Genomic DNA, 57,671 nt, shown 5'->3' on the forward strand with positions numbered 1-57,671 from the left:
CGCTCGCGCGACGAACCCGCCATGCGCACGCTCGTGCTGGGTCTCGTGCTGGTGCTGAGCGCCTATGCGGCGCAAACCACACTCGTTGCCTGGCTGGTCGGTCCGTGGTGGGCACTCGGCTTCTTTGCGTCGCTCGTGCCGTCGGCCAGCAGCGATTTGCGCTACGGCGATCGCACGCGCCGTGCGCGCGCGCGGGCCCGCGCGTATTTCACCTTTCGCCGCAATCCCGCGCTGCAGCAGCGCCTGCTCGCGGACGCCGAGGCCATTCGGCGAGAGGCAGGCGAACTGGAAAGACTGATCACTATGAATGGAGGTGGTCCAAGATGGTTGAACCGGGAGCTGCCCTGAAGGCACACCGATCTGGTTTGTTGAAGGTGGTAATATCTGGCGTGCTTGCCGGTTGCAGCTCGTCACATAGGCCGCCGGGAAGTTTCCACAACCTCCCGTATCCCTATGCGTCGCAATTCGAGTGCGGTCTGTCTAATGCATCGCAGGATTCGGCAGGTTTGGTCATCGTTACCGTGGTGGAAGCTCCAAGTTGGCCCCGCGGTACGGCAACCCTGCAACACTGGGCAAGAGGACAACCGCAGCTAAGCGCGATAACTCTCGGAGATCCCATCACACTCGACCGCATGGCTCAAGTGGACTCCGTTCGCGCGTGGTCCGCCGACAGTGACACCGTACGTGGGCGTGTGCCTCAGAAGGCGGGATGCAGCACGCGTGTTCGAATTGTCCTCACCAGACGTGTAGCACCCGACTAGCCCGTTACAGCTAGCCCGTCACGACAATTCGATCATCAGCGGGCGGATACACCGGTCCACCCAGGTCCCAGTGCCAGGCGTCGCGCCTCACCCCGCTGCGCGGATCCTTGAGTGGCTTGAACTGCAGGCGCGACGCCCGCAGTCCGCAGGCCTCACCAAAGGCTTCGAGCCGCACCCGATCGGTGCTCACCAAATGCACCAACGGCTCCCCCAGCCACACATGGCGGTGCAGCCAGAGTCCGCCGTCCATGGCGTGAATCATGCCCTCGCGGCGTTTGATGAACTCGCGGCACCCGCTCACAAACACCAACTCCCGCAGACGCGCAGCGCGTCGGCGGGAGTCGGGGTCCTGCGCGATGGGGGGGAGGGAAGCGTCTCGCGCTGGCGTCGTCATGGAACCCGGGTCGGGCCCCGTCTTACTGACACTCGATCACCCCTTCGCGGGTGGCCGGTGCTACGGGGGCTGCCTGACCGTAGAACACCGAGCACACCAGGGGAAGCGCCGAGGGGTGCGTGGCCGTGGCCGACCAGCCCCGGGCGTCACCGGACACGATGTTGATGTTCACGCCCTTCGATGAGTTGAAGCTCAGGCCGGCCAGGTTGTTGGAATACTGCTCGTTGTAGTAGAAGTAGTCTTCCTGCTGACTGGCCACATTCTTGAGGTCCGACTTGATGGACGCCGCGTAGGCTCGGCCCTTTGACTCCTGGAACTTGGGCACGGCGATGGCCGCCAGAATGCCAATGATCACGACAACGATGAGCAGCTCGATGAGCGTGAAGCCCTGCCGCGATGTGGTGGCACGCATGCGCTGTCCTCTGGAGCGGTACCCAGCCGTCATGGCCGGGGGTGATTCTGACCTGGCAGGCCCGGACGGACCTGCGAACGTCTTGCCCTAGCGCAAACCGGATGCCGCATCCTGCGAATTCGCCAAAGCATGAATTGGCAATCACTTACTGAGTTCTTACGGCCCGGAATGACTCGACGCGTCCTTGCAGGCCCCGACGTTTGCTGCAAAGTGCAACACCGGGACCTACGCGAATGCAGGCAAGGACTTACGAGGCCTCAGGACTTGGCCGCCACCCAGTCCGGCCCGATGCCCATCTCCACCAGCAGGGGCACGTTGAGACTGGCCGCGCCCTCCATTTCCCGCTTCACCAGACCGCGGAGCGCCGTCTCCTCGTCGGGCGGCAGTTCGAACACCAGTTCGTCGTGCACCTGGAGCAGCATGCGGGAAGCCAGACCCTCGGCACTCAATGCCCGATGGACCCGGATCATGGCAATCTTGATGAGGTCGGCCGCTGAGCCCTGAATGGGGGCGTTGGCCGCCACCCGCTCGCCGAAGGCGCGGATGTTGAAGTTCCGCTCCTTGAGCTCGGGGATATAGCGCCGCCGCTTGAACAGGGTCTCCACGTAGCCGCGTGCCCGCGCGTCCACCACACACTGCTCGAGAAAGGCCTTCACGCCCGCAAAGCGCTCGAAATAGGTGTCGATGAAGGCCTTGGCCTCAGCGTGCGTGATCTTGAGCTGCCGCGAGAGCGCGTGCGCGCCCTGTCCGTAAATGGTGGCGAAGTTGATGGTCTTCGCACGCGCACGCATGTCGCTCGTGACGTCGGCCAGGTCCACGCCAAAAATGATGGCCGCGGTCTGCTTGTGAATGTCACCGCCCGCCTTGAACGCGCTCACGAAGGCCGGGTCATCACTCAGGTGTGCCAGGAGCCGCAGTTCGATTTGTGAGTAGTCCGCACTCAGCAAACGCCATCCGCTGCGCGGCACAAAACCGCGACGGATTTCGCGGCCCAGCTCACGACGGATGGGAATGTTCTGCAGGTTGGGGTCCGCGCTCGACAGACGCCCCGTGGCCGCCACCGTCTGGTTGTACGACGTGTGCAGACGGTGATCCCGCGGATGCACCAGGCGCGGCAACGAATCGATGTACGTGCCTTCGAGCTTGAAGATCTCGCGGTACTCCATGAGCAGCGTGGGCAGCGTGTGCCCCTCTTCGGCGAGCTCCTGCAACACGCTGGCATCGGTGCTGGGTCCGGTGGCGGTCTTCTTCTTGACCGGCAAGCCCAGCTCCTCGAACAGCACGACACGAAGCTGCGGATTGGAGTTGATGTTGAACTCGTGACCCGCCTCGGCGTAGATGGCCTGCTCCACCTTCTCACGTTCCGCCTGGAAGCGCGTCTTGAGTGAGGCAAACCACGCGAGATCGATGGCCACACCGTCCCACTCCATGTCGGCCAGCACTTCCACCAGCGGCACCTCGATGTCCTGCATCAGCGCCAGCACTTCGTGCGCGGCCAACTGCGGCTCGAGATGCGCCCGCAAACGCATGGTGATGTCCACGTCTTCACAGCTGTAGTCACGCGCGGCATCCACCGGCACCACATCGAAGGGCAACTGCGTCTTGCCCTTGCCACAGAGCTGCTCGTACGAGGTCATGCTGTGGCCGAGATGCTCAAAGGCCAGCATGTCGAGTCCATGCGAGCGCCGACCCGGATCAAGCACATAGCTCGCCAGCATGGTGTCGAATGCCAGACCCGCAAGACGCACACCGGCCCCGCGCAGCACGAGCATGTCATACTTGGCATTCTGCGCGATCTTGGGCACACTCGCGTCTTCCAGCATGTCGCGCAGTGGCGCCATGGCTTCGCTGCCGAAGGCCGGCAGGTTGACCGGTTCCGGCGCGCCCGCGTTGATGCGCGCGCCGGCAATGCCGGTTTCGCCCGAGAGCAGTGCGAGATTGCCACCGCCGTCCTCACGGCGATGCGCAAACGGCAGGTAGTAGGCCTCGCCCGGTGCCACCGCGATGGACAGGCCCACCAACTTGGCGCGCATGGCGTCCACCGCAATGGGCGCGTCGGCATCCGTCACGGTTTCCGTGTCGATGGCGATGTACGGCACTTCGCGCACGCGCGTGAGCAGCGTATGCAGTGCCTCGAGGGTGTCCACCGTGTGGTACTGCGCATCGGCCAGCACCGACACGCCGCTGTCGCTCGCTCGCACCGGCAGCGACGGGCGCGTGCCGACCGCTGCGGCCTCGGCGATGGCCGAGGCGGCCGCCGCACTCAGCATGTGCCCCGCGTTTTCCGGCGTGAGCGGCGTCTTGCCACCCGCCGACACCGCTGGTGCATCACTCACGTCTTTCAGCAGCGACGTGAATTCAAGCTCCATGTACAGGCGCTTGAGTGCCGACGCATCGGGCGCGTGCATACGCAGCGCGTCGGCATCGAGGGTCAGCGGCACGTCGGTGCGAATGGTCACCAGCGTCTTCGACAGCCGCGCCTCGGCCTCGTACTGCTGCAGCGCCTCGCGCGGACGCTTCTTGGTGATCTCGCCAACGTGCGCGATGATGTTCTCGAGCGGTCCGTACTGGGTGATGAGCTCGATGGCGCCCTTCTCACCAATGCCCTTCACGCCAGGCACGTTGTCGCTGCTGTCACCGACCAGGGCCAGGTAATCAATGACACGCTCCGGCGGCACGCCCAGTCGGTCGTTGGCATTCTCCATGCCCACCCACTGCTCGTCCACGCTGGCGGGTCCGCCGCGGCCCGGATTGAGCAGCCACACACCGGGGCGCACGAGCTGCTGGAAATCCTTGTCGCCCGACACCACGACCACATTGTAGCCCTGCTCCACACCCAGACGGGCCATCGTGCCGATGACATCGTCCGCCTCGAAGCCCTCGGCCGTGAGTACGGGAATGCCGTAGGCCTCGAGCAATTGCAGCGTGCGCTGCAAGCCCTGATCGAAGTCGGCCTGGAGATCGTCGGCCAGCTTTTCGCGCGTGGCCTTGTAGTCGGGATACAGCTCGTCGCGGAACGTGGCACCCGAGTCATGCACCCACGCCAGATACTCCGGCTTGTGGGTGGCCAGCAGGCGCTTCAGAAAGTTCGCAATGCCCCAGGCAATCGAGCTGTTCTCACCACGACTGGTACTGAGCGGCCGCTGCAGCAGGGCAAAGAACGCGCGATAGATCAGCGCGTACCCGTCGACCAGAAAGAGTCGCGGCGCGGTGGGACGCGTGACCTCAGCCATGTCGCGTCCCGCCGCTCACGACCCGCGCGAACAACTCAGCGCGGCTGCATGGACTGCTTGCGGCGAATGGCGGCGTCGAGATCCACGCGTCCCTGCGCAGAAAGGCGCCAGCGGCCGAAGCCGGTCTGGTCCACGAAGACAAGCTGCGTGCGCAGCTCGCGATATTCCCAGATCTGCTGGCGGACGCGCGCATTGGGATCGATCAGGCCGGTGTCGGTGATGTTGTCCGGATCACCCAACGCCACGAAGGCGATGCCGCGATCGGACTGCCAACCAACCTGCGCATCATCACGATAGCGGGCGTTGGCGGTGCGGATGCGTGCAAAGTAATCGCGCAATCCTTCGTGTTCAGCCGTGGCCGGCACGGGGTCCGTTTCCTTGAGGAAACGGGTCCACGCGTCGGCACGCTGGGCCGGGCCCGCACTCTGCAGCTCACGCACCCGCTCGGGCGCGGCGAAATACCGCAGGTAGCCGAGCATTTCTTCGAAGGTGGCAATGGGCAGGTCATCGCCCAGACTCACCAGCACGCGCGTGCGCGACGTGTCGCGGCCACCCTGCGGTACCACCTCCACCCGGTTGATGCCGATGCCCATGCGCGAGACCGGGACACCCACCGTGACACTGCGGCCGGCGCCACGCTGCGGCAGCGTCACCGTGCTGTCCCAGAGCACCACATCGGCGTCATCGCGCACACGAACCCCCACCACTTCGGGCAGGTTGGCGCCTACCGCATCGACATACACGGGCAGGAGCGAATCCACACCAAACACAACCGTGGCGCGCGGCCTCGCCAGGAGACGCGGCAGCGAGTCCACGCTCTGACGCGGAATGACTTCATACACCGGGACCGGACTGCCCAGGGCCGTTGCCGAGAGGCGCGGCACGTCGAGCGTCACTTCCTCCGACGAGGACCGGATGCTGCCCCCGTCCCGAAGGGCGATGGCCAGGGTGTAGCGACCTGGTGCCAGGCGCAGGAACTGCTGCCAGATGATGCTTTCGTCGGTGCGCGTCGTTTCGCGGAAGGTCGGGACCCGTACCTGCTCAACCGACTCCACACTGCGCACCACCGTCTGTCCCTGCCGGACTTCCACACGGGCCGTGTACGACGCCGCATATCGGTCGCCTTCACGGGAGAAACCGAGCACACGTGATGGCAATGAGAGCGCCAGCAGGGTCAGCGTGGTGTCCGGCGACGGCGCGCGAAGAAACGACACCGAGGCTGTGAATGGGACGGTCCCCCCACTCGAGACCAGACCCAGCGACCGGTACAGGCGCTGCATATCCGCCGCGGTCGTGGTCACTACGCCGCCCGCAGGTCCGCCCCCCGGCGGCGCTCCGCCTGGGGGCGCGCCACCCGGTGGCCCGGGTGCCGGTCTGGAACCGGCGCAGGCCGTGAGCAGAGCCGCGACGCCAACACGGACGCAGGCTCGGAAAGTCAGGGCACGAGTTGTCACGGTCTGCATTGCTACCATCTCGGACAGTGGAAGGTCCCGCAACTTTACCTTGCTGGCGTTGCGTGTCGGCGTTACGTTCGCCCCGTGGCTATCGAGACGCTAGTCGGAACGACATTGGCCGGGTATACGGTTCGCGGAAAAGTCGGCGAGGGTGGAACCTCGACGGTGTTTCGTGCCGATCATCCCAAGCATGGCACGGTGGCATTGAAGGTGTTGCGCGAAAAGCTGCAACACGACAAGACCGCAGTGCAGCGCTTCCTCCGGGAGGCGCAGTTTGGCGCACGGGTAGAACACCCCAACATCGTGCGCACCCTCGATTACGGGCAGTCCGAGAGCGAGCGCTACTATCTGGCCATCGAGTGGGCCAGCGGCGAAATCCTCGACAAGTACGCCGACAAGAATGGCCCGCTTCCCATCCGGGACGTGACCGCCATCCTCTCGCAGATCTGCAGCGCCGTGCAGGCCGCGCACGACGAGGGCATCGTGCACCGCGACCTCAAGCCGGAGAACGTCATGTACGATCCGGCTACCAAGCAGGTCAAGCTGCTCGACTTCGGCATTGCCGCGGATACCGACGCCGCTCCCGACCAGCGCCTCACACGAGCCGGGTTCTTCGTCGGCACGCTCATGTACGTGGCCCCCGAAGCGCTCTCGGGTGAACTGGTCGGCCCCGCCGCCGACCAGTACTCGCTGGCCACCATCGCGTACTACCTGCTCTCGGGCTGTCTGCCCTATACCGGCAAGTCCCCACGCGAGCTCTTTTCCCAGCTGCTAACGCAGCCGCCGGTGGCGCTCAACAAGGCCAAGGCCGGTCTCGTCTTCCCCGCCGGCCTCGAAGCGGTGATCATGAAGGCACTCTCCAAGGTGCCCGCTGATCGGTATCCCTCGGTGAAGGCGTTCTCCGACGCGCTCACCGAGGCCGCCAATGCGCCGGCGGTCGCCTCGGGCAGCTCGGCTGCCATCGCCGGCGACGGTGGCAAGGACAAGGGCGGACTCTTCGGCAAGGTGAAGGGGCTCTTCGGTCGAGGCTAACCGGGCGCCGGCCCCTGGCTCCCCTCTCGTCGTGACCACGTCTCCCCATGTACGACTCGTCGCCCTGCTGGCCGAACGCTCGGCCAAGCGGGGCGATTTTGTGCTCGCCTCCGGACGCCGCTCCTCCCTGTACGTGGATTGCCGGCTGACCACCATGCATCCCGAAGGCCAGCTGCTCATTGGCCGAGCTGGCCTGGCCGCCCTGCGCGCGAGCCCCTGGAACGTGGACGCCGTAGGTGGCCTGACCCTGGGCGCCGACCCCATCGCCTATGCCATCGCCCACGCGAGTGCGATCGAAGCCGAACGATTGGCTGGCGCACCCGGTCCCGAAATGGTTCGGGCCTTTACCGTGCGCAAGGAGGCCAAGCAGCACGGCACTGGCAAGCTCATCGAGGGGGCCTTCTTGCCGGGTGACCGGGTGGCCATCGTTGAGGATGTGATCACCACCGGCGGGTCCGCGCTCAAGGCCGTGGAAGCCGTCCGGGCGGCCGGCGGCATCGTGACGGGGGTACTGGCCCTCGTGGACCGCGAAGAAGGCGGCAGAGAGGCTCTGGAGGCCGCAGGGCTGGAAGTCCTGAGCCTGGTCCGCGCGTCAGAGCTGCTGCCGCTCCTGCCGCCAGCCTGACGGCCGAGCAGCGCGGTAGACCGGCGCAGAATTGCGCCGAGCCGGGTTGGGGCGTCCTTGAAGGCCATGACTGCCCCAGCCCTGACTCCCCGCCACGTGCCCGCGCTGCTCAACGAGGAGCGCGCCAAAGACCTGCGCACCTTTGCGGTTGCCGCGAGGCGGCGATTCTGGAGCACCATCATCGTGGCCGGCGTACTGGTGGCCGGCCTGCAGTTGGGCCTGGCCCAGGTGCCTGCCCTGCTTGTGGTGTCCATGTTCGCGGCCGCGCTGTTGCTCAATGCGGGGCTGGCCGCCCTTGGACGACAGGCGAGCTGGTATCGCCGCTGGTTCAAGTACGTCTTTGCCGTTTTTGACACGCTGCTGATCAGCGTGGTGGTGGGCGTGTTCGGCTCTCCGGTGCTGGCGCTGCTCTACGTCCTGGCCATTGTGCCCTACTCCTTCGATCGCGGGCCGGCGCTGGGCTATATCACGACCGGTTCGTCGGTACTTGGGTATCTGGGTGCGAGTTGGGTATACCAATTCAACCAGCCGGGCGAGGCCGCGCCCTGGGCGCAGGTGTGGTTGGCCGCCGGTCTCCTGGTCGTGGTGTCGCACCAGGTCATTCAAATGCCCTCGCGGCTCATTGCCCGCATTCGCCGTACGCGCGAGCGCGTGGCGCAGGTGGAACGCGGGGACCTCTCCGCCCGCGCCGACGCCCGGCACGCGGACGAGTTGGGATTTCTCGAGGGCAGTCTGAACGGCATGCTCGATGAACTGGAGTGGCTCATCGACACGGTGCAGCAGGAAGCCGATGAACTCGCCGCCGTGGCCTCGCAGGTGCACGCGGCCAGTGAATCGCTGGGCTTTCGTGCGAGTGACGTGAGCGCGAGCGCGCTGGCCCTCCGCGACGATGTCGCACAACAACAGGACGTGGCCGGTGTCGGCGCGCGCGCCGGTCAGGACGCGCGGCGTACCGCGGAGCTTGCCCGTCGGACGGCTGAAGCCACGGCACAGGACGCGCATGAGCTCGATGACGCGGCGGCGACCAGTCGCGCGGCCATTGACCGGGCCGCCCGCACACTGGTGCACGTGGGCGAGACCGTCACCGACACCGCGGCGCAGGTGCGCGCCCTGGCGCCGGCCTCGGACCAGGTGGGAGACTTTGTCGATACCGTGTCGCGTATTGCCAAGCAGACCAATCTGCTGGCGCTCAACGCGGCCATTGAAGCCTCACGAGCCGGTGAGGACGGCGTCGGCTTCGCTGTGGTCGCTGAACAGATTCGCGCGCTGGCCGTGGAGAGCGCACTCGCCGCCAAGCGCGTCACGCACACCGTGCAACAGGTGCGCGAGCAGATCGGGGTGGCGGTGCAGGCCATGGATACCACGGCGACGGAAGTGCAGGGTGCCGGCACGATTGCCCGCGATGCCACGCGCGGTCTGGCGTCGATGCTCGACGGCATTGCCCGTGTCACGCGTCAGAGCGACGAGGCGGTCGGGCTCGCCCGCACCCAGGCCCAGCTCTCATCGTCAGCCGCTGCTGCGTTCGAATCGCTGGAGGGCGCCGTGCAGCGCGCATCCGGTAACGCCCGGGTGGCGGTGGACGGTGTGTTGGCCCAGCGCACGAGCATCGAGGAGCTCACACGTAGTGCGCGTCAGCTCTCCGAGGTGGCGTCGCGTCTTCGTGCGGTGGCCAATCGTCAGGCGCATCACCCGACACATCAGTAACTCCGCGAGCAGCGTCACGGGGCGCGAGTCGTTTCCCACTGAGCCACGCGGGTGGCGAATGAAAGGGATCGAAGCTCTGCAGGGCATCGCGATACGGCAGGACCAGCGTCTCGCGGAAATGCTGCAACATCTGTTCACCCGTTCGCGTGCGTCGAAACGTTGCGGCCGGCATGTCCAGCAGATTCTGTACGTGACGTGAGAACGCCTGCGGCGAGGAATACTCCAGCAGGAACGCAACCTGGGTGATGGAGTAGCCCGGGTTCTCGAACAATCGGGCGGCCCGCACCAGGCGAGCGAGCGCGAGGTACTTCTTGGGTGCGGGAATACCGGCGCGACAGAACCGGCTCATGAACGTGGTCGGCATCACGCCCGCCATGCGTGTGAATTCCCGCACCGTGGTCAGCGTGCGCGGTACCGAGAAGAGCATGTCGAAGAAGCGGCGACACGCAGGGACCGCATGCTGCAGGTCGACATGCAGACGTTGCCGTGCGATGGCCTCGATGCTCTCGGGGTGCTCATCGGCCACCAACTGCCGCAGGTCACGCCATCCCGCCGGCTCACGCACATCCACCAGCGTGCGCACCCCCTGGTGACCCAACTGCAGGACCGCCTGCGTCGCGTGTCGTGGATCGGCAGCGCCCAGCAGCGCGACGGCGGGCACCCCCGGAAACTCACGCACCATGCGCGCCAGTTGCCCGGCGTGTGATTGCTGCTGATAGCGGGCCACCGAGACGAGCACGGCCGAGACGGGCTGTGCGCGCAGATCGGTGAGCACCTGGTCGAGATTCTCGCGATGCACGGTCGTGTACACCCCCTTCCCTGCCGCGTCCACGCGCTGTTGCTCGGCCGGAGTGAGGAACGTGATGACAGCTTTGGACCACGGTGTCGCGGACATGGAATGGGGCCCTCCGAAAGCCGAGGCAGCGGGAAGGAGACATGACAGCGAGGACGGACCAACACGCGCGATGCTAGAGCGCCTCGTCATCACGCTGTCATTGCCGCGCGTCGAATTGTCATCACGCGCGAGGCCCCAGCATCCGTGCGGAGGTTCGCGTGGTGACGCGGAGAGCGGGCCCGCTATATTGCGGACAGGATGTCGCCGGCCGGATGGTCGCGAAGTCGGAGGACGGGCGCTTGTCGCCGCGCTCCGGCTCCGAGGAAAGTCCGGGCTCCACAGGGCAGATCGCCAGGTAACGCCTGGGCGCACGCGGCGTGAGCTTCGTGTGACGGACAGTGCAACAGAAAGCAAACCGCCGTCTTCGCAAGAAGGCGGTAAGGGTGAAAGGGTGGGGTAAGAGCCCACCGCGCACTCGGCAACGAGTGTGGCACGGTAAACCCCGGTCGGAGCAAGGCCAAATAGGCGGTGAGAGACGGCCCGTCTCGAACAACGGTGCAGGGCCCTCGGGCCTGACCATCGAACCGCGGGTAGGCTGCTGGAGCGTGTGGGTGACTGCACGCCGAGAGGAATGACCGTCCGGTGTCGTGTGGTGTTTCACCTCTGGTGGTTCACCGCATGGCACTGACAGAACCCGGCTTACAGGCCGGCGACATCCGCCCTCTGCTTTTTCCTGTGTTCTCTGCCATGCGCGTACGCCTCAACGCTCGGTTCTACGTCCTGCTTGGACTGGTGACGACAGGCTGCGGTGGTGGCCCGGTGGTCACGCCGGTGCCCGTTCCCGAGGTTCGCGAGACACCACCAATTCCGACTCCGGTGTCGGTCGCGCGGGTGAGCCTGCCGGCACGGGTCGCGGGTGGCAGTTGGCGCGTGGTCAGTCAGATCACCATCGAGCTGCGCGACAGTGCCAGCACACCCGCCACGCCTGGCACTCGCGGCAATGCCCCGACGACGCGCCGGCAGGACGTCGAGTCGCGGGGGCTCGTCTCCTGGTCTGGCACACGCAACCCCAATGGGTCCATGGTGCTCGCCGGTCAGGTCGACTCGTTCACCGTGCGCAGCTCCTTCGAGCAGCAACTTGCGCCGCTGCCAACGCCACCGGCGCTGTTGTTGCTCGATGGCCGCGTGGACAGCACGACCGTTCGCATCGTGACCCGTCCCCTGTTGGACAACGAGTGCGACCGGCCTGAGGCCGCGGCGGCCGCATTGGCCGCTGAGGTGCTCGTGCGCATTCCTGACGGCGTCGTGCGCGGCAGTACCTGGCGCGACAGCAGTGTGACCCTTTCCTGCCGCGGCGGCGTGCCCATGACGCTGATAAGCCGCATGCAGACCACCTTGCAGGACATCGAGCCAACACAATTGCGTCTGGAGCGGCGGGTGGAGCTTCAGGTGAGTGGCACCGGCGGCTCTGCCTTTCGCGCCTTTGATGTCCAGGGTCAGGGTCAGGCAACCCAGCAGCTGGTGGTGGATGTCGCAACCGGTCTCTTGCGCCGGCTGGATGGGCGCAGTGAGCTCAGGCTCACCACAAGCGAACGGGTCCCGCAGCAGGCACCGCGTCTTCAGACAGCGGTGCAGCGCGGGACCCTTCGAGTCGAGTGGCGGCCCTGATTTGCGACGTGGTGGCGCATATGGCGCCACCACATCAGCCTCCCGGCCTCAGTCCATCAGACGCAGCGGCATCACCAGGCAGAGATACTTGGCCGGATCGTCCCAGCCTTCAGGCTCGATGGTGGCCGCACGCTCCGGCGCCTTGAACGTGAGCCGGATCTGCTCGGTGGGCATGTAGCGGAGAATCTCGAGCAGATAGGTGGCGTTGAAGCCAATGTCGAGCTGGTCGCCGGTGTAGTTCACCGGCAGCTCGTCGCTGGCTTCACCCAGATCCGGCGTGGTGACGCTGAACTTCAGCATCCCCGTGTTGAAGGACATCTTGATGCGATGCGTCTGATCGGACGCAATGACACTCATGCGCTTGAGCGCACTCGTGAGCGCGGCCTTGTCGGCCAGGGCGTAGCGATCGTTGTCCTTCGGGATGACCTGCTCGTAGTTGGGGTACGGCCCCTCCACGAGACGCGTGAACACCGACGTGAACGGCGAGCGGAATCCGAGGTGGTTGTCGCCGCGCGCGATTTCCAACTCTTCCTCAGCCGGAAACAGGCGGCGAATCTGCTCGAGCGCCTTGGGCGGCACGATGAGATCACCCGGCGGGGCGCTGCTGGATTCCACCGGCAGTTCCATCTTGGCGAGACGATGTCCGTTGGTGGCCACCATGCGCATGCGCTCCTCGCGCAGCTCCCAGAGCACGCCATTCAGGATGGGGCGTGACTCCTCGGTGCTGACGGCAAACGCCGTGTGCGAGATGAGCTTCTGCAACTCACCCGACTTGACCCGCCACGAATCGTTGAAGCGTACGCTCGGGAAGGTCGGGAACTCGTCACGCGGCAGCCCAAGCAGCTTGAACTTGGAACGCCCGCACTCCAGCACGACGCGCTGCTCACCACTGGCCGAAATCTTTACCGGCGAGGGCGGAAGCTCGCGCGCGATTTCGCTCAGCTTCTTGGCAGGGATGGTGATGGCCCCAGCCGTTTCGACATCCGCACTCACTTCGGTGCTGACGGCGATGTCGAGATCGGTGGCCGAGAAGCGAATGCCTCGGTCTGTCGTCTCGACCAGCAGGTTGGCCAGCACCGGGAGCGTGGTCTTGGCCGGCACGGCCGCGGTCACGGCCTGGAGGCCTTCCTGCAGCTTTTCACGCGAAATCGTGAACTTCATGCGCGGGTATGTGGAAGGACTGCTGCAGCCTGTTGTTTACAAACAGACTAAGAGATAAAAACAGTGGTAGCAGCAGGGGATGTGGGCATGTCTACAAACGCTGCAAGCTACGCATCCAGAACGGCTTTCGCCATGTCCCCTGATGTGGGTTGGCTGTGGGATCTCGCGAACTCTCCCCGCTCATGCACAGGGGAGGGGGGTGCCTGGTGTGGGGAGCTGTGGATGGGTGGGGACTCAGGTGCCCAGCTGCCCAGTTGTCCGCAGAGTTTCCAACATGCCGCGAACCCTGAGTACACGCTCGCTGAACTCGGGCTCCCCGGCCATGTCTTCCGCCACGCGATCCAACGAATGGATGACTGTGGAATGGTCGCGGCCCCCGAATGCGTTGCCGATCTCCACGAGCTGCAGGGCCAGCAGCTCGCGGCAGAGATACATGGCCACCTGCCGCGGCACCGTCAGTTGCTTGGTGCGCGTCTTGGAGCGGAGGCCATCGGGTGTCACGCCCCACTCGCGGGCCACGACCTGCTGAATGGTGGCCACGGTAATGGCGGTCGGCGGCACATCGGGGAAATCGGCGGACGACGCGCCGCGCAGCTTGTCGCGCAGCGCCTCGCGGGCCAGGTCCACGGAAATGTCGCGATGCTTGAGCGAGGCGTAGGCCAGCAGCTTGATGATCGAGCCTTCGAGCTCGCGCACGGATGACTTCACGTGCTGCGCGATGAACTCGATGACCTCGTCGGGGATGGTGAGCTCGAGGTGGTCGAGGCTGGCCTTCTTTTTCAGGATGGCAATGCGATGCTCGAGGTCCGGCGCATCGATGTTGGCCACCATGCCCCATTCGAAGCGGGAGACGAGGCGGGATTCGAGGCCCGGGATCTCACGGGGCGGCCGATCGGAGTTGAGGACGATCTGCCGTCCGGCTTCGTAGATGGCGTTGAAGGTGTGGAAGAACTCCTCCTGGGTGGATTCCTTCCCCTTCAGAAACTGCACGTCGTCTACCAGCAGCAGGTCGATTTCGCGAAAGCGTCGCCGGAAATCGCCCATCTGGCCGGTCTGGATGGCACTGATGAACTCGTTGGTGAACTGCTCGGTGCCGACGTAGGCCAGACGCAGGGTGGGGGTGCGGCGCAGCAGCTCATGGGCAATGCCCTGCATGAGGTGCGTCTTGCCGAGGCCGGTTTCCCCGTAGATGAACAGCGGGTTGTAGACCTTGCCCGGCGCTTGAGCGGCGGCCTGTGCGGCCGCAGCCGCCACGTCGTTCGACTTGCCGATGACGAACTGGTCGAACGTGTAGCGCGGGTTAAGTGGCGTTGAAACGCGCTGTTGCTGCTGCGGTGGTGGCGCGACAATCGGCGCTGGTGGCGGCGCAACGAACATGTCCATCTGCACCCGCCCGACCCGCTCCTCATGCACCCGGAACCGCACATTCATGGGGTGACCGAGGGCCACCGGCGCAAAGGTCGCCAACAGGTCCGCGTGCTTGGAGTCGTTCCAGTCGGCCGAGAACTGGTCGGGGGCGCCGACCACCAAGGTGTCGCCTTCCAGCGCCAGGGCGTCCGTCGGCTCAAGCCAGGTGCGGAAGGTCTGCTCGGGCAGCACCTGCTTCGCCCGTTGGCGCAGACGATCCCAGATTTCCGCAGGCGAAAGCGACATGGCAACTCGGTGGGGCGGTTGACGACGATGGCGGGGGGCGAAGGTACCCGTTCGACTGTGGATAAGTCAATCGCTGGCGACCTTGTGAGAGGGCCGTCGGACCGGACTCGGCACGTGTTGGCAAGCAAGTCGAAATGCCGATGGCCAACTCCTTGTCTGAGGCCACTTTGCACATGCAGGCCAAAGTCATCCTGCCCTTGACCCTGATGGGGGGGCGCACGTACATTGGGGGGCTATTCCGCATAACACGTCAATCCGTTTCCGTACGAGTTTCATATGGGCAAGCCCACATATCGTCCGCGCAACACGCGTCGCATCCGCAAGCACGGCTTCCGTGCGCGCATGGAGACGAAGTGGGGCCGCGAAGTCCTCGCTCGTCGCCGCAAGAAGGGGCGCAAGCGTCTGACCGTTCAGCTCCCGTCGAAGTACGCGGGCGCCTGAGTCGCGCGCGTTTCCGCGCCAGCAGCGGCTGACACGCGGGACCGAACTCGAACAGGTACGGCACGAAGGGAAGCGAGTGCGCACAGCGTCTCTGGACGTCCGCGCTCTGGCTTCCCTTCACGCATTTCCACGGGTCGGGTTCGTGGTCCCGCGTTACCGCCAGTCGGCCGTCGCCCGCAACCGGGTGAAACGGCGCCTGCGCGAGCTCGTACGGCTGGACATGCTCAGCGTGCTCGAAGGGCTGCCGCCGCACGATGTCGTGGTGCGCGCCCTGCCGGCAGCCTACCAACGGGATTTTGCCGCTCTCAAGGCTGAGCTGCGGCAAGCGCTTGGCAAACTCGTGCGCCAGCTACCCGCCACGCCGGTCAGCGAGTCCGCCCCCGAGTCTGCCCCCGAGTCCGCGTCATGAGCAACCTGACGGTCCGCAGCATGGCGACCTGGCCGCGTCGCGCGGCCATTCTGCTCGTGCGGGCCTATCAGGTGGGCCTCTCCCCCATCTTCGGTGGGGCCTGCCGCTATTATCCATCGTGCTCAGCCTATGCCATTGAGGCATTGGAAAAGCACGGGGCTCTCCGTGGCAGTTGGCTGGCGCTTCGCCGCATCAGCCGCTGTCATCCGTTGCGACCCGGGGGCTTCGATCCCGTTCCATAGGGAACGCCCGATCGCCCCCGTCGGTCCTCGTCTTTCTTGACTCATGGAACCACGCCGCATCATCCTCGCCGTCGTCCTGATGGCGGTGGTCCTCATCGCAACGCCGTACATCTTCCCGGCGCCCAACGTCCCGCCTGGCGCGACCGGTGCGCGCCCTGACTCGGCGGCCGTACTCACCGACTCAGCGGCGGCTGTGAACAGGGCGCTGGTCGACGCGGCCATCTCGGGCGCGCAGACCCCGACTGCTGCGTCTGCTGCGTCGTCTGCCGCTGCGCCAACGCCCGTCATGGGCGCGGTGGCGGACAGCCTTGCGCTGCCCGCGGTGGTCATCGACACCGCCACCGTGACCACGCCCAAGGCGGTGTATCGCACCACCAATCGCGGCGCCGCACTCATTGGGGCGACCATGACGCAGTACCCGGCGCTGTCCAGCAAGGGCCGCGCGACGGGTGAGCAGGTGGAGTTCGCGCAGACTGGTGATCGCTTGCTTGGTTTCCGCATTGTCGTGCCGGGCGACACCATCGACCTCACACGTCAGGTGTTTCGCAGCTCGCAGCAAACGGAAGGCGATCGGGTCGTGGTGCGCTACGAGGCCGAGTTGGGGTCGGCGTCGCGCACGGCGTCCATTCGCTATTCCTTCCTGCCCGACAGCTATCGCGTAGACGTATCTGCCGCCGTGGCGGGTGTGCCGGAGAACAGCTTCCTGCTCATCGACCTGCCGCCAGGCTTCCGCAGCGCAGAGGCCGACTCGGCCGAGAACAACACGCATCTCTCGTATGCCTACAAGCCCGAGCTGTCGGGGGCGGAGGGCATCAGCTTCTCATCGCTTGACCCCGGTGAGCGCGAGATCGACGCCGGCCCGATTACCTGGGCCGTCGCCAAGAACAAATACTTCATTCTCGGGGTGCTTGCGCCCAAGGGCACACCGGGCTTTGCGGAAGTGAACGTGACGGGTGGTCCGCGGGTGGCGAAGGAAGCCACGCGCGCGCAGGGCACGCTGGTCGCGCCACTCAAGGCCGGCAACGTGGCGTTCGAGGTCTACGCCGGGCCGCAGGAGTTCAAGCGCCTGGTGGCCATGGGCCGCGAGTTCGAAACCAGCAACCCGTACGGCGGCTGGATTCAGGGCATCGTGCAGCCGTTCGCAACGCTCGTCATCCGCACGCTGCTGTGGATGAAGGCCACGCTGGGGCTCTCGTACGGCTGGATCCTCGTGATCTTCGGCGTCGCCATTCGCATCGTGCTGTGGCCACTCAATCAGAAGGCCATGCGCAGCTCCATGCAGATGCAGCGCATTCAGCCCGAGCTGCAGGCCATCCAGACCAAGTACAAGGGCGACCCGCAGAAGCTGCAGGCCGCCATGATGCAGGTGTACAAGGAGCACGGCATGAGCCCGTTCAGCGGACTGTCGGGCTGTGTGCCCATGCTCATTCCGCTGCCGGTGTTCTTCGCGCTCTTCTTCGTCTTCCAGAACACCATCGAGTTCCGCGGTGTCCCGTTCCTGTGGTTCCCGGACATCTCGCTCAAGGATCCGTTCTACGTGATCCCGGTGCTGGTGGCCATCACGGCCATGCTGCTGTCCTGGCTGGGCATGCGCGGGGTGAAGGCCAACGAGCAGCAGAAGATGATGATGTACCTGATGCCGGCTGTGATGATGGTGATCTTCCTCAACATGGCGTCGGGTCTCAACCTGTACTACTTCGTGCAGAACCTCGCCTCGCTGCCGCAGCAGTGGCTCATCTCGCGTGAGCGGGCCAAGCCCGTGATTCGCGGTTGACCTGAGCGAGCGGGCGCCTCACGGTGCTGGCCGGCGACGAAGACACCATCGTGGCGCAGGCCACCGCCGCCGGTCGCGGCGCGGTGGCCATCATTCGACTCTCCGGGGCGCGAGCATGTGACATGGCTCGCGCCCTTGGCGTACCGGATACCCTGACGCCGCGTCGTGCCACGCTGGTCGCGCTCCGTGACGGCCAGGACGACACGCTGATGGACCGCGCGCTCGTCACCTGGTTTCCGGCGCCGCGCTCCTATACCGGCGAAGAGGTCGTGGAGTTTGCCGTACATGGCGGCCGCGTCACGGCCACCCGGGTGATGGCGGCCTGTGTTGCCGCCGGCGCGCGGCCCGCGCTGCCGGGTGAGTTCACGCGCCGCGCCGTGGTGAATGGCCGCATGAATCTCATGCAGGCCGAAGCCGTCGCGGATCTCATCGATGCGCGAAGCACGGCCGAGCAGCAACAGGCCGTGCAGCACCTGGACGGCGGATTGTCACGGCGGGTGCTCGCGCTGCGCGAACAGGTGCTGCAGCTCGAAGCCTTGCTGGCGTATGACATCGACTTTCCCGAGGAAGACGATGGCCCCATTGCCCCGGCGCGCATCACCAGCGCGGCGGGGCAGCTGCGCGATGCGTTGGGCGCGCTGCTGAGCACCGTGCCGCGCGGTGGGCTGATACGCGATGGCGCACTGGTGGTGCTGGCCGGACCACCCAACGCGGGCAAGTCATCACTGTTCAACGCCCTGCTTGGTCAGGCGCGCGCCATTGTGACCTCTGTGCCGGGTACCACACGTGATGCCATTGAAGCGCTGCTCGATCGCACGCCCCTGCCCCTTCGCCTGGTGGATACGGCCGGGCTGCGCGATACCGATGACCCGGTGGAGCAGCTTGGCATTGAAATGAGTCAGCGCTATCTGCGTGAGGCTCAGGTTGTGCTGGCCTGCGGTGAGCGCGCAGAGGACGTGCAACACACCGCAGAGGCCGTGACGCTCCGTACCAACGCGGCCGTGTTGGCGGTGCACACCAAGTGTGACCTCAGGTCGGCACCGCCGGACATGCTTGCCGTGAGTGCAGAGCGCGGTGACGGCCTGCAGGCGCTGCTCAGCGCCATCGATGCTGCCGTGCTGTCACAGACTCCCGCTCCGGACGTGGATGCGGTCCTCGTCATGCGTGAGCGGCATCGGGTGGCGCTCACGCAGGCACACGAGGACGTGCAGCAATTCCTCGACGCGTGGACCACACGCGCTCTACCGGCGCCGGTCGCGGCGGCGCACCTGTTGACCGCCAGAGAGTCGCTCTCCGGGCTGATCGGCGTCATCGACACCGACGACGTGCTGGACATCGTGTTCCGCGACTTCTGCATCGGCAAGTGAGATGGCATCGGGCACCAGCGCCTCGGCGCGCTCGAGCAGCGAGCGCAGGAGCGGGTGCTGGTACTGCCGGCGCACCGTGATGGCGTAGAACTCCTCGAACAGATTGGGCACGGCCACGTACTCCTCGAGCAGTCCGCTGCGCAACTCGTCGAGTACCACGACGGCCGGCACGAGTGACACGTAGTTGCTGTCACGCGCCAGCAGACGCAGCATGGCCATATCATCCACTTCGGCCGCAATGGAGGGAATGACACCGAACTGTTCGCAGAGCACGTCAAAGCCGCTGCGCATGTCGCTGTCGCGACTGGGCAGGACGAGCGGCGTATCCACCAGGTCGTCAGGAAATCGAAAGGGCCGTCCGCCACGCGGTGGCCCAATCAGACTGACCTGCTGTCTGGCAATGCGTCGGCAACGCCAGGCGGTCCCGGCGTCTTCCTGTACGCGACGATTGGAGAGCACGATGTCGAGATTGTGGGCGCCCAGCCGCGAGAGCAGCTCACCCAGCGAACCGGAATGGAGCACAAGCTCCACATCGGCATTACCCAGGATCGGCGCCACGAAGCGCCGCTGGAAGTTGCGGGAGAGGGTGGCCACCGCGCCGATGCGCAGGACCTGGCGGTGGTGGCGCCGTCCTTCCTGCAGCGTGGCCACCAGTTCGCGCCCAGCGGCCGCAATGGTGTCGGCATAGGCCAGGGCGATGCGTCCGGCCTCGGTGAGGACCAGGCGTCGCCCCTGCCGTTCAAAAAGCGCCTGCCCCAGCTGTGCCTCGAGTTGGCGGATCTGTGTGGATAGCGCGCTCTGGGCCACGCGCAGATGCTGCGCGGCGCGGGTGAGGTTCCCCTCGTGGGCCACCGCGCGGAAGTACTGCAGGTGGTGGTAGTTGAGCCGACTGAGGTGAATCTCTGCTTGATCCATAAAAACGAACGATAGTGGCTGAAAGATGTATTTTGAGGAATATACCGAATCCAGTAGCGTGATGCTGTCCCTCAGCCCTCACGCATGCATCCTGCTTATGTCTCCCTGCTGGTGCCGGCGGCCTACTTGGCCGGCGCCTTGCTGCCTTCGCGGTTCTGGCCAACTCAGCCGAGTGGCCAATGGTCGGCGGTTCGCCGGCTCAGTGGGCTGGTCCTTCTTCTGGCATGCGCCCAGTCATTGATCGCTTGGTGGCGTCCTGATGATTCGTCACTGACGCTGCCTGGCTTCGTCCCACTGACGATTCGCGCTGATGCCCTGAGCGCGGTGCTGCACCTGCTCATTGCTGGGCTGGCCGCCGTCATCCTGCCTTTCGCGGGCCGTTACCTCGCCGGTGAGCCCGGCCAGCGCGCCTTCCAGCGGTGGTTCCTGTCGGCGCTGGCCGCCGTGTCGCTGCTGGTCACCACCGATGATCTGCTGGTGCTGGCCCTGACCTGGACGGTCGCCAACTTCGCGCTTCACAAGCTGCTGGCCCACTACACCGATCGCCCGGAAGCGGTGGTGGCCGCCCACAAGCAGTGGTTGGTGAATGTCGCGGCCGATCTGCTGCTCGTCGTGGCCGTGGGGCTCGTCTGGCAGACCGTGGGCAGCCAGCGCATCAGCGATCTGAGCAGCCTGCTGGCCACGTCGGCCACCCTGCCGAACGCGCTTCAGTCGGCAGCGGTCCTTGTGGTGCTCGCCGTCTGCCTGCGTACCGCGCAACTGCCGGCGCAGGGTTGGCTCATTCAGGTCATGGAAGCGCCCACCCCCGTGTCGGCCTTTCTGCACGCGGGACTGGTCAACATCGGCGGTGTGGTGCTGCTGCGACTTGCGGCGCTGCTGACGGCCTCGTGGCCTGCGCAGACCTTGCTGGTCGTGGTCGGCGGCACCACGGCGGTACTCGCGGCGCTGGTCATGCAGACGCGCGTGAGCATCAAGGTGTCGCTTGCCTGGTCCACCAGCGCGCAGATGGGCTTCATGCTGGTCGAGTTGGGCCTTGGTGCCTACCGCCTCGCGCTGCTGCACCTGCTCGCGCACTCGCTCTACAAGGCGCATGCCTTCCTGACCTCGGGCCGCACGGTTGAGCAGTGGATTCGTGCGCACACGGTGACCTTGCCGCAAGCGCGTGCGGTGAGTGACTGGGTGCGTGCGTTGGGTATCGCGGTAGCCGTCGTGACCCTGCTTTTCGTGAGCTCGGCGCGATGGAATGTGGCCTCGCCTGACGATCTGCTCAGTGGCAGCATGTTGGCGCTCGCGCTCATGCCGCTGCTCACCGTGCGCGTCGGCGATGGCATGGCGGCACTGTTCGCCCACGCGCGACTGGCCACAGGTCTCCTCATCATCGCCTTTGCGGCGCATGCGCTGGCGCAAATCATGCCGGCGCCCGAACTGCTCGTCGCCCCCGATGCGCTGCGACTTGCGCTCGCAGCCACCCTGGCCCTCGCCCTCGTCATCACGCAGGTGCTCATCACGGTGCAGCCGCACGGCGCGTTCGCGAAGGCCCTGTATCCCGCGTGCTTCGCCGGCTTCTACGTCGATGAGGTCTTCACACGCCTGACCTTCCGCTGGTGGCCCCCGCGCACGCCAGCCCGCACGACCGCTCACGCATCGGCGTTCCCCGCCGCCCTGCACTCCTCCCCCGCCTGACCTCTACCCGAATCCTGCTCATGACTTCCATGATGACTCCCGCGACCGGGTTGGCCACGCCCACGCAGGCTCCGACATCGATCGCCGGTGCGACAACCCCGCCTGACAACACGACGGCGCTGGCAGGTGCTCCGTTGTCGGTGGCGGAGGCGGCACTCGATGCTGCCATTCTCACGGCCTGTGATCGTATCGCCCCGGCCTGGCCACTCGATCGCGCGATCGCGGTGAATCCCTGCTGGGGCTTCATCGACAAGCCCTTCCCGGAGGTGGCGGCCTCGCTCGCCGCGTTCTCGGGGGCGACGTTGCTCATGCCGCGCAGCTGGTATCGCGATCAGTATCGTGCCGGCCGCTTCACGGACGCCGATCTCGAAGCGGTACTCAAGCGCGCGGGTGACACACGTCCGCTCACGCAGTTGCTGGCCGCGCTGGCGCGGGATCCGCAGGAGCCCACCCCCTGGGGCTTCATGACGGAAGCGGTCGATGCCGGACGCGATCTCACGCATCATTGGTCGTGGCGCGCCTTCGTGCTGCGCGACATCTCGCAGGCCTGCGCGGCCTGCTTCGATGAAGGACAGGCGCGGTGGAGTCCTGACCGCAGCACGGGCCTGTACGGGGTGTGGCGTACGCTCGCGCGTCACGACCTGGCGCCGCGTCTCCTCATGGGCGCGTCGCACCACCAGGCCGACATGGATGCGCTGCCCGACGACCCGCGCACGCTCATCGTGGAAGCCGTCGCCGCACTGGGTGTGGCGCCGGAGCACTGGGCGGACTACTTCACGGCCCTGCTGCTCAGTGTGAATGGCTGGGCGTCGGCCATGGCCTTCCGTCGCTGGGAGGCGCGTCTGCTCGGCGGTGATGATGAGCAGCTCGTGCATCTGCTCGCAGCACGTCTGGCCTGGGAGCTGTTGCTTGCGCGGCAGTATGCCACGTCGCACACGATGATGGTGTGGCGCGCCATTCAGCAGGGATGGCAAACGGCGGCCAGCGAGGCGGCGGAACTGCGTCGGGATGACTGGCATTTCCAGCGCGCGCTTGAGCTGGCGTATCAGCGCACGCTCACGCGCCGTCTGCTGCCGGCACCAGCGGCTGACTCGCACACCGCCACCACATCTTCGGCTCCGCGCCGCACCGCCGCGCAGGTCGTGTTCTGCATCGACGTGCGCAGCGAAGTCATGCGCCGCGCCGTCGAGCGCGTGTCGCCCGATATCGAAACGCTGGGCTTCGCCGGATTCTTCGGCGTCCCCGCAGCATACAAGACCCCCGAGGGCACGTTGCGGCCGCAGCTCCCCGGTCTGTTGGCGCCGTCCGTGGTGATTGCCGACGAAGCGGCCGGCAGCGAGGAGCCAACGGATCGTGTGGTGGCGCGCATGAAGGCGCGCGCCGCCGCCGGTGTGAGCTGGAAGCAGCTCAGCTCCACACCCTCGAGCATGTTCACCTTTGTCGAGTCGGCCGGTCTGGCCTGGGCGGCCGCGCTATTGCGCGACGGGCTCAAGCGACTCGCGCCCACGCGTGATCCGCTGCGTGCAGATGACATGACGCCGAGCGCGCCCCAGCTCACCCGCAGCACCGATGGCACGCTGATTGGCGATGAGCAGCGCATCGCGCTGGCGGCCGGAATCCTGCGCACCATGAGCCTCACCCAGGACTTTGCGCCACTGCTGGTGTTGCTGGGCCACGGCGCCTCAACCAGCAACAACCCGCAGGCGGCCGCGCTGCAGTGCGGAGCCTGTGGGGGCCAGACGGGCGAACTGAACGCGCGCGCTGCCGCGGCGCTGTTGAACGACGCAACGGTGCGAGTCGGTCTCGCGCAGCTCGGCATCGATCTTGGCGAGACGTTTGTGCTGGCCGGCCTGCACGACACGACCACCGACGACGTCACGTTGTACGACGTGGAGCACGTGCCGTCCGCGCACACCGCGGCGCTCGAGATGCTGCGCAACACGCTGCGCAACGCCGCCGACGTTGCGCGCGCCGAGCGCGCCCCCGGCCTCGGCATCACGGCCGCGACGACGGAAGAACTGGCCTCGCGTATTCGTGCCCGCGCGCGTGATTGGGCGGAGCTGCGCCCCGAGTGGGGACTGGCTGGCAATGCGGCGTTCGTGATTGCGCCGCGCGCGCGGACGCGTGGCCTCGATCTGGGTGGGCGCGTCTTCCTGCATGACTATCGGTGGTCGCAGGACAACGAGTTCCGCGTGCTCGACCTCCTGTTGTCCGCGCCGATGGTGGTGGCGCACTGGATCAACCTGCAGTACTACGCGTCCACGGTGGATCCGCTGCGCTACGGCAGCGGCAACAAGGTGCTGCACAATGTCGTCGGCGGACGTCTGGGCGTGCTGGAAGGCGGCCAGGGCGATCTGCGCATCGGTCTCGCGCGGCAGTCCGTACACGACGGCACCGCGTGGCGTCACGAGCCACTGCGTCTCTCGGTGTTTGTTGAAGCGCCAACCGATGCCATCGACGCGGTGCTGGCCCGTCATCGCAGCGTGGACGATCTCGTGCGCAACGAGTGGGTGCACCTGCACTGCCTCGACCCGATCAGCGGCATGGTCACGCAGCGTCGGGCCGACGGCTGGCACGAAGTGGAGTCCTGGGACGTGCACATCGGCGCGCTGCACGCCAACTGAGGTCCGACAACATGCTCCCGGCAGCGCACGGGCTGCCGGGACGCATGTCGGGATGCACTCAGGACACGATGGTGAGGCGGGGTCGTTCCATCATGGGTTCGGCCGCTGCCATGACCTCTTCAGCGCTGGCCCGCACCGACCAGGCAAAACCGCGGGCCGCGATGGCCGGCTCAACCAGCCGGGCGCCAAGGAAGTATCCGGCCCGTTCGGGGAGCACGACGCGCTCCACCGTGCGGGCTTCGTCGCTCATGCCGCCCGAGAGAAAGCGGAGACGCAGCCCCAGGGCGGCCCGGTCATAGTCGCGGCTGGCCGCGCGCTGCAGCACGGGCTCCACCTCGCGAATGCGCGCATATTGCCGGCGCGCAAAGCCGAAGTACTCCCAGGCCGCGTGGCCGGGACTCACGGCACGCGACACCTGCACGGCCAGTCCCTCGTTGACCAGCAGCTCACGCAACGTGGCCTGACGCCCCGTCTCCCAGTAGGAGTAGTAGCCGCCGGATTCGGCCACGAGCGAACGCATGCTGCTCTGGCTTCCGGGCGCGGTGTAGCGAATGACGTGCGTGATTTCGTGCGCCAACCAGAGCGGAATGAGCTCGGGATCAAGACCCAGCGCCTGCGTGTCGGGGTTGGTCACACCCGTGAAGTGCTCGAGGCAGACAAAGGCCACCCCGCGGCCGTTCACCACCAGCTCCCCGGCATTGGCGGCCCCGACACCCACCATGAGCACGATGTCGTAGCTCACATCGACGTCGAGCAGCGTGCGCACCTTTTCTTCGGTGTCGCGGGCGAGCGCCACAAGATCGGTGGTGGCAAGCAGCTGGTGCAGGTCGCTGCGATCGGCGGCCACGGTGGACCGCACCACTTCTTCGAAGTGGGGCCCAGAGGGCTCCAGGACATAGTTGTCCCAGTAGGCCGTCAACAACGCCCGGTGACGATCGAAGTACTCGAGGTACGCCGCGAAACGATCGTCGGCGTCGAGAACGGCGAGGAAATCCGGAATGAGATTGATCAACATCAACGACCCGGGATCGGGAGGCCGGCGCGATCGAGACGTACGCGCATATGCTGCGCAACCCACTCGCCGAACGAGACGCGGCAAGATAGCCCGACGCGGACATCACAACAAGACTTTTCCCCGCCGCCGGGTGTCATGAATGTGGACAACCCCACGGGGTGCTCAACTCCGCTGCCGGCGCAGCCGACACTGTATCGACATCACCGTGTCCCGATGCGCCATGACCACGCTTCATCTCATTGAACTCTCCTGTCCGGTATGCGCCCGGTCCTTCCGTTCGCAAACCGTCGTGGCCACCAACGGCTACGGCGGCAAGCGCACGGATTTCCACGAGCGCGCCGCCGGCATGCAACCCCTGCCCTACTTCGTGCATCTCTGCACGCAGTGTGGCTATGCCGGGGTAACACGCGACTTCGGCGACGAGGTCGAATTGACCGAACTGATTCGCACGCGAGTGTGGACCGAGTTGGGACCGGCCTTGCGACACGCGCTGCCTTCGGGCTCCCTCAAGTACGAGCATGCGGCCAAGGTGGCGCAGTGGCTTGGCCAGGACGCCCGGTATCTTGCCGATCTGTATCTGCGAGCGGCGTGGTGCTGCGTCGACGAGGGCGACGTGGAAGCGGAACGCTACTTCCGTCGTCACGCCGCCTGGAGGTTTGCCGAGGCGCTCGACGCCTGGGATGGCGTACCGGCCGAGGAACGGGCGGTGATCACCTATCTGGTCGGCGAGCTGTGGCGGCGCATCGGTGACGATGAGCAGGCCCAATCCTGGTTTGACCGTGTCGAAGACGAGGTGACCGAACCCTCGGCGCAGGCCTGGGTGCTGGAAGTAGCTGCGCAGCAGAAGCTCGCGCCGCGCGAGTGGTTCACCTGATCGTCACCTGATCGTCACCTGATCCGCCGCGTCGCTCAGCGCGTGCCGAACAGGCGGTCGCCGGCGTCGCCCAGTCCGGGCAGAATGTAGCCGTGTTCGTTGAGCTCGCGGTCGAGACTGGCCGCGAGCACCGGCACATCGGGATGATCCGCCGCGAGTCGCGCGACGCCCTCCGGCGCCGCGACCAGGCACAGAAAGCGGATGCGCGTGGCCCCCGCCCGCTTGAGTGACGACACTGCCGCCGAGGCGCTGCCCCCGGTGGCCAACATGGGGTCGAGCAGCAGGAAATCGCGCTCGCTCGCGTCGGCCGGCACCTTGAAGTAGTAGTCCACCGGCTCGAGCGTGTCGTGATCGCGATAGAGCCCAATGTGGCCAACCCGCGCCGACGGCATGAGACGCAGGATGCCTTCCACCATGCCGAGGCCGGCACGGAGAATGGGCACCAGTGTGAGCTTCTTGCCGCGCACCGTCCACCCCGACGTGGTTTCCAGCGGCGTCTCCACCCGCACGGGGTCGAGTTCGAGATCGCGCGTGGCCTCGTAGGCCATCAGCATGGCGATTTCGTCCACCAGTTCCTTGAACTGCTTGGTGGGCGTGGCGCGATCACGCAGCAAGGTGATCTTGTGGCGGACCAGCGGGTGGTCTACGATGCGCAACGTGGGCAAGGCATGCGACGAGGACATACCCGAAGCTAGTGCGGATCTTGTGCGGCTGCACGGGCGCACGGCCACGGCCTTCCGTTCACTGGGCCGCGACCTCCTGCGCTGGTACTGGCGGGCCTCACCTGAGGTGGCCGCCTCCGACTCGGTCGCCTCCGACTGGGCTGCACAGAGTCCACGGGCCTTTGTGGCCTACCTCGAGGTGCGGCGCGCACGCGTGGCGGCCGGCGAGCCGGTGGCTTCGCTCGATGACTTGCTGACGGTGGCCGAGCGCTTTGTGGATGACAGCGCCGCCCGCGGTCAACGCGCGAGCTTCTTTGGTACCGAAGGCCGACTGGTGCAATCGCCGCGCTTCGCCCGCCGACTGCTGGGCGAACAACCCGTCTGGAATCCGCAGGCATGGACTGCACACCGTCAGGCTCACCGCTCGTTGCGTGAACAATGTCGCCGGGCGCGAGCCAAGGGTGTGGCCATTCAGGAAGTCGATGCACGGCATGTCACCGCCGGCGCAACAGGCGAAGCGGTGCAGCAACTCGTGACGCGCTGGCGTGCCACACGCAGCATGTCCCCCATGGGATTTCTCGTGCAGATCGATTTCACCACCCAGTCCGCCGCGCGGCGCGTGTTTCTCGCGCAGCAGAACGGACAACTGGTCGGACTGCTCGCCATGGCGCCGGTACCTGCGCGCGCTGGCTGGCTGCTGGAACATCTGCTGCGCGATCCCGACGCACCCAATGGCACCGCAGATCTGCTTGTGGATCACGCCATGCTGCAGCTCGCGGCAGACGGTGTGACCTGGGCCTCGCTCGGACTGGCTCCGCTGCACGGTCCGGTGGACGGTTGGCTGCAGCGCGTGCGACACTGGTCGCGTCCCCTGTTCAACTTCGAGGGGCTTGCCGCATTCAAGCGCAAGCTGCGACCCGACCGCTGGGAGCCCATCTATCTGGCATGGCCGCGGGAAGGTTCGGGATGGCGCGCCTTGCTGGATGGTCTGCGCGCGTTTGCCGGAGGATCGCTGCTGCGGTTTGCGCTGCGCACGATATTCCGTGGCCCCACGCCATTACTGCGTGCGCTGTGCTGGCTGCTGGTGCCGTGGACGCTCGTGCTGGCGGCCGCGCCAACCGCCGCGTGGTTTCCGCACACCGCCGTACACGCGGCCTGGGTGCTGTTCGATGTGCTGCTTGTGGTGGCGCTCTGGACGCTGCTGCGTCGCCAGGCGTTTGCGCCACGCACGACGGTGGCGCGCCGACACACGGCCCGACTGGCTCTGCTGCTTGCCACCTGCGTGAGTCTTGATGCGCTGCTCACGGCCTGGCAGGCCTGGGCGTTCAACATGCCGCGCGTCCACACCGTGGTGGACGTCGTTATCGTATGGCTGGCCTGTCTTGGTCCACTGGTGGCGGCGCCGGTACTATGGGGTGCAGCCCGCCGGCTGCGCGTTCTTGCTCGTCCACGTCCACAACTCGACTGGCCTTCTTCTCTCACGACATGACACCGCCGACCCTTCCTGTCACCCCGGTCGTTCTGCAGCGCGTAGGTGTGTACTGCGGCGGCAACGACGGAGCCCGTCCTGCGTACGTTGCCCTCGCCCGCACGCTGGGACAGACACTCGCGCGGCGTGGCATCGGTCTGGTGTATGGCGGGGGCCGCACGGGACTCATGGGCGCCATGGCCGACGCCGCGCTTGCGGCCGGCGGTGAAGTGATTGGGGTGATGCCACACGGTCTTGTCGAACGCGAAGTCGCGCATCGCGAGCTGACACACCTGCACATTGTGGACAGCATGCATGAGCGCAAAGCCATGATGGCCAGTCTGGCCGATGCCTTCATCACGCTGCCCGGCGGCATCGGAACACTCGAGGAGTTCTTCGAGACCTGGACATGGGCGCAACTGGGCGTGCACAGGAAGCCCATGGGCTTGCTGGACGTCGATGGATTCTGGGAGCCGTTGCTGAGCATGCTGGCATACATGGACAGCGAGGGATTTCTGCGTGGCAATCCGCGCGCCTGGCTGCTGCACGAACATCATGTAGAGCGCCTGCTGGTCGCGTTGGAGGCATTTGTAGCACCAGAGGTCCGAACATGGGCGCGTTTGTCAGAGACATGATGCGCGACTTGCGTCACACTTCGCGTCACGTGTGACACTGCTTGCCCACGGCGTGCTCTTGCCGAGCACGCTGGCGTTGATGATGTTGCGAGGAGCGATGGCAATGAACGCGACGTGACGTGTCCCCCGTCACCATTCGAGGAGCCGAATCATGAGCGACGTCGCTCGATTCACCACTGACGGACTGCCGCCACTGGCACTGCATCGACCCGACGAAGCGTCCGTGGCCTTTCACGGGCTGCTGGGCAGCAGCGCCATCATGCGCGAGGCGTTCGAACGCCTCGAGCGCGTGGGTCGCACCGACGTCACGGTATTGCTCACTGGTGAGAGTGGCACCGGTAAGGAGCTGGCGGCCCGTGCTCTGCATGCCGTGAGCACACGTCAGCAGCGTCCACTCGTCGCCCTCAATTGCTCGGCGCTCCCCACCGAACTGGTCGAGAGTGAGTTGTTCGGGCACACACGTGGCGCGTTCACCGGCGCGGTGCGCGATCACGGCGGACTGTTCGAAGCGGCTCATGGCGGCACGCTGTTCCTCGACGAGATTGGCGACCTCGGCATCGGCGCACAGGCCAAGGTGCTGCGCGCGCTCGAGAGCGGCGAGGTGCAGCGCGTGGGCGGCACCAAGCCCACACGCGTGGATGTCCGCGTCATTGCGGCCACCAATCGTCCGCTCGAGCGCATGGTCGCCGACGGGGCGTTTCGCGAGGATCTGCTGTATCGCCTGAACGTGGTGGTCATCACGCTGCCGCCGCTGCGCGCACGTCCGCAGGACATTCCCATGCTGGCACAGCACTTCCTGCGACAGGTGGGGATGAAGCACCCGCAGACCGCGCAGCGCATCAGCGAGGAGGCCATGGCCTGCCTTGTTGCCTATGCCTGGCCTGGCAATGTGCGCGAGCTGCGCAACGTGCTCGAAGGTGCCCTGGTGCTGGGTGACGGACTCACTCTCGAGCCTCGGCATCTTCCACCCGTGCTCCGAGAGGCTGCAATGCCCTCGGGTGGTGTGGAGGACGATGCCGCCAAGGCCCTGGTGGCAGCCACCATGCATCTGTCCTTCTCGGAAGCGCGCGAGCAGGCTCTCGAGGCATTTGACCGGGCCTTTCTGTCTGCGGCGCTGGCACGTCATGGTGGCAACATTGCCCAGACGGCGCGCACACTGGGATTACATCGGCAATCGCTGCAGAAAGTGCTCGCGCGCCGCTCGCTGCGCGCACGGCGCCCCGCGTCCCCGTCCGAGGCGGCTCAGCCCGACGCCACGCCGTCCGACACGCCGTAACGCCATTCGCGCAGTAACGCGCCATCACCGAAGACCTCGCGCACGCTGGTGAGCGCATCGGGGAGGCAGCACCAGTACTGCGGCGACTCGAAACGCTCGGCCAGCGGCGCATCGTGAAAGCGCCAGCGCAGCAGTTCGCTGCGGATGAGCGTCCAGACATCGCGCATGGTGGCGGCCGACTCTGTGAGGAGGCGTCGCGGCAATAGAGGAATCACGCGCACCAGTGCGTGGCTATCGGCCGGCACGTTTTCTCCGCGATCGCAGTGTGCGCGGTCGTGCGTGACCGCCGCGTCCTCGTGTGCGGTGCAGTCATTCGGCTGCACAATGTGCAGCATGGGGTACGCAGCATCGTCGAGAAATCGCGGTGGCTCCACTACCAGCACGTCACGCTGCGTGGCACAGGCCTGCGCCATGGCGCGCGTCGGCGCAGCCGGTGACTCCCAATGCACCGCAGCAATGAATACGACGGGCGTGGGGCGGGGCAGGTCGGCGCAGTGCGGCATCGCAGCGTCTCCAGAGACAAAACGTGAGCGACCAATGCGTGCGTTGCGCACCGAGTGATGCCTCGTGTGCCCCGCAGCTCATGCATACGACAGCAAGTATCGTCGTGTCTGCTTGCGGAGCAAGTGACGTGCCGCACGTTCAAGAGGGAAATGCGGCGCAGTTCGTGCGATGTGTCACGGCGCGGACACGAAGGATGTGCAACATTGCGTGGCGTAAGCGGTATTCAACGAAGGACATGCAGGAGCAGACATGACAGACAGGTCGATACCGACGATGGTGCGACGCTGGCTCGACCGGGCTGTGCACTGGTTCACCGTGCATCGCGCCGAGTCGTTCGCCATGTGGCCACGCCAGCGCGACTGGTAGGTAAGCGTATCAACCACCCGCTACGCGTTTCGCGGGGTGGCGGGTCATCCATGGCTCGGCACCTCGCGCGGCGAGCGGCGAGTGCGCAGAATTGTGGGATGCGGTCTCAACGGTAACTCACCGGACCTCTTCCCCTCCCTTCGTGCACATCGAATTTGCTGGTGCCGCCCGCGAAGTCACGGGCTCGTGCCATATCCTGCGCCTGGGCAGCGGCAGCGCCCAGCGCACCGTGCTGCTCGATTGCGGTCTCTTTCAGGGACGCCGCAAGGAAAGCCGCGAGAAGAACCAGAAGCTCCCCCTGCCCGTCGAAGAAATCGACGCGATCGTGCTGAGCCATGCGCACATCGACCACGCGGGGCGCCTGCCCTATCTGGTGGCCCAGGGCTACAAGGGCACCATCTGGGCCACGAACGCCACGCGCGATCTCTGCGCCATCATGCTGGCGGACTCGGCGCATATCCAGGAGATGCACTGCGTTTGACCGCATGATGAGATCTCAAAAAAGTGAGGTCGTCTCAGTTCACTCGGAAGTAATTGAAAGATCTCGAGATGCGATGTCCTCGGCAGTCATGACGGGATCATCGTGCAACCGTTAGTGACAAGACTTGAGCGATGATGGTGTCAGAAGTTGTCACTGATTCTGTCACTATGATCGCAGCAGCCACAGTCAGGGCGCAACCGTTCCTGCTACCGTTGTTTTGGCAGGATACAGAACGGCCACGCGAGTCCGTGCCTGTCTCCGTCGCGGTTTGACACGAGCTACATCGGGCAGGCCAAGTAACGGAGGGCGTTCGGCGCAGCGGATTGTGCTTGGGACGCATCAGGACCTGCGCTTGCCGACACCGCCAGAGGTGTCGTTCGGCCCGATGGATAGGCCTGCGGCCGCCGCTCTCGTCTACGCACGCACTCCATAATGATCATCACCGGTTCGTCCGACCGTATCTCGGGTTGTCGCTGATCCACGACGTGCTGCCACAGTCGACGATGCTCGGTCCGCCGGCCTCCGGATGTGAATGCCACTCACCGACATAGTCGTCGCGCACAGCGGAAGCGCGATGCAAACGACCCACTACATCTTGTGCGTAGTCACCGTCGCGCTGAAAGCGCGTTCGTGTGTGCAGCGCGCTGGGGCCGGGTCCGACGATCACCGTGGTTACAGTGCGGCGATCATGGCCGACGTAGCCAACCAAGACCTCCACCCGTTTCCAGTGGTGCCCTGCGCTCGCACTCAATACGCATGCTCTCTAGGTTGAAATGACCAAGAGGTTGTTCACAGGGGAAAATGGCTGCAAGCTGAGATTCTTGAGGCATCAATCCACAACCATCAGAGTCCCAATGAACATCCACAAGTTGGCACGTCTCACCCCGTTTGGGCGAGAGGTGTTGGTGCAGCGCGTCGCGGCTGATGTGCCCGTCGCGGTGGGCGCCCGCGAAGCCGGCGTCTCGCGCCAGACTGTGTACAAGTGGTGCCGTCGGGCCGCGGACCAAACCCCGGAGGCGCTGCACGACCGCGCGTCGACGCCACATCATTCGGCGCAGCGGATCGCCGCCCATCTTTGGCTGCAGATCGAGAAGCGGCGTCGGCAGCACTGGAGCTGTCGGCGGATTGCCCAGTGCTACGATCTGCCGATCTCTACATCCTCGGCTACCCCCCGCCCGCGGAGTACGGAAAGCAGCAACACCTCACCCGCTCAGCGTAAGTCAAATCACGGCCCCCGGCTGTCCAAGCCGTTGGGGCTCATCCCAACACTTCTGTACCATTCATGCGGCACAGACAACAGGCATTGACAGTGGCAGCCTAGGCTATCACTATCCTTCGTCCCCTGCGGCGATACCTTCTTGCTTATGATTAACTGAAATATGACGGATCCGCGTCCGCTGATTGAACTGGCGTCCGAGATTGCCAGCAGTTTAGCCGATCAAGCTCGTTGGACCGGTAAGAACTGTACGTGGGAGACCGTGCAGCCGATGCGTGGATCTCGGCAAGGATTGAGTGTTGAGTATGCGCCGGCTGGTGGGGCTCTATACGCCGGGTCTTCCGGTGTAGCAGTTTTTCTCGCTGAACTTGCGCGGCTTACCTCGGACGATGCTTTTGCGCGACTTGCAATGGGCGCGCTCGGACATGCCCTATTGCCTGCCGAGCTGGCGAAGGGAAGGGTGACCTCCCTTTACTCGGGGCAGCTGGGTATCGCGTACGCGGCTTGTCGCGTGTATCAAGCGCTTGGCCAACCGATTCCCGATTGGCTTGTGCAGATGATCGACGCCTTGGCGGCGGCGGCGCCAACAGTACGGTCGTACGATATCATTGATGGCTCCGCGGGCGCGATCGTCGGCATGCTTGAATTGTATCGCATGTCGGGCCGGGAGGCGTGTCTGGATGGTATGCGCGCCCACGCCGACGCGCTGCTACGGGATAAGCTCGATGAGCCGGAGGGGGCCTCATGGGGCTCGCCTTCACTCTCTGCGCTCCGAAACCAAGTTGGTTTTGCTCATGGGGCCTCGGGAGCCGCTTGGTCGCTGATGGAGGCATACACAACTCTAGGCGATCCGCGCTACCTGTACGTCGCCGAGCGAGCCTTAGACTACGAGGCGCAGTTCTTCGTAGAATCCGAGGCGAACTGGCCCGATCTGCGCAACCCTGTCGTCCATTTGTTGGAGGACGACGAGGAGTTCATGACGTTGTGCCGGAGCGTTTTGAACGGAGGTTCGATCCCGACGCACCGAGAAACGTACAGCACCACCTGGTGCTATGGCGCACCGGGGATGCTCCCTGTTCGTGCGCGTGTTGCCTCGCTAGCGCGCGACGCGAGACATGTTGCACAGTTCGAGAAAGCATGCATCGAGCTGCGCGCCCTCGCCGATGATCCTAGCGCGTACTGTCTCTGCCACGGAGCATGCGGCAATGCCGATGCGGTCCGCAGCGCGCTTCGCTATCGTGACGATGTCGCGCTGAAGCATGCTTTGGCTACGTTCGCTGACACATTGCCGACACTCTACCGGGCGGGACGATGGCGCTCGGGCGTTCTTGGCGGCGACTTTGACCCCACCTTGCTCGTCGGAGTCTCCGGGATTGGCTACTGTGCGTTGCAGTTGGCGGATCCGGCAATTCCGTCCGTGCTGTTTATGGGCGACGGGGCAAATATCACCGAGCCCGATCAGACCGATTGGCGACTTTCGCATGATGCGGCTCTGCTAGATCGCGCATTTCCGCAGAGCTTACAAGCACTCAGGCCGGCTTCTGAAGATGCTGCGCGCGAGTTCGCCCGGGAGGCGCCGCCCGAAATGCCGTTGCTTGTGCACATGCGCCGCGCTCTGGCGGCGGCGCGCGAAAACGCACCTGATGCAGACGCCCGCGCGAGCCTCGACAGAGCGACGCTGGCAGAGCAGGCGTGGTTTGAGGTGCTTGACACGTTCAATTCTCCGTATGATGAGCTCACCGAAACACTCATGCGCATTGCGCTGGGCGACGACTGGCAACGGGCCCCCCTCCAGATTGCGAGTGCAACCCGTGTGCTTCGCGCAGCCGCAGTAAATGATGTGGGGACGACGGAGCCGGGGCGTACGTCAGGGGCGACGCTGCTATTTCGCACGAGAACAACTCCGAGGCGTATGGTGATTTCCGCGGCGCAGCTCGAACTTCTTGATCTGTTCGACAGTCCAACCTCGGTGGACGCGATTCTCAACGCGCTTCCGAATGAAGCAGATGACTTGCCCCAGCAGGCCGGGGTGCGTGTCGGCGTCGTCCGCACCGTTGAGCAGTTTCTACATTTGGGGGTACTCGCTCCCACGCCGGGATTCCGCGCTGACGAATCGCTTCCCGGCGCAAGTTCGCCCTAGCGTCACACTGCGCCAGCCGGCGAGGTGTTACCCCGCTTGATGCACTAACGCTGATTCGCAGATACCTGTCTCGACCATCGCGCACACCCAATCCATGGTGCACGCCGACAGTGCAGTATCCAAACCTCATTACGCGCGTGCGCGCTGTACGTGGTAGCCGAGATATCGGGAATAGCGTGCATGCGGCGATCCTGCCCCGTACGTCACCCGTAGGTTCCTTAGTCACACCGCCCTAACCCGTTGCCAGGAACTGCTCGACCACTGGCTGCTCGGCACCATTTTCCCCTCGCATGGCCCTCCACGAAGCGCAGTTCTTCCTCCTACGCGCCCCTGTGCTCCCCGTCGGTACGCTCGAGAGATTCGGAGCAATGGAGAGCGCGCCGCTATTCACAGCCAGCGCTTCAAATGCTATCGGTGCAGCGGCGACAGACGATCTGGAAGTGATGTACGCGGCCGCCGTTGCCGCTCTTGTCACACGTCCGGATATCCGAGCTGCATTGCGCCACGCCTCCCCTGACCTTGTTGACGGCATCGATCGTGTGGGGCCTACGACCCCCATCCGGCAACGCTTGCCGCTGTTGCACGCGGCGGCGCGCTATATCTCACGAATGAGTTATCGTCCCACGCCGTTCGGACTGTTCGCCGGCGTGTCGTATGGGACAGTGGCCGGTGCGACGCGCCTATCGGTTGGCCACGCGGCTTCGCATACCCCTGTCGCCCGCCTCGACAGCGACTGCTTGGACGAGATCGTCCGCCGAGTCGCCGATGCGTTCTGGGACGATGAATGCGTAACGTATCATGCCAACTCAAGTTTGTCGCGCGTCGGGGTACGCTGGTTCTATGCCAAGTCGCGGTCTCGAGGTAAGGATCAGCGATATTCGCTGGTGGCGCTCGATGCAGACGCCGCCCTCAACACCGTTATGCGACTCGCGGGCGCCGGGACTTCGGTGCCGAAGCTGGTCAGGGAGTTTACCGAACAGGGCTATGAGCTTGAGGAGGCGCGTACCTACGTCAAAGAGCTGATTGACGACGGGATCTTGGTCTCTTCGCTCCATCCAGCGCTAACTGATACAGATCCACTTACGACCCTTTGCGGACAGCTTAGCAAGATTAATGGGGCTGGCGGCTGGGTGAGTGCGCTTGAGCAACTCCGCGCATCGCTCGCGGACACCGAAGGCATGGCGAGCAGCGACGAGTGGCAGCAGCGGATCACCGGACTGCTTGCGACATTGCCGTCCCCAGTGACCGCGCGACACACGGTGCAGATTGATCTTCGGCTGAACGCGCCCGAAGCCCAACTCTCACGCACTCTCGTTGACGACCTGCTGGCAGCGGTCCACCAACTTCAACGTGTGAGCCTCCCTCGGGATCCGCTGCGCGGCTTCAGAGAGGCATTTGTCGAACGCTTCGATACCGAAGAGGTGCCCCTGAGCATCGCTCTCGACGCCGAAGTCGGTGTCGGTCTGCCTGGGTTTGAGGCCCGCAGCCGCCCGCCGGCGCTGGATGCGAATTTAGTGGATGCTGAGCGCCGACGGGATGCCGCATTAGCCGAGCTGCTCATCCGGGCCGCGTCGGCGAGCCGCACTACGATTGAGTTGACCCCGGAGGACATTGCACGGCTGGAGAACGGGCGCGAACACCGTCCGCTTCCCGCCTCCTTCGCGGCCATGATCTCCATCGAGAACGCCACTTGTGCCGATGTTGATCGCGGCCAGTACTCCATGGTTCTGAAGGGCCTGTCGGGTCCGTCGGGGACATCGCTGCTGGGCCGTTTTTGCTACTTAGATGACCGTCTCACCGCGGCAGTTCGCTCGCACGTAGAGCACGAGGCGTGCAGTGCGCCGGAGGCGGTGTTTGCTGAACTGGTTCACCTCCCGCAGGCTCGACTTGCGAACGTCATTCGACGACCACCACTCCGGCCGTTGGAAGTGCCGTATTTGGGACGCTCTGCGCTACCCGCCGACCAGCAGTTAGATCTCTCGGATCTCCGAGTAAGTGTCCAGCGCGGGCGTGTGATGCTTAGGTCTATACGTCTCGACCGAGAAGTCATCATTCGCTGTAGTACCGCGCACAACTTTTCGCATGGGTCCAATCTGCCCATTTATCAGTTTCTGTGCCTGCTTCAACATCAAGACGCGGCGCAAGTCCCGAACTGGACATGGGGAGCGCATGGTGACTTGCCTATGTTGCCCAGAGTGTCCATCGGGCGGCTCGTCGTCTCTCGCGCGCAATGGCGCATTCCATGGGCCGAGCTGAAGCAACTTCGTGATGCTGCCGACGCATCGACGCTGGCACACTTGCTCGCCGATCTCCGCATGCGGCTCGGCATCCCGCGTCACGTTGCAATTGCTGAGGGCGAAAACTCGTTACCGGTGGATCTGGGGGCCGCGTGGGGGCGCGCGCTCCTAGTGGAGTCCCTCCGTGCACCGGCTCCGCTAGTCTTACAGGAGCGCTCTACGCCCTCCGACGCCATGCCCCTGACGGGCCCAGATGGCGCACACACGAATGAGATCATTCTGCCGTTTGTTGTGCCCGCGGCGCGAAAAACCACGCAGTTTCGAGTTTCTACAAGTATCTCTGAACCATCATGCCTTCGGGTCGAAAATGAACCGGCCGTCATTGACCCGCGATACCGACGCCAAACCCTGAGCAGCCCTTGGACTTCGCTGAAGATCTACTGCGGGGTCGGGCACGCCGATCGATTGCTGACCGAATACATCGTGCCGCTCCTTTCGGAGGCGCAGCACCGACAAGTCATAGACGGGTGGTTCTTTCTGCGCTATCACGATCCGCGATTCCATTTGCGCGTGCGGGTCCATGGCGCGCCGACCAGCGCGAAGTTTGCGCTGCTTCAGCAGCTCGACGCGAGTCTTGACTCCGCCGTGAGCGAACACCGCGTATCGTCTGTCGTGTTCGATACCTATGTCCGTGAGATTGAGCGATACGGTGGCGCAGCGGCGATCGAGCTTGTAGAGAGGGTGTTTCACGCAGATAGCATCGCCGTTGCTGCACTGCTTCCGTACCTTGCCGACATGCCGAGCGCCGCACTTCGAGATGCAGCGGTGCTGCAAGGCGTCCTAACCATGTTCCGCGCGCTCGCCGCGCCGACACGACAATTGGTCGAACGCCTCCGACGGCGCGTACCACCCTCGCGCCAATCGCGTACATGGAGCAAGTCGTTTCGGGAATTTCGGCCTCTCTTCGAAAGCGTTTTTGATGGGGGCGACGTGCCGCATGCGAGCGGCACTACGATTAGCGCGCTGTACGAGCGCCGCTCGGCATCGATAGCCGAGAGTTTGGCCGTCCGCCACCCTGCCTCTGGTTCCGAGATACTGGCGCTCTCGGAGGAGGCAGTCGACAGTTTGGTGCACATGTTCTTAAATCGAGTGGCCCGGGATCCATCTGAGACCGGCGAGCTACGTCTGCTTGATTACACACGACGTCTGTCTGAATCCGCCTTAGCGCGGCGGTAGCTTCCAGCCCGCCTGGCTGGGCACTTCGGCTCAGCCAGATGCAGTACCTCCCGGTCGTCCGACCGAGAGGAGACCAATAGAACGGAGAATTCTCGTGAGCGACCGTCCGAAGCTGTCATTGTCGAAGGAAACGCTGCGGAACCTTGGGCAGAGCGCGCTGTCGTCGGTGTACGGCGGCGAAGACTTCCCCGAAGTCGACAACACCTACATGCCGGGCTTCTGCCCGGACGGGAACGAGACTGTGATTCCTACGAACTGCCGCGGCAATCCCGGGTGCGACACGAGCGGATCGACGTGCGTGACGTGCCGTCATTCCAGCCCTACCTGTCAGCCGACTTGCGTTTCGCAGAACGGCTGCACTTGCGGCACGTTCTACTGTGGCTGATCTAGTACTCGTGCACTAGCGCGCGGGGCCTGCTATCATGCCAGAACTCGGTGTGATAGCGGGTTGCTCGGCCGCAATCAAGGCATAGGACTCGACGACCTGCGGAAAGGATGGTGCGAGCGACTGAAGCACTATATCGGTGGTTCCATACACGTTCGCCAGCTCCTCAAGCTGGGCGACGCACTGGGGCCCCGAGCCGAGAAAGCAAGGAAAACTACGGTCGCGCAATCGTGGTTCCGCGGTCGTAGGAAGCGGCCAGCTGTGTCCTTTTTGCGCGATCGAGGCAGCCCACCGTTCGCGTGCTTCCCATTCGGTTTGCGCGCAGCAGCCATAGCACACCAAGACAACCGGGGGAGGGGCCGTGCCTCGGCGCAGTGACCACTGCTCGCGATACTGATCGACAATCGCGAGCGACTCGGCCAGCGGCACGCCCGCGGCTAGGTAGTGGTGGTACGCAAATCGGCTGCCTAACTCTCCTGCGAGTGTAGCGCTGCTGGGACTGGTCGAACAGATCCAAAAATCCTCTAGCTCAGTCGGCAGCGCGTCCTCATCGCCAATGGAGAACGATCCAGTGACCATCGACATGAGGTATCGGATCGCTGCGGGATAGTCGCGAAGTGGCACGCCGTCGAGCATTCGATTATGCAAGATGGGATCTCTCACCCTTCCATTTATCACACCAAACTCGAACCGGTCCGGAAACAGCGAGCGAAGAAGCCGGGTCTCTGACGCGAGCCTAGGAAGGTTGTAGTACGGGAGCATTGCGCCAGCGGTTCCGATACGCAGGCGCGACGTAGACGCTGCTGCGATGGCGGCCATAAGCATGGGACTACCACTTTGCTGCGGCGAGTGATGCTCCGTGAGCCAGTAACGGTAATAGCCTAGCGATTCGAGGGCCGACGCTAACGCGCCGACATTGGCCGGTGAGAGGACGTCGATTGCCCCCAAGCGTTCAATAGCCACAGTTTCCTCCGGAGAGCGGCACAACTAAGATGGGGCAAATATACAGGACTTTCAACCTCGGCTCGATACATGGTTGCCCAAGATGGTTGTTTACCATTGGGAAACCTGAGGTCTCGCCCTACGAACTCCCCCGGCGTCATTCGTCATCCGCTGGGTGCGTGCGCTACGAATAGCAATGGCCACACTCCCAACACTCGCATCCGGCGTCCTGCTCGCCGCCCGCCTGCTACGGTTGACGCGGCATCGACTTCGCACGGTCGCGACATCGATTCTTCTCCAAGCGGGCATCCAGTTGCTCGCACTTCCAGTGCCACTGCTCACCAAGCAGCTGTTTGATCGGGCTTGGCCGGCGCGGGATGTTACCTATGCCCATCTGCTTGTCGCGGGTATCGCGGCGTTCTCTGCGGGTATCGCGTTCTTGTCGGCGCTCCGATCGTACGTTGGCCAGGTCTTGGCGACACGCCTGAGTGGCGAAATTGCACTCGCCTTCTTTGATCGACTTCAGCGAACGGACACGAGGATCCTCGACGGGCGGCAGTCAGGCGAAACGGTGAGTCGGTACGGCGATCTCCAGAAGGCGTTGGCGGCGGTGTTGGGCATGATTCAGACGCTCCTTTTGAGCGTCACCATGCTCGTTACGGCTCCTGCGCTGCTCTTCTGGCTCAACTGGCGCTTGGCGGTGCTGGCGGTCGTCGTCGTCCCCGTCAGTGCACTCTTGACTTACCTCATGGGCCGGATTGGCCGACGGTTGGCGCAAGCATCGGCAGAAGCGGGCGCCAACCTGTCAGCCGCGCGCTACGAGTCCGCTCTGACATTTCGAACCGTGCGAGTTGTGTCGGCTGAAGCGTGGATGCTCGATCGCGCGCGTGATGCGACGGAAGCGGCTCAACGCGCAGCGCTTCGACTGGCTGCGCTGAACAGCCTTCGAAGTTTCTTGGTCGCGGCAATTGCGGCGGCAGGCACAGCGCTCTTCTCTTGGGTTGGATGGACGATGGTGGTGCGCGAGGAGCTTTCACTAGGGGCGTTCATGGCGTTCACCGCCTACCTTGGCCTGATGGCGGGGCCATTTGGACAGTTGCTTGGCTTGGTCGATTCGATGCAGGAGGCGGCTGTCGCTCTCTCACGATTCTTTGAATACTACGACGCACCAGTCGACTCGGACGCGGATACGCCGACTGGGATGGCGGAACTGCACTCGCGGGCAGCCAATACGATTGTGCTCGAGAACGTTAGTTTCGGTTACCGCACAGGCGCCTGGGTTCTGCGAGCCCAAAGCATGCGCGTGCCGGCGGGGGCACTGGCGGCACTCGTCGGTCCGAGCGGTGCAGGCAAGTCGACGATTCTTCGACTTGTAGCTCGGCTGTACGCTCCGCAATCTGGACGGGTCGTGGTGGGAGGCCTCGACCTTGCGCATGACGCCTTGCACTACGCACGCCGTTCGATGGGCATCGTACTGCAGGAGGGGGGGATGGTGGCTGGCTCCGTGCGCGACAATATCCTCATGGGACGTAACCACTTGAGCGAGGTCGCCATCGAGCAAGCACTGGAGGCAACCGATCTCATCGACCTAGTTCAGTCCCTGCCGGCGGGCTTGGACACTCAGGTTTCCGAAGCGGGAATGTCGCTGTCAGGCGGGCAGCGTCAACGTCTTGCGATCGCACGCGCAATTGCTGGCGGACCACCCATCCTCGTGTTTGACGAGGCGACCTCAGGCCTCGATCCGCACACGGAGCATGTTGTGCTGACGCGGATTCGGGGCGCGTACCCATTGACGACAATGCTGATCGCAACGCATCGTGAGACCATCGCCCATCTCGCTGATCAAGTTTATTGGGTCGGCGGGGCACAGATTCGCGGTGGCCAGAGCCACTCTGTGATGATCGAGACTGATTCGGCGTATCGCGAGTTCTGGGGGTACGGAGCCCCGCAGGAGCGTTCTCTGGCTTCCTTAGCGCGCCAATGACTGACGCTCCACATGCGCGCTATCTGCTATCGGACGAGCACGTCCCATTCCATCGTGTCGTTTCACGCCCGATCCGCATAGCGCTGGGCACGGTCGCGCTCTCAATGGTCGTTGCTGCCATATTCATCGCGAAGGCGACAGGTACTCGTGTAATCGTCGCGATTGGGGTCCTTGAGCCGGCGCAGCTCGAGTTGGTGCGCACGCCAGTACGTGGGCGCGTCGAGGCCCTGCTCGTTGCGGATGGCGATTCGGTCCACCGGGGCCAGATCGTGGCGCTACTTGAATCCTCCGCACAGCGCAACGCGGTCGAGCGCCTACGCCGTACGGTGCGGCAGCGCGTGCTCGAGCATCAAATGTCGCGGCGCGCGGCCGAGTTCGACCAGATTCGTTCTTGGGAACAGGCTGTCCAAGCGCGGGTGGAGCTCGCACAGGCGCGGAGTATGTTGCTAACTACGCTGGTCGATTTTGGCGATCCCCGGCCGATTGATTCGGTCTTGGTCGATCCGAATGCCTTGCCAGTCCGCATAGAGAGCGCTCGCGGAGCAGTCGTCGCAGCGGCATCACGGCTTCGGTCGGCACTCAACGACTCCGGTCGCTTCGCGCTGCAACGCGACGAAGAGGTACGACAGTCGCTCGAGCTGGCGAGCTTGCAGGCGGAGGTCCAAGAGCAGGAGGACCAATTGCGCCGATTGACACTGCGAGCGGCCACTAGCGGCGTGGTGATGGGTTCTCGCCTTGACGGTCTGCTAGGCGCCATGGTTGACGAAGGCGACATTCTCCTGAGTGTAGCGAGTAGATCGAAATGGGAGGTTCGCACCTACGTCCGCGAACAGGATGTGCCTGCGATTCGGATCGGGCAATCTGTCACTCTAGAGATTCCGTGGGAGTCGACAGTGCAGGCGCGCCCGTTGCGTGGGCAGGTGATCGCGGTCGCGACGGCACCCATGGTCCGCAGTGATCAAAGAGCTGGTCTAGAGCTTGAGAACCCTGCGGACCCACGTTACTTGGTGCGTATTGCACTACGCACACCACCACGCAGCGGAAGTGGGGAGACCTTAGCTCCCGGGTCCAGCATGCGGGCACATATCGTGGGGCGTCGTAGGTCCCTAGCCCGAGTGATCCTCGATCAGCTAGGGGGTCGCTAAGTGTAGATGTTAAAGAGGTTGGTCCCAAGGGATGGGAGTTGCAAGTTGAGATTGCCGAGGAGATCCCTCGTAATCGCCAGAGCCCATATGAAGATCCACAAAAATGCCTACTTCACACCGTTGGCGCGATACGAAGTTGTGACCCGCGTGGAGGCGGGCCAGTCACAGGGGACGATTGCCGCAGCGCTGGGCGTCTGGCGCGAGGCTGTAAACATGTGGTACCGCCGCGTGTTACAGGCGGCCGAGCCTGCGCAGGCAGCGCCCGACCGCTCTTCGCGGCTGCAGACGTCGACGACGCGCATGCGGCGGCCATCACCAATATGAGATTGTATAGAGTCACCAAGCCGAACTGCGCACGTGAGAGCTTATTGCGAGGCCCGCGTTGACCTCGTACTGGCGCACCCGCGCGCTCGATGACTACCTGCTTTTCCAGTATCTCCGACGACGCTTAAGCAGCTTGATCAACCTTCCCCCCGCCTCCAGCCTGCCTGCTCCGCTGTGATCAACGCACTTAGCAACTAGAGCTAACCGACCAGCGGGGGTGTCATGTCGCTCTTCTGACGGTTTCGTTCCCCGTTGGCGCCGCTTCCGGCACCCGAGTACTGGAAGTGATGATCAGCGCCGTCGGCGAGGGCGGGGTCGGTAGTCACGGTAACCACGACTGGGACAGCCGCTCGAAGTGCTTTGAAGTATTCACAACGCGTTGTAGCCGATACGTCGCGAAAGAGGTCGTCGCAGACCAGTACCGTCGGACGATAGGCAAGCGCACGGGCGACGCGAACAAAGTCTTGCACCGAGATCGGAACCTGCTCCATGCGCATTCTGCTCACCGTCTCGGAGGGGATCTCCAGCGCCAAGGCAATGCCTGATGCTTCAAGAGCATCCACGATCCGGTGTTCCTCAAGCGGCCACGGACCATACCGAATGTTGTCGGCCACCGTGCCAGGAAAGAGCAGGCTTCGCGACGAGGCAGCGAAAGCGTGTGCACCTACCTCTGTTGTCGTAGATCCAGTGTTCTTGGCGTCGCCCCAAGTGAGCGGGTCGCCGTCTCCGTCGGTGAGCGGTTCAGCTAGAAGGAAATCAACATACCGAGTGCCCTCCAACGCCGAGACAGCGGTGATGGCCCACCACAGACCATGGCGGACATGAGGTGTATCTCTGGCTGGCAATGGGTGGACGGCGAGGTCACGCAGCAGTTGTGCGATCAAAGTCGCATCAGGTGGTGGCGGTTGCCCAGGGGCACCGCTGTGCGACTGTAAAGCGGCACCCCGGCCGAGTTCGTGGAGCGTCTCATCTGCCAATCTCTCAGGAGCCCCGACGTCGTTCACGCCACCGTTCCCACTTAGGCGGGATGACATAGACTGCCAAGTCGCAGCAAGCACAAGGTAGGCGCTGAAGGCTGCGGCCCCTGTAGCGACCGCAGCACGGCCTGTCCCAAGTTCGACGAGCATTCGTGCCGCGAACTGCATCCCCACAAAGGTGGTTGCGATGCTGATGGCGTACGCCGCGCCACGCCCCAAGCGTAGGAGTCGCTGGGTCTGCCGGTACGTGCTGTACAGGGGCAGCCACCGAGCAGCTAGCCAAGCCGCCGCGCGTGCGGTGCGCAGACTCCAGTCATGGTGCAAGTGCGTGGAAAGCAGGTGTGCGCTCGCGCGGTGCGCGATCGCCGCCCGGGCGTGCGCGGCCGAAACCAAGACAGGCAGGAACACGAGCAGCAGTGATACTGCGAGCAGACCGACCACCATGGGGCCGAGAGTTGCAAGCCCGAGTAGCGCAGTCCCTGACAGCCACAAAGCCGTCGGTGAGGCTGAATCGCGATGGAGTTGCAGTGCCGCGCGCGTGGCCCCGTTGTGTGCCGCCGCAACAGCATCCAATGTCGTTCGGTGTCGTCCGGTACGAAGGTCGCGAAGGAGAAACATTGGATGCGGTATGTCCGCCCCTTGTGAGAACCAAGCCGCTAGCACGGACACAGCGACCTCCCGAGTCATCGCTAGGAGTGCGCACGTGAGTCCCGCGACGATCCAGAGATGGCTTGGTGTGTCGCGCGCTACCGTCGGCAGCAAGGGCGCAGTCAAATAGGCTGTCCCGTAGATTCCAACTACTGCTGCCGCGATCGCCCCGCCCCCTCGCGCGTGGCGCATGAGGCGAGCGCGCCACACGCGCGTACGTCGGCGCGGCGTGCGGGCGAACGACAATGCGATACCCGATGTCGCTCTCCAGAACTCGTCGCGGCTGAGTCGAATGCGGCCCGCCGCTGGGTCTACAATGTCAATAACATCATGGCGATACCTTTCGAGCACCACGAAGTGAGCGTCCCGCCAGTGAAGAATCATTGGAGTGGCGATCGCGCGGACGTTCACTTGCGGCCCGAAATGGACGCCCTCGGCGAACAAGCCATACTGCCGGCCGATATCCACCAGCTGCAGCGCGCTCAGGCCGTGTGGTCCGACAGGTTGCCCTCGATAAAGTTCTGCGCGTGACAGCGGCACGCCGTAGTACTCTGCAATCATGCAGAGGCAGGCTAAGCCACAATCGCGATCGGACCGCTGACGGATCGCTGTTATTGACATGCGGAACACTCACCGCACGTCCGCGATAGGCTGGCGCGCAATTTCGCATCGCGCGCGACACTTCTTCGAACGGTGGAACGTCGTGAAGAGACCGTGGTAGGGCTGCAAAACGCCACGCCGACCGGCACCATCCGAACCGATCTGTCCACCGATGCGGAGCTCTCAGGCAGTCGCGTCATCGGATCGGTTTGCTTGCCGTGCTCTGATCGACAAACAGCAAAGCGTCAAAGGCGGGCGCGAGTCGGTAGCTCTGAAACCCGGGCTCGGCCGCGCGGGTGCCGAGACGGCGCATGTCATGAACTGCGCGGAACCAAGGGAATGTGCGATCCGATGCCGCGGCGCGCGCGTTAAGTATCGCGACCGGTATGCCCGCCGCGTGTAGCGCATGTTCGATCGACCCAGGCAGCGCAGCCGACAACGAAAAGGCGCGGTGCTCGTTGAGAGCATCGGCCAGGTAGGTGCCGCTGAACGTCGCGGTGCCGATCACCACAACCGTCTCGGCGCCAAGACGGGAAAGATACGCGGTGGTCGAGTTTCCGACGCGCTCGACGTGTGAGTGGTGCGCCCACAAGATCGTACGACCTGGCCGACCAAGATGCCGCTGCGCCCATCGCACATTCACCGCCATAATGCTGTCGCGCAAACGGTTGCTTGAAAGTGGGTTCAATCGTTGCCGTGCCGCTTGCAAAACCAAGTCGGCGTAGTGCGCACCCCATGGCACTCGCCCGCCATCGCGGGGCTTTTCGTTGAGAAGTCGTGCCCCCTGCTCCGCCAGTTTCGCCCACTGCTGCATGTCGGCCGCGCGCGGCGAGCCGTAGGCGCCTACGCCGCGCAATATTGTGCGGATCTGCGCGTATACTGCAGTCGCTTGTGTCCGGGCGGGCTCTGCCAAAGTCGACGCCGCGGCCATGGCCGAGTCCACAGCAAGGGTTGGATCCTGCGAGTCCATACCAAAAAGGACGATATCAATACGTTTGGTGCGTTGCAGATCCCGTAGGCGCTGGAGGACACGGACGAACTCCTCAGTTTGCCATGACCACATGCCGAGCGAACGAACGAGCGCTTGCGGATTTCCAACTCCGTCTCGAACGTAGGCGTTGAGACGTTGGACAACGCCAAAGTTCGCCTCAAGTCCGACCTTGGTGAACGATCGGTGTTCGAGCAAGTACGAGAGAACTTGTGCATGCACTTGCTGAAACTCTGTGGTACCATGGATCCCATCGCCCAGCGCAACCACTCCGGCGCCAGTGATAATTCGGTCAAGTTGCCTCGCCGCACCTTCGGTCAGTGGTTCACCTTGCAGCGGAAAAGGGGTTAAGTGTTGTCTGAGGCGTAGCACGTCAGCCGGGGAAGGAGCGCGTGATGCAATCAACTGATCGAGCGACTGCCCGCCTATGGCGACCTCCAAGGCGTCCGCATGCACATCGCCCGGGCCGGTCCGCCACAGTCCAACAACGACGCTAGCATCGCTCGCGCGGATGGGGATCGAAACGGAGACGTCCCGCCACTCCGCCGTGCGCTGCGCAAGCTGCTGAACCGCGATGCGGTCACTAGGAGCGCTGAGCGGACGCGGGCCGACCCCGGTCCAGACGACCAAGCTGACTGTGCCGTCGGCTCCGGGTGCCCACCGCAGCTTGGCCGAAAAACGAAGGAGTTTCCCAGCCATCCCCTGTGTCGAGAGGCGCTGGTAGACCATTACGGTGTCCATACGCCCCCCGTTAGCAGGAAGAGGTGCGAGAGTGGAAAGGCGTAGCCAGCAGTTCCCGTGCGCCGCTCGAAGTGTGGTACCCAGTTGCACACATTCACGGCTGACAAAGGCCGGTGGTGCCGACGGTGCCCACGCGAATGCCGTTCGGGGCAACACGCCGCTTTCCCGCTCCATGCTCCCATTGAGAGCATCGGGGGACTGCGCGATCAGTTGCGTTGCGCCGACGATCAGGGTTGCCAGAGCGCATGGCAGGGCGAAATAGGAAAGCCCGGAAGTGGACGGCATTTGGCGGTAGGTGAGTTGTATAGTGCTGAATACGGCAGATCCCAACGATCATCCAGTGGACAGTGATTGTCCACCTTCGGTGGCAACCAAGCGGCGACAACCACTCATTGACACTGCCGCATCTTGGTTCGGAGTGACCCCCCACGACTCTCGGGCCGAGTGCACCGTGCGATGCAAGATGCCCCTCTGAGGCACACCACAGGCAGCCACCACAGCAAGTCAAGTCTAGCGGATCCACCCGTCTTACTCGATCTCACGTTGCGGCATGGTTGGCACGACGAGGGCGGCAAGGGAAAGCACATGGTTGAAGGCATTCACGGAGAGGGAGAGCTGCAGCCGGCCATCGGTCCTACTGCGGCACAGGACGCTCTGAATGGTCCCACGGTCCAGGGGGGATGTTGAGGGCGCAATAGTGATCGCTGCCAGCTTTGGCTATTCCGTCAGGCGCGTGTGGCCGGCAAAGGGACCCCCTGCCGGAAGGTCAGCCCCGCCTCATCTACACAACAAAAGCCTCGACTCTGGAACCACCCTCTCCCAAAGACTTCCTCTCCTCGTCCCCCATATCGAAGTTCGAGAAAATGTCGTCAACATGTCCCGGTCACGGCGCGATGAGGAAACCGCAATACGCAAAGTCTCACCTCGCGGTACCGAGCACGTACACCGTCACGCGCCGGTTTGCAGCCTGATCAGCACCAAACCTCGTGGTTGCCCCAAGCGCCGCGATGCTCACCTGGGCAGGCGGCACGTCATACTTCTCAAGGAGCCAGCGAGCCACCGCGTCGGCCCGAGCACGACTTAGCGCCGCGTTTCGCGAACGCGCGCCGCGCTGGTCAGCAGCACCGACAAGACTGAAGAGCACAGGTTGCCCACGATACTGGGCCAGTGCCGCGTCGAGTTGCAGTAGTTGTTGGGCATTGGGCTCGGTCGCGGCCTCGTCGAACATAACCACCACGGTTGCCAGCGGCGTGTAAAGGTCGCGCAACGTCGGGCCTCGGAGTATTGCGAGCGCCCGAGCCACCGTGTCGACTCGTGCCTCGATGCGCACGAGTGCTTGCGCCACGCGGTCGGCCCCGTTTCCTCCCACATTACTACCGTCGGCGCCCGGGCGCGGCGCGCCGGCTAGTAAGACCCGCTGCTCCTCCATCATTGCCCGCAGCTCACTGAGAGACATAATGAGCGATGCGCGTTCCGGTCCTATCGTCGCTCGCAACGTTGCTATTTCGCGGCCAAGTGCGGCGAGTGCGTCTGCATCGCTGGAGCTGTGCTCGGGCCGCAGTTGAGACAGCAATCGTTCCATAGCCTGTACGAGCGCTGTGTCGCCTGCGGCGCGGGCAGCATCGCGGATGGTCAGGTACGCCTCCGGTGCCCCAGCGACGGCGAGCGCCTCCGCGAACTGCTCCGTCGTCAGCGCTCCGGCCGCCCTGAGTCCGCAGAGATTGCGCGTCATCACCAGTGACTTCCACGCTTCACTTGATATCTTGGCGTTCTCGACGGCGGTTAGGCGCGTGACCGGTTCTAGGCGGTTTCGGCGCTCCGTCACCTCGTACTTCTCGACGAAGATCGGGCGAAGGTTGGCGCAGACCCCGCTGTCTGCACCGAACGACTTTGGCCAGAGCCCGTCTATCCCGGCTTGGCGGTTGTGCCCGAAGAAGCATCCCTGCAAGACAATTGCGATCAGCGGTGTGAACACCGCGCGTGGGCGGCGCAAGCCGCAAAGCCACGCAAGGGATCCCCACCCGGTCACTGGCGGTCCTTAGCCATCGAGATGGATGGCGGCGACGCTTTCGCGCTGTCCGCCGGCTCTGGCGCGTTCAGCAGCTGTTGGCCGACTTGGTACATGGCTCCAGTAGCAGGCAGTAGTATCTGGTTGGGATAGAGCATGCCGACGCCGTACTCGAAGGTAAGGTTTCGGAGCATCTCGGCCGCCAATCGTGTATTTCCCGCGACATGCTGGGTGGCGTACTGCACTTTGCCAGCACTGACGTTTAGGTCCGCAAGTGCGCGTGCTACCACCTCAGGAACCTTGAGCTCCACGCCCGCCACTTTGGCGCGCACGGTAAGCAGATTGAGGACGGGCAGGGCTGCCACCATGGTATTCGTCGAAGCCTTGGGCAGGCTGGCGCCGTCGGCATAAGCCTGCTTTAGTTTGGCTTGATGTGCCTGTCGGGCACTGTCGAGCGCCACTCGCTTTCGCTCCGTGGTGCCCTCCATCTCTAAGACTCGGTAAAGCGCGTTAAAAACAGCGTCCAGTTCGGCGTCTAGGTCGTCGAGTACGTCCTTCCCGATATCTCCCAGCTCGCGGTCGCGGGCGAGCCGGACACGGCACCGGTAGCTGCTCTGATAGTATTTCAAGAGGAGTTGATCACTTGCCGCAGCTAGCGCGCGCGCCGAAGCCGAGGCTCCCAGTGTCCCAAACTGCGACTTAAGTTCGAAGAACAGTGAGTCGCCATTCAGTCGCTCGAGTGAACCACACGTCTTGTCCGCGTCGCTTCGGAGCTGTCCGAAATTGATCGGGATAGGTGCGTCCTGCTGCGAGGGCGGCTTGGTGCGAGAAGACGGTGACCGACCGCTGCATGCAAGAGAGGCGCTGATCGCGAGAGCGCCCACAACCGTTGTGAATTTCATAGACGACTCCAGCTGAAGAGTGAACATCTGAGCCCATTCTGGTAGCACGGACGAAGCGTACGCACACCGACGGCGCGGTTGCCGACGATGCGGAACCCGCGACGTCTATGTGCTACGACGCACAGAAGGTATAGCCCGACCCCAAAGGATAGCAAGATCGAATGAGGGGTGCCCATCAGGCGCATAGCGCGAGCTCCTGCCTGCAAGCTTCTTGCCCGTCGCGACTTGCTTCGCGCTCCTCGTCTGCGACGAAGTGTGGACACTCAGTATCGATCGGGTAAGCCTTGTCGAGCTCGCCAAGCGTCAGCTGTTCACAATAGGTGTGCTGCGTGCTCTCGAACTCGATGTACGCGCAATTGGCCGCCGTTACAAGGGTAGCGATACCCTCTTCGAGCTCCCCTCGCTCTCCCAGCCGCTCTCAACCCTCTGGTGGAAACAAAATTCGCGCCCATCACAACGTACACCGTGCATTTGTATGTGACGCTCGGCCGCAACTCGCAGTGCTGCGCCGTCGGCAAGGCGCGGAAAATATCGTCAACCTTGTCGGCGTTGGCCTTGATGCTGCTGCCCGAGGCATTGATCAGTGAGCTGCCAATACTGTTGTCGAGCTCGTTTGGTCGTTCGGTTCGGATGTTCCTTCGGGCAAGGAAACGGACGAGCCGATTTGTGGCTGTCTCCTTGAATTCGACCCGCTTACATGGGGCCTCGGTGGCCATCAGGTCACTGGCCAACACCCCCCCGTCAGTCACGTGCACGCTCACGCCTACGCTGTTTCACCCCTCTTTGGAGTGGGGGTGGAGAACGCGAGGGTGACTTTCAGTCGTGAAGGTCCCCCGTCCTGACTTGATTGTGTGCCCAACAAATGTGAGACCCCCTTATCGACACGCAAGTCAGCTAATTGAACAGGACGTGTGAAGACGTTGCGCCCGATGACGCGCCCGTCGTTAGTGACGAAAGTTTGGCGGTGATCTTGTTAGGACCTCTCACGACTTTCGTCGACAAAACGGTGAGAACTTGTTCATGTCGTGCTAACTTTTGGATTGGGCCGCGTGCGTGGTTAACAAAGCACAGTTGGCGGTCTCCTGCAGGACTGCTGCAATTTCGAGGACCGACGACGAGGACTCGGCGTGATGATTGGCGACACTCGTCGGGTCATCATGTGGATGCCGTCGGGCGCCGCAAGCGAGCCAATCAGACCATCATCCCCTTCGCTTCACCCAGCGCCGTTCGCAGCTTCGGCTTGAGGGCCATAACGAAAGGTCTCACGGCGTCAATGCGGAGCACGCTGTGCTCAGTGCCTGAGCCAAGGGATGACTGGTCCCGGCCAGTGCATGATCGAACTGACGTTCGCAACCCGAGTGCTCCGAAGCCCGTGCGATAGCGCAACAGGGGCAGAGGCTGCTTGAGGAAGTTCAATGGTCGATGCGGTGTGAAGGCGCATATCAGAGTGCTGAGAGAGCCGTCGCTTCGCGATAAGAGTGCTGCCGATACCGCCGTTATGGCTTTGGTGACGCGATTTCGAGTGATGAGGGAGGCCTCTCGGCCGCCGTCAAGCGACTTCCACGCCGTTCTCGCGGCGTGTGAGGCTACCTACGGCCTAGGGTCAGGCTTGGGGGGAGGCGTCGCAAGAACACGAGATTGTACGCGGTGCACGCGATGGTCACGATCCAATCAACGCGCGCCCTACCGCGATGCTTCACCTTCCGCGGGCCGGCCACGATTATCACCCAGCCGAACACCTCCTCGCTCTTCTTGCGCGTGCGCTGACTGATCGTGCAACCCGCGTGCCGCGTCGTGCTCCCGTCGACGGCACTGCCCTTTGCTATTTCGGAGAGATGCTGCGCGGACCCAGAGGCCTGCGCGCTCTCCACGAAGTCCCGGGTATTGTAGCGCCCTGTCCGCGCCGACGGTGGCACGCGGCGCCGTGCCTGCGGTCGCCTGCTACAGATACACGGCATCTTCGACTTCGGCGCGCCCACTCGGACTACTCACGCTCGTGTTCACGACGTGGTAGTGACGATTGTCAACGAGTCCACTCGCTTCGTACGCAAGGACTGACGACGGATTCGATATTCTGCGCGCCATGCGGGCGTCAGTGTCCCTGACCGACTGATGCGTGGCGTTGCTAGGCTTCTGGCCGTGGTAGCTGGCGCAATAACTGCCGGAATCGATTGGGCGTCCGAGTCGTGGTCCTTGGGCCGGACGCACTTCTGGCTCGCCCACGCTTGGAGCGGAGTGCCATCCACCGAAAGGTGCTCACCCGAGAGCAGGCGCGCCTGCTCCGCCGTGGCCACAGCAGCCTACGTAACGTGCCACCAGCCCACTTCCGGGCCACTGTGGCAATCACCGCCAGCGTCTCCAGTACCGCATAAAGTGAGTCCTGCTGGACCAGGTTTGGGGGCTAGACCAAATCAACCACTGACTAACAGCACTGCTGGACCAGCAACTAGGGTCATGTCATGAGACGCTGTCAATATCGCACAAAGTCGTTGACTCACTGGGAAATACATGACCAAGGTCGCGATGATGCAACCAGTAGGTAGCCAATAGTGACAAGAGTCCAGCGGTGATCGATTCACCATTTGTCACTGATGCTGTCACCTAAGTCGCATGTACCGAGTTCCTCCGAAAGCGCGCGAGTTCGGGGACAGTTGTACTTCTTCGACGATGGACGCCCTCCTAAATGAATCAGGAGAAACGGGCAATGCTAGAGATTCCTCTCGCATAGGCGGCTCCCTCGGCAAGCGTGCGACGAGTTGCTTGCAGGCGTACGGCCGCCAATTGGACCGTAAGTGGATACTCGTGGAGTTCTGCTCGAGCCGTAAGCACTAAACCATCTATCAGAGGTCTGCGAACATCTCCTCGATACTCCAGTCGCTTACTGGTACACGGAACCCTTCGGCGTGTGCCTCCGGACCATAGTTTTCAGGAGGTTCAACCAGAACCTGCAGAAGATGTCGTAGCGAGTCGACCTTCTCTGCATGCTCAGTCGTAAGTGCCTCTGCCCAACCGGTGAATCCATCGATCACGTTGATGAGTCGCGCCGAACCACCATGCCAATCGCGAAAATCGTACGGATCAGGGAATTCATTCTCCTTCTCGTCATATTGAGACTTGAGATAGAGCCCCTCTGATAATGCCTCATCGGTAGATGACAGTAGGCCATCGAGGATTCCCTTCAGCGTCGTCCGTGTGACCAGACTCTCCACGAGCAGTGGTTCAAATGCTCGAGCAGCATTGAGTAACGCCGCGCGCGAGACTGACGAAGCAGAATGAGACCTTGCTGCATGTCGCACCTCATCGGCGAGCCACACGACTCGTGGCATCGGCGAGCAATACGGCACCAAACGGCGAAGCTCATTGAGAACGCCCTCCGCTTCTTCAAGTCGCAGCGAGCTCGGCGACGCAGGAAGAGCTGTCCTGCAGCAAGCATCAACGACAGCGCTCAAGAGAATGCCAGGTTCTGACGAAGCCCACTCGCTACGGACGTCCGCTGGGGCCACTACCGCATCGTACTCAATCTCTGCGCCAGTAGCAACGACGAAGTGCCGCTTCTCGAGAGGCCGTAGTTCAGCCGCAGCGGTGAGAAGATGTCGAATCTGCGCGACATTCTGTGCATGCTCTACGAGAAGAACGAACCTCTGCCCCAAGAGCTCAAGTTCGTTCGAACCCTTCGGTGCGACCCCACGTCCCTGATCCTGAGCGTTGCTGGCATCAGCTCTTAGTGCACGAGCGACAGCGCTAAGCGTGTCAATGCTTGCAAGCTCAAAGTAGCGACGGCGCCGCTCTTCGTTCTCACGATGCCTTGCGATGACAAAATCGCGAATGCTCGGATGTGCGAAATCAACGTCACGCTGACCCGGCCAAGGCGATGCTATGCGAAGAAACCCCGGGGAGAGGCGCTCAAGTGCGGTTTCAAAGTCAAGGCTGCTCTCAGGACTCTTAGCCGTGTACGCTTCGTACTTGGTGCGAAGCAACTCCTCCGAGGCGGGGCTGGCGTGATGGAGCACGGACGATAGGACGGCGCGCTCCGATTCCGAAAGGTTGTCGTACGCTTGCATCCACCGCTTGCTCGGATTGGACAGGAACTGCCGAACATCATTGGCACTAACCTCCGGTGATCGGAGTACAACTTCGGCTAACGCGCGAAGCCTTTCAGGAGTCACGTTGGGGTGGGCGACAATCTCACTGGCCATTTCGCGAACCAACTTGCGAACGTTCTCAGGAAAGTCTTGCCGTTTGACGTGATTGTACAGCATGCCTGCTCGCTCGCGCTGTGTGAGCTCACCAACCGCAACGGTTAGACCGTGGGCGCCTGGAAACTGCTCCACGGCCTCGTCTAGACGTAGCCGATCTAGAGCGGCACCCATCACGTACGTCCTACCTGTCCAGATGAGGTAGCCGTTGGGACGTAGGGTTGCGAGAACGTTTGGTAGTTCGCGACTCCAGTCGTCAGCTACAGAGATGTCAACAGAGACGGATCCAAGCGCATCATCCGCCACGAAAAGCTGCGTTGTGTCGTGCTTCCTGACCCGATGTATATCCTCGGGGCGGCGTACCGAGTAGACCTCGACATTTCGAGCTGCCGCCTCCAACGCAAGCGCTGCAGCAATGGTGCTCTTGCCCGCTTCTGGAGCACCGTCGAGCACAAGGAAGTGGTGTGTTTGTAGAATGACTCCAGCGTCGTGATATGCGGAGGTTGCTACGAATGCACCTAGATGCTGACGCCAGCGCTCGAGGTACGCCGCGCTCGCGGACAACGTTGCCGAATTGACTACTTGTGCAAAATCGGCGAGCGCAAGGAGCTGTGGGAAAGAACGACGGACGTGTGGGTGCACGTCCAGTAGCTCGCAAACGTCTCGGCCATCGACGACGGCGAAGTGTTGGGCGACGTTCGCGTCCTTCGCGATCTGATGCAGAGAGTCGCGGTCGTCACCTGAAAGCGGGACGTTCGTGATCAGAACGTAGTTGTCTAGATTGAGTTGTAAGTTCCCACGGCGCCTCAGGTTCGCGCGCATCTCGCTCCGAAAGGAGTTTCGTAACGATGCGATGGCCCCTTGCACCAGTTCGCCTTCGAACTCGGCGAACTTCGCCTGAAAGATCCAGTGTCCCGACCACTGCTCCTCGGCACTTGGAAAAGCGGCGACGCCCCGATACTCGGCGTCCCGCCCATTGTCACGCGAGCCACCGAAGGCGCTCACTCCAGGACCGATCACGGCCTTTAGGAGCGTCTGCGCCAAGGTTTCAAAGCCGTACCAGCCGAGGCTGTGAAGCGGATATTTGAGCGCCATAGAGGTGGTGGTCAGTCTTAGTACATCGATGCGATCCGCGAATCTGGCTGACTACCGGCGGCCAAGGTTCGCGTGGATCTCGCAAGCTTCCCTCGGCAAGCAGACAGCATAAATCTGTACTCGGGCGGTGCATGACCCTTGGTCCAAAATGCAAGAAGTCGTGAGTAGAGCTACACTGCTTCTCGGGGGTGTTCGACCTGACACAAAGCGGCGAGCTTTCTGGGGGTCAGCTGCCCAACGGCGCCGAAAGGCCGGGCCTTCTTGTAGTCGATGCGCCACTCCGCGATCCCCTGCTGCGTGTGGGCGCGATCGGCAAACTGCGTGACGTTCGGGTGCACATCGCGCGGCTTGTCGCTGAATCACTCGATGTGGCTGTTGTCGGTGGGATTGCCTAGCTTGGTGTAGTCGAGCTGGGCGCCGCGCGTGCTCGCTCAGTTGCCCATGACGCGCGACGTGAAATCGGTGCCGTGATCGAAGGTGATGGAGGTGGGCTTGCCGTACGTGAGGATGGCGCTGTCGAGCGCCGAATTCACCGCACTGCCGTTCGGACGAAACGCGGCATCAAGGATTGAACTCTGACGAATCCTCTGATCGTCCACGGTTAAGATGCGTAACGGGCGCACATTCGCAAGCACATCATGGACGAAGTTCATGCTCCAACGCTTCGCCGAGCCTGTCGGGATCGGGGCTCTGATGCGGCGACCACCCCAGTCACCCCAGCGCGATCACGTACTGTTGTGTGGTCTCGTCCAGGTTGAGATGAGAAAGGTCTTTCCCCGGCTGGTCGTTGCGGCGGATCTATGGGGAGACGGGCGGGTCCCTCCGGCGCCACCGCGGGTGGCGAGGCCACCGACTACTCACTCACTGGGCGGGCTCCGCGCCGAAAGGCACAAATGACACAGCAGGTAACCTCTTCATCGCGAAATTTTTCAGCACCCTGCTAGAGGAAAGCGTCACGTATGGCGACGTCAGCATGCGGCTGTGCCGGCCGCGACATCGTAATCTGCTGCGTCCGACATTCCTTCATTTCGGTGATCGTGTCATGGGTCGGGCGCATTTCGTGAGTTCGTGCGTCTAGGCGGGCGTAGGTCGTCTGCGGGGCCGGCGTAAGACCCGATTTGTCACTATTCTTGTCACTAACAGGACCCGATTCTCTATGCACTCACGACGAGTGGCTTGCCAAGTCATTGCCAGCACTGCAGTTCAGGGTGAACGTGTCTGATATACGTCGGAAGCTCACTTTTGTGGTGTCCCCGATCAGGTCATGACCATGCACATCGAGTTTTCGGGCGCTGCCCGTGAAGTGACAGGCTCCTGCCATATCCTGCGCGTCGGCAAGCGCACGGTGCTGCTCGATTGCGGCCTGTTCCAAGGCAAGCGCAGCGAGTCCCGAGAGAAGAACGCAAGAATGCCGGTGCCGGTCGAGGAGATCGACGCCATCGTGCTCAGCCACGCCCACATCGATCACGCCGGCCGGTTGCCGTATCTGGTGGCGCAGGGCTACAAGGGCACCATCTGGGCCACGAACGCCACGCGTGATCTCTGCGCCATCATGCTGGCCGACTCGGCGCATATCCAGGAGAAGGACTCCGAGTATCTCGCGCGGCACCGCAATGAGTTCGTGGAGCCGCTCTACCGTATCGAGGATGCCACGCGCACGCTCGAGTACATGGTGGGCATGCCATACAACAAGTGGTTTGATGTCACCGACGGCGTGCGCGCGCAGTTCGTTGAGGCGGGACACATTCTCGGCAGTGCCTCAGTTGTTCTCGAACTGCGCGAAGGCGAGACCTTCAAGCGCCTCATTTTCAGTGGTGACGTGGGTCGCGCCGGTCTGCCCATTATCCGCGATCCTGCACCGCCTACGGGCGGCGCGGATGTGATCATCTGCGAAAGCACCTACGGCAATCGCGATCACGAGTCCGTGGACGGGGCGCGCGAGCATCTCGCGCGGGTGGTGCGCGACACCGCCGCCCGCGGCGGTCGCGTGCTCATACCGGCGTTTGCCGTGGGTCGCACGCAGGAACTGGTGTACGATCTGCACCAACTGCGGCGCGAGGGACGCATTCCGGAGATCCCGATCTTCATCGATTCGCCGCTGGCCACCGACGCTACGGCGGTTTTTGCCATGCATCCGGAGACTTACGACCAGAGCGAGGCGTTGGTGCGACGCACGTCCAACCTGTTCGGCTTCCCCATGGTGAAATTCACACGCGAGGTGGAGGAGTCGAAGAAGCTG

The 57,671-nt window shown here is 63.8% G+C and carries 42 protein-coding genes, 1 other RNA gene and 3 pseudogenes (2 of these 46 cut by a window edge); 25 read left to right on the top strand and 21 right to left on the bottom strand.

Annotated features, from left to right (window positions below):
• Positions 1-348 carry the 3' portion of a lysophospholipid acyltransferase family protein gene (locus B2747_RS00980; RefSeq protein WP_291155633.1) on the top strand. It extends 1,047 nt beyond the left edge of the window, so 348 of the gene's 1,395 nt are visible here — the last part of the coding sequence; the start codon falls outside the window, past its left edge; its stop codon occupies positions 346-348.
• Positions 349-771: 423 nt separating this feature from the next.
• Here B2747_RS00980 and B2747_RS00985 read toward each other — a convergent pair whose 3' ends face one another.
• The 4 genes from B2747_RS00985 to B2747_RS01000 form a co-directional block, all read right to left on the bottom strand.
• Positions 772-1,155: a hypothetical protein gene (locus B2747_RS00985; protein WP_291155636.1), complete on the bottom strand. Its 384-nt coding sequence runs from the start codon at positions 1,153-1,155 to the stop codon at positions 772-774.
• Positions 1,156-1,177: 22 nt separating this feature from the next.
• Entirely contained in the window at positions 1,178-1,567 is a 390-nt protein-coding gene (locus B2747_RS00990) for a type IV pilin protein (RefSeq protein WP_291155639.1), read from the bottom strand.
• A gap of 257 nt (positions 1,568-1,824) precedes the next feature.
• Positions 1,825-4,800 carry a DNA polymerase I gene (gene polA, locus B2747_RS00995; protein ID WP_291155642.1) on the bottom strand — a complete coding sequence of 992 codons (2,976 nt, stop codon included), beginning with the start codon at positions 4,798-4,800 and terminating at the stop codon, positions 1,825-1,827.
• 35 nt (positions 4,801-4,835) lie between these two features.
• Positions 4,836-6,014, bottom strand: coding sequence for a GWxTD domain-containing protein (locus B2747_RS01000; RefSeq protein WP_291155644.1), 1,179 nt, complete (start codon positions 6,012-6,014; stop codon positions 4,836-4,838).
• 324 nt (positions 6,015-6,338) lie between these two features.
• Between B2747_RS01000 and B2747_RS01005 the strand changes: the two genes are divergently transcribed.
• The 3 genes from B2747_RS01005 (at position 6,339) to B2747_RS01015 (ending at position 9,615) form a co-directional block, all read left to right on the top strand.
• On the top strand, positions 6,339-7,286 hold the full coding sequence (locus B2747_RS01005) for a serine/threonine-protein kinase (RefSeq protein WP_291155647.1): 948 nt from the start codon (positions 6,339-6,341) through the stop codon (positions 7,284-7,286).
• Positions 7,287-7,317: 31 nt separating this feature from the next.
• Positions 7,318-7,911: an orotate phosphoribosyltransferase gene (gene pyrE, locus B2747_RS01010; protein WP_291155650.1), complete on the top strand. Its 594-nt coding sequence runs from the start codon at positions 7,318-7,320 to the stop codon at positions 7,909-7,911.
• A gap of 66 nt (positions 7,912-7,977) precedes the next feature.
• Positions 7,978-9,615 (top strand): methyl-accepting chemotaxis protein, encoded by a 1,638-nt coding sequence (locus tag B2747_RS01015; RefSeq protein ID WP_291155653.1) that lies wholly within the window; start codon positions 7,978-7,980, stop codon positions 9,613-9,615.
• Here B2747_RS01015 and B2747_RS01020 read toward each other — a convergent pair.
• Positions 9,527-10,510: a helix-turn-helix transcriptional regulator gene (locus B2747_RS01020; protein WP_291155656.1), complete on the bottom strand. Its 984-nt coding sequence runs from the start codon at positions 10,508-10,510 to the stop codon at positions 9,527-9,529. The two genes, B2747_RS01015 and B2747_RS01020, sit on opposite strands and share 89 nt — an antisense overlap.
• A gap of 200 nt (positions 10,511-10,710) precedes the next feature.
• On the opposite strand from B2747_RS01020, the gene rnpB reads away from it, so the two are divergent.
• Both rnpB and B2747_RS01030 read left to right on the top strand, forming a co-directional pair.
• Positions 10,711-11,168, top strand: an RNA gene (rnpB, locus tag B2747_RS01025) — RNase P RNA component class A.
• Positions 11,169-11,197: 29 nt separating this feature from the next.
• The gene (locus tag B2747_RS01030) at positions 11,198-12,118 is read left to right on the top strand and encodes a hypothetical protein (RefSeq protein WP_291155659.1); all 921 of its coding nucleotides are present in this window, start codon (positions 11,198-11,200) and stop codon (positions 12,116-12,118) included.
• 48 nt (positions 12,119-12,166) lie between these two features.
• On the opposite strand, the gene dnaN is transcribed toward B2747_RS01030, so the two are convergent.
• Complete coding sequence (gene dnaN, locus B2747_RS01035) at positions 12,167-13,279, bottom strand: DNA polymerase III subunit beta (RefSeq protein ID WP_291155662.1); 1,113 nt, start codon at positions 13,277-13,279, stop codon at positions 12,167-12,169.
• Positions 13,280-13,513: 234 nt separating this feature from the next.
• The gene (gene dnaA, locus B2747_RS01040; protein ID WP_291155664.1) at positions 13,514-14,932 is read right to left on the bottom strand and encodes a chromosomal replication initiator protein DnaA; all 1,419 of its coding nucleotides are present in this window, start codon (positions 14,930-14,932) and stop codon (positions 13,514-13,516) included.
• Positions 14,933-15,208: 276 nt separating this feature from the next.
• Between dnaA and rpmH the strand changes: the two genes are divergently transcribed.
• From rpmH to mnmE, 5 genes and pseudogenes are all read left to right on the top strand, one after another.
• Positions 15,209-15,373 carry a 50S ribosomal protein L34 gene (gene rpmH, locus B2747_RS01045; RefSeq protein ID WP_291155666.1) on the top strand — a complete coding sequence of 55 codons (165 nt, stop codon included), beginning with the start codon at positions 15,209-15,211 and terminating at the stop codon, positions 15,371-15,373.
• A 22-nt stretch (positions 15,374-15,395) separates the two neighbouring features.
• Positions 15,396-15,782, top strand: a pseudogene (rnpA, locus tag B2747_RS01050) (ribonuclease P protein component); the annotation flags it as partial.
• Positions 15,779-16,024 (top strand): membrane protein insertion efficiency factor YidD, encoded by a 246-nt coding sequence (gene yidD / locus B2747_RS01055; RefSeq protein ID WP_291155669.1) that lies wholly within the window; start codon positions 15,779-15,781, stop codon positions 16,022-16,024. The pseudogene rnpA and the gene yidD, both read left to right, overlap by 4 nt.
• A 43-nt stretch (positions 16,025-16,067) precedes the next feature.
• Entirely contained in the window at positions 16,068-17,798 is a 1,731-nt protein-coding gene (gene yidC, locus B2747_RS01060; RefSeq protein WP_291155672.1) for a membrane protein insertase YidC, read from the top strand.
• A gap of 50 nt (positions 17,799-17,848) precedes the next feature.
• Positions 17,849-19,102 (top strand): annotated as a pseudogene (gene mnmE, locus B2747_RS01065) (tRNA uridine-5-carboxymethylaminomethyl(34) synthesis GTPase MnmE); the annotation flags it as partial.
• Here mnmE and B2747_RS01070 read toward each other — a convergent pair.
• Positions 19,040-20,080: a LysR family transcriptional regulator gene (locus tag B2747_RS01070; RefSeq protein WP_343125843.1), complete on the bottom strand. Its 1,041-nt coding sequence runs from the start codon at positions 20,078-20,080 to the stop codon at positions 19,040-19,042. The pseudogene mnmE and the gene B2747_RS01070 sit on opposite strands and share 63 nt — an antisense overlap.
• Before the next feature lie 84 nt (positions 20,081-20,164).
• Between B2747_RS01070 and B2747_RS01075 the strand changes: the two genes are divergently transcribed.
• Positions 20,165-21,763 (top strand): NADH-quinone oxidoreductase subunit L, encoded by a 1,599-nt coding sequence (locus B2747_RS01075; RefSeq protein WP_291155678.1) that lies wholly within the window; start codon positions 20,165-20,167, stop codon positions 21,761-21,763.
• A gap of 29 nt (positions 21,764-21,792) precedes the next feature.
• Positions 21,793-24,387 carry a YbcC family protein gene (locus B2747_RS01080; RefSeq protein WP_291155681.1) on the top strand — a complete coding sequence of 865 codons (2,595 nt, stop codon included), beginning with the start codon at positions 21,793-21,795 and terminating at the stop codon, positions 24,385-24,387.
• Between the two features lie 58 nt (positions 24,388-24,445).
• Here the strand turns inward: B2747_RS01080 and B2747_RS01085 are convergent, their stop codons facing one another.
• On the bottom strand, positions 24,446-25,402 hold the full coding sequence (locus tag B2747_RS01085; protein WP_291155684.1) for a hypothetical protein: 957 nt from the start codon (positions 25,400-25,402) through the stop codon (positions 24,446-24,448).
• A 220-nt stretch (positions 25,403-25,622) separates the two neighbouring features.
• Between B2747_RS01085 and B2747_RS01090 the strand changes: the two genes are divergently transcribed.
• Positions 25,623-26,276 carry a DUF2225 domain-containing protein gene (locus tag B2747_RS01090; protein WP_291155685.1) on the top strand — a complete coding sequence of 218 codons (654 nt, stop codon included), beginning with the start codon at positions 25,623-25,625 and terminating at the stop codon, positions 26,274-26,276.
• A gap of 35 nt (positions 26,277-26,311) precedes the next feature.
• Here the strand turns inward: B2747_RS01090 and upp are convergent, their stop codons facing one another.
• Entirely contained in the window at positions 26,312-26,941 is a 630-nt protein-coding gene (gene upp / locus B2747_RS01095; protein ID WP_343125844.1) for a uracil phosphoribosyltransferase, read from the bottom strand.
• On the opposite strand from upp, the gene B2747_RS01100 reads away from it, so the two are divergent.
• From B2747_RS01100 to B2747_RS01110, 3 genes are all read left to right on the top strand, one after another.
• Entirely contained in the window at positions 26,934-28,427 is a 1,494-nt protein-coding gene (locus B2747_RS01100) for a DUF2156 domain-containing protein (protein ID WP_291155689.1), read from the top strand. The two genes, upp and B2747_RS01100, sit on opposite strands and share 8 nt — an antisense overlap.
• Positions 28,424-29,041 carry a TIGR00730 family Rossman fold protein gene (locus B2747_RS01105; protein ID WP_291155692.1) on the top strand — a complete coding sequence of 206 codons (618 nt, stop codon included), beginning with the start codon at positions 28,424-28,426 and terminating at the stop codon, positions 29,039-29,041. The genes B2747_RS01100 and B2747_RS01105 overlap by 4 nt, the downstream gene beginning before the upstream one ends.
• A gap of 151 nt (positions 29,042-29,192) precedes the next feature.
• Positions 29,193-30,317: a sigma-54 interaction domain-containing protein gene (locus B2747_RS01110; protein WP_291155695.1), complete on the top strand. Its 1,125-nt coding sequence runs from the start codon at positions 29,193-29,195 to the stop codon at positions 30,315-30,317.
• Here B2747_RS01110 and B2747_RS01115 read toward each other — a convergent pair.
• Complete coding sequence (locus tag B2747_RS01115; protein WP_291155698.1) at positions 30,284-30,820, bottom strand: hypothetical protein; 537 nt, start codon at positions 30,818-30,820, stop codon at positions 30,284-30,286. The genes B2747_RS01110 and B2747_RS01115 overlap by 34 nt on opposite strands.
• Before the next feature lie 509 nt (positions 30,821-31,329).
• Here B2747_RS01115 and B2747_RS01120 point away from each other — a divergent pair.
• The 4 genes from B2747_RS01120 (at position 31,330) to B2747_RS01130 (ending at position 38,497) form a co-directional block, all read left to right on the top strand.
• On the top strand, positions 31,330-31,668 hold the full coding sequence (locus tag B2747_RS01120) for an MBL fold metallo-hydrolase (protein WP_291155700.1): 339 nt from the start codon (positions 31,330-31,332) through the stop codon (positions 31,666-31,668).
• 854 nt (positions 31,669-32,522) lie between these two features.
• A complete protein-coding gene (locus B2747_RS20175) occupies positions 32,523-32,975 on the top strand; it encodes a leucine zipper domain-containing protein (protein WP_414652154.1) in 453 nt (150 codons plus the stop codon).
• Between the two features lie 72 nt (positions 32,976-33,047).
• Positions 33,048-35,024 (top strand): lanthionine synthetase LanC family protein, encoded by a 1,977-nt coding sequence (locus tag B2747_RS01125; RefSeq protein ID WP_291155702.1) that lies wholly within the window; start codon positions 33,048-33,050, stop codon positions 35,022-35,024.
• Between the two features lie 290 nt (positions 35,025-35,314).
• The gene (locus B2747_RS01130) at positions 35,315-38,497 is read left to right on the top strand and encodes a lantibiotic dehydratase (protein ID WP_291155704.1); all 3,183 of its coding nucleotides are present in this window, start codon (positions 35,315-35,317) and stop codon (positions 38,495-38,497) included.
• A gap of 400 nt (positions 38,498-38,897) precedes the next feature.
• Here B2747_RS01130 and B2747_RS01135 read toward each other — a convergent pair whose 3' ends face one another.
• The gene (locus B2747_RS01135; protein ID WP_291155706.1) at positions 38,898-39,845 is read right to left on the bottom strand and encodes an LLM class flavin-dependent oxidoreductase; all 948 of its coding nucleotides are present in this window, start codon (positions 39,843-39,845) and stop codon (positions 38,898-38,900) included.
• A 175-nt stretch (positions 39,846-40,020) separates the two neighbouring features.
• Here B2747_RS01135 and B2747_RS01140 point away from each other — a divergent pair, with 175 nt between their 5' ends.
• Entirely contained in the window at positions 40,021-41,808 is a 1,788-nt protein-coding gene (locus tag B2747_RS01140) for a peptidase domain-containing ABC transporter (RefSeq protein WP_291155709.1), read from the top strand.
• Between the two features lie 101 nt (positions 41,809-41,909).
• On the opposite strand, the gene B2747_RS01145 is transcribed toward B2747_RS01140, so the two are convergent.
• Positions 41,910-42,065 carry a hypothetical protein gene (locus B2747_RS01145; protein ID WP_291155712.1) on the bottom strand — a complete coding sequence of 52 codons (156 nt, stop codon included), beginning with the start codon at positions 42,063-42,065 and terminating at the stop codon, positions 41,910-41,912.
• Between B2747_RS01145 and B2747_RS20180 the strand changes: the two genes are divergently transcribed.
• Complete coding sequence (locus tag B2747_RS20180) at positions 42,003-42,953, top strand: HlyD family secretion protein (RefSeq protein ID WP_414652158.1); 951 nt, start codon at positions 42,003-42,005, stop codon at positions 42,951-42,953. The genes B2747_RS01145 and B2747_RS20180 overlap by 63 nt on opposite strands.
• 87 nt (positions 42,954-43,040) lie before the next feature.
• Positions 43,041-43,277 carry a hypothetical protein gene (locus B2747_RS01150; RefSeq protein WP_291155715.1) on the top strand — a complete coding sequence of 79 codons (237 nt, stop codon included), beginning with the start codon at positions 43,041-43,043 and terminating at the stop codon, positions 43,275-43,277.
• Between the two features lie 200 nt (positions 43,278-43,477).
• Here B2747_RS01150 and B2747_RS01155 read toward each other — a convergent pair whose 3' ends face one another.
• From B2747_RS01155 to B2747_RS01180, 8 genes and pseudogenes are all read right to left on the bottom strand, one after another.
• Entirely contained in the window at positions 43,478-44,161 is a 684-nt protein-coding gene (locus tag B2747_RS01155; protein ID WP_291155718.1) for a hypothetical protein, read from the bottom strand.
• A gap of 981 nt (positions 44,162-45,142) precedes the next feature.
• Positions 45,143-45,523 (bottom strand): annotated as a pseudogene (locus B2747_RS20185) (cysteine peptidase family C39 domain-containing protein); the annotation flags it as partial.
• Between the two features lie 175 nt (positions 45,524-45,698).
• A complete protein-coding gene (locus tag B2747_RS01160) occupies positions 45,699-47,516 on the bottom strand; it encodes an erythromycin esterase family protein (RefSeq protein ID WP_291155721.1) in 1,818 nt (605 codons plus the stop codon).
• Positions 47,517-48,150: 634 nt separating this feature from the next.
• Entirely contained in the window at positions 48,151-49,224 is a 1,074-nt protein-coding gene (locus tag B2747_RS01165) for an OmpA family protein (RefSeq protein ID WP_291155724.1), read from the bottom strand.
• A gap of 32 nt (positions 49,225-49,256) precedes the next feature.
• Entirely contained in the window at positions 49,257-50,141 is an 885-nt protein-coding gene (locus tag B2747_RS01170) for a hypothetical protein (RefSeq protein ID WP_291155727.1), read from the bottom strand.
• 2,840 nt (positions 50,142-52,981) lie between these two features.
• Positions 52,982-55,432: a hypothetical protein gene (locus tag B2747_RS01175; RefSeq protein WP_291155729.1), complete on the bottom strand. Its 2,451-nt coding sequence runs from the start codon at positions 55,430-55,432 to the stop codon at positions 52,982-52,984.
• A gap of 170 nt (positions 55,433-55,602) precedes the next feature.
• Entirely contained in the window at positions 55,603-55,770 is a 168-nt protein-coding gene (locus B2747_RS20190) for a hypothetical protein (protein ID WP_414652156.1), read from the bottom strand.
• A gap of 93 nt (positions 55,771-55,863) precedes the next feature.
• A complete protein-coding gene (locus B2747_RS01180) occupies positions 55,864-56,085 on the bottom strand; it encodes a hypothetical protein (RefSeq protein WP_291155732.1) in 222 nt (73 codons plus the stop codon).
• Between the two features lie 611 nt (positions 56,086-56,696).
• On the opposite strand from B2747_RS01180, the gene B2747_RS01185 reads away from it, so the two are divergent.
• A protein-coding gene (locus B2747_RS01185) for an MBL fold metallo-hydrolase RNA specificity domain-containing protein (protein WP_291155735.1) crosses the window boundary here: on the top strand, positions 56,697-57,671 show its 5' portion. Its footprint extends 429 nt past the window's final position; only the first 975 of its 1,404 coding nucleotides appear in the window; it begins with the start codon at positions 56,697-56,699; the stop codon falls past the right edge of the window.

This window comes from Gemmatimonas sp. UBA7669 (assembly GCF_002483225.1).
Taxonomy (GTDB): domain Bacteria; phylum Gemmatimonadota; class Gemmatimonadetes; order Gemmatimonadales; family Gemmatimonadaceae; genus Gemmatimonas.

What these genes read in the sequence shown, in the direction of transcription:
- B2747_RS01130 (WP_291155704.1), top strand. Translation starts at nt 35,315, where the DNA reads ATGGCCCTCCACGAAGCGCAGTTCTTCCTCCTACGCGCCCCTGTGCTC.
- B2747_RS01110 (WP_291155695.1), top strand. Translation starts at nt 29,193, where the DNA reads ATGAGCGACGTCGCTCGATTCACCACTGACGGACTGCCGCCACTGGCA.
- B2747_RS01075 (WP_291155678.1), top strand. Translation starts at nt 20,165, where the DNA reads ATGCATCCTGCTTATGTCTCCCTGCTGGTGCCGGCGGCCTACTTGGCC.
- dnaA (WP_291155664.1), bottom strand. Translation starts at nt 14,932, where the DNA reads ATGTCGCTTTCGCCTGCGGAAATCTGGGATCGTCTGCGCCAACGGGCG.
- B2747_RS01115 (WP_291155698.1), bottom strand. Translation starts at nt 30,820, where the DNA reads ATGCCGCACTGCGCCGACCTGCCCCGCCCCACGCCCGTCGTATTCATT.
- B2747_RS01170 (WP_291155727.1), bottom strand. Translation starts at nt 50,141, where the DNA reads ATGAAATTCACAACGGTTGTGGGCGCTCTCGCGATCAGCGCCTCTCTT.
- B2747_RS01150 (WP_291155715.1), top strand. Translation starts at nt 43,041, where the DNA reads ATGAAGATCCACAAAAATGCCTACTTCACACCGTTGGCGCGATACGAA.
- B2747_RS00990 (WP_291155639.1), bottom strand. Translation starts at nt 1,567, where the DNA reads ATGCGTGCCACCACATCGCGGCAGGGCTTCACGCTCATCGAGCTGCTC.
- B2747_RS01160 (WP_291155721.1), bottom strand. Translation starts at nt 47,516, where the DNA reads ATGCCGTCCACTTCCGGGCTTTCCTATTTCGCCCTGCCATGCGCTCTG.
- polA (WP_291155642.1), bottom strand. Translation starts at nt 4,800, where the DNA reads ATGGCTGAGGTCACGCGTCCCACCGCGCCGCGACTCTTTCTGGTCGAC.
- yidD (WP_291155669.1), top strand. Translation starts at nt 15,779, where the DNA reads ATGAGCAACCTGACGGTCCGCAGCATGGCGACCTGGCCGCGTCGCGCG.
- B2747_RS01070 (WP_343125843.1), bottom strand. Translation starts at nt 20,080, where the DNA reads ATGGATCAAGCAGAGATTCACCTCAGTCGGCTCAACTACCACCACCTG.
- B2747_RS01125 (WP_291155702.1), top strand. Translation starts at nt 33,048, where the DNA reads ATGACGGATCCGCGTCCGCTGATTGAACTGGCGTCCGAGATTGCCAGC.
- dnaN (WP_291155662.1), bottom strand. Translation starts at nt 13,279, where the DNA reads ATGAAGTTCACGATTTCGCGTGAAAAGCTGCAGGAAGGCCTCCAGGCC.
- B2747_RS01085 (WP_291155684.1), bottom strand. Translation starts at nt 25,402, where the DNA reads ATGTTGATCAATCTCATTCCGGATTTCCTCGCCGTTCTCGACGCCGAC.
- rpmH (WP_291155666.1), top strand. Translation starts at nt 15,209, where the DNA reads ATGGGCAAGCCCACATATCGTCCGCGCAACACGCGTCGCATCCGCAAG.
- B2747_RS01175 (WP_291155729.1), bottom strand. Translation starts at nt 55,432, where the DNA reads ATGGCGCTCAAATATCCGCTTCACAGCCTCGGCTGGTACGGCTTTGAA.
- yidC (WP_291155672.1), top strand. Translation starts at nt 16,068, where the DNA reads ATGGAACCACGCCGCATCATCCTCGCCGTCGTCCTGATGGCGGTGGTC.
- B2747_RS01030 (WP_291155659.1), top strand. Translation starts at nt 11,198, where the DNA reads ATGCGCGTACGCCTCAACGCTCGGTTCTACGTCCTGCTTGGACTGGTG.
- B2747_RS01105 (WP_291155692.1), top strand. Translation starts at nt 28,424, where the DNA reads ATGACACCGCCGACCCTTCCTGTCACCCCGGTCGTTCTGCAGCGCGTA.
- B2747_RS01180 (WP_291155732.1), bottom strand. Translation starts at nt 56,085, where the DNA reads ATGAACTTCGTCCATGATGTGCTTGCGAATGTGCGCCCGTTACGCATC.
- B2747_RS20175 (WP_414652154.1), top strand. Translation starts at nt 32,523, where the DNA reads ATGAACATCCACAAGTTGGCACGTCTCACCCCGTTTGGGCGAGAGGTG.
- B2747_RS01015 (WP_291155653.1), top strand. Translation starts at nt 7,978, where the DNA reads ATGACTGCCCCAGCCCTGACTCCCCGCCACGTGCCCGCGCTGCTCAAC.
- B2747_RS01090 (WP_291155685.1), top strand. Translation starts at nt 25,623, where the DNA reads ATGACCACGCTTCATCTCATTGAACTCTCCTGTCCGGTATGCGCCCGG.
- B2747_RS01140 (WP_291155709.1), top strand. Translation starts at nt 40,021, where the DNA reads ATGGCCACACTCCCAACACTCGCATCCGGCGTCCTGCTCGCCGCCCGC.
- B2747_RS00985 (WP_291155636.1), bottom strand. Translation starts at nt 1,155, where the DNA reads ATGACGACGCCAGCGCGAGACGCTTCCCTCCCCCCCATCGCGCAGGAC.
- B2747_RS01080 (WP_291155681.1), top strand. Translation starts at nt 21,793, where the DNA reads ATGATGACTCCCGCGACCGGGTTGGCCACGCCCACGCAGGCTCCGACA.
- B2747_RS01020 (WP_291155656.1), bottom strand. Translation starts at nt 10,510, where the DNA reads ATGTCCGCGACACCGTGGTCCAAAGCTGTCATCACGTTCCTCACTCCG.